Below are 56,961 nucleotides of genomic sequence, written 5' to 3'. Positions count from 1 at the left end.
GATGTGCCGGTCGCGGCTGTGCTTTGCAGGCCGAGCCTGCATGCCATCGCATTGCCTGCTCGCCGACGTCATCTCCTCCGCGCCCGTCGCTCCCAACGACAGCCTTGACTTGGTAGCATAAATGGCGGGCGGCAAAAGCCCTCCGTGGCGGCTTTTGAAAGTGTTCGCGTTCACGAGGCATGACGCGGGGACGGAAGGACAGGCCGGCACCGGGACGCCGGCATCCCGCATTTTCCATAAAGAAGCTGAGCGCGCGGTTCAGTCCCGCGCGTCGATCTCGATCAGGATGACGCTGGGGCAGCCCTCGAGGGAAACCGCGGGATCGCCCGCGTCAATCAGGACGCAGTCCCAGGTCTGCAGCGTCTCGGCGCCGTCCGCCCATGCCAGCTTCAGATTGCCTTCCGGGCAAAAGACGGCTCGGGTCGAGCGGGAGGGTGGCAGATCGAGCGGCAAGGACAGACGATGCACCGTGTGGCTGAGGCGCTTGCGCTGCGTCATCACGTTGAGATCGATCACCGGGCCATCGACAAGAACCGCGCCGGCCGCCACGTCGGCGTGGAACGGCAAGGGGGCGGATCCTCGCGTCAGCGTGACCTCCGGCTGATCCCCGATGGTGAGGATCATGCCGGCACCTGACAGGATCGTCAGGGTACGGTCCACATCCTCGAAAGTCGAAAATGGGCCGTCCGCGTCCACGGTTGCCATGCTGATGCGCCAGTCGAAGGCATTGAGGGCGGCGTCCGGCGGAAAGATGGCGATTTCCGCCGTCTCACCGCCGCCGTTCTTCCACGGCATGCGCCTGTAGTTTTCTGACTTGAGGATCTGCATCGTCAGTTGCCGAGGATGCCGGGCAGGCGCAGGCCCTTGTCCTTCGCGCAGTCGAGCGCGATGTCGTAGCCCGCATCGGCATGGCGCATGACGCCGGTGGCCGGATCGTTCCACAGCACGCGTTCCAGCCGGCGGGCGGCATCGTCGGTGCCGTCGGCGCAGATCACCATGCCGGAGTGCTGGGAAAAGCCCATGCCGACGCCACCGCCGTGATGCAGCGACACCCAGGTGGCACCCGAGGCGCAGTTCAGAAGCGCGTTGAGAAGCGGCCAGTCGGACACAGCGTCCGAGCCGTCCTTCATCGCTTCCGTTTCGCGGTTGGGCGAGGCGACGGAGCCTGAATCGAGGTGGTCGCGACCAATCACCACCGGCGCCTTCAGTTCGCCGTTCCTGACCATCTCGTTGAAGGCGAGGCCGAGCTTGTGGCGATCGCCGAGGCCCACCCAGCAGATGCGGGCGGGAAGCCCCTGGAAGGCAATGCGCTCGCGCGCCATGTCCAGCCAGTTGTGCAGGTGCTTGTTGTCCGGCAACAGTTCCTTCACCTTGGCATCGGTCTTGTAGATGTCTTCCGGATCGCCGGAGAGGGCGGCCCAGCGGAAGGGTCCGATGCCGCGGCAGAAGAGCGGGCGGATATAGGCCGGCACGAAGCCCGGGAAGGCAAAGGCGTTCTCGAATCCTTCTTCCTTGGCGACCTGGCGGATGTTGTTGCCGTAATCCAGCGTCGGAATGCCCATGTTCCAGAAATCGACCATGGCCTGCACATGCACCTTCATCGAAGCGCGGGCGGCGGCTTCCACCGCCTTCGGGTCGCTTTCCTGCTTGGCGCGCCATTCGGCGACCGTCCAGCCGGACGGCAGATAGCCATGGATCGGATCATGCGCCGAGGTCTGGTCGGTGACGATATCGGGCTTCACGCCGCGACGGACGAGCTCCGGGAAGACGTCCGCCGCGTTGCCGACCAGGCCGACGGATTTTGCTTCGCCCGCCTTGGTCCACTGGTCGATGAGGGCGAGCGCCTCGTCCAGCGTATGGGCCTTGGCATCGACATAACGGGTGCGCAGGCGGAAATCGATGCGGGTCTCGTCGCATTCGACGGCAAGGCAGCAGGCGCCGGCCATGACGGCGGCAAGCGGCTGCGCGCCGCCCATGCCGCCGAGGCCGCCGGTCAGGATCCACTTACCCTTCAGATTGCCGTTATAGTGCTGGCGCCCGGCTTCCACGAAGGTTTCGTAGGTGCCCTGCACGATGCCTTGGGTGCCGATATAGATCCACGAACCGGCGGTCATCTGGCCGTACATGGCCAGCCCCTTCTTATCCAGCTCGTTGAAATGGTCCCAGGTGGCCCAGTGCGGCACGAGGTTGGAATTGGCGATCAGAACGCGCGGCGCATCCTTGTGGGTGCGGAACACGCCGACCGGCTTGCCGGACTGGACGATGAGGGTTTCTTCCTCCGTCAGCGTCTTCAGCGTCTCGACGATCTTGTCGAAATCGTTCCAGGTGCGGGCAGCGCGGCCAATGCCGCCATAGACCACCAGCTCGTGCGGGCGCTCCGCGACATCCGGATCGAGATTGTTCATCAGCATACGCAGAGGCGCTTCCGTCATCCAGCTCTTGGCCGTCAGTTCGGTGCCCTGCGGCGCGCGGACCTCGCGAATATTGTGGCGTGGATTGGTCATGGGTCGTCTCCCCTCAGCGTGTCAGATTAAGCGCAATCGCTTCGATGCGCTCCAGAATGGTCTTGAGATGGGCCCGAAGCTCACCCGCCTTTGCGTCGTCATAGGCAAAGGGCGGCGCTTCGGTGGCGAGGTGGCTGATCTGCGCGAGTTCCATCTGGATCGCGTGAACGCCCGCCTGCGGCTTGCCGTAATGGCGCGTCGTCCAGCCGCCCTTGAAGCGGCCGTTGAGAATGCTGCTATAGCCTTCGGCCCGGGCGGCAATGTCCGCCGTCGCCTGCTCGATCGCCGCATCGCAAGTTTCGCCGGAATTGGTGCCGATGTTGAAATCCGGCAGCCGCCCCTCGAACAGGAAGGGAATTTCGGAACGGATCGAGTGGCAGTCATAGAGTACCGCGACGCCGTGCAGCGCCTTCACCCGCTCGATTTCGGCGGCAAGCGCGGCATGATAGGGGGCGTGGAAACCCGCCAGCCGTTCGGCGATATCCGCCTCCGTCGGCTGCTGTCCATCCTTCCAGATCGGCTGACCATCAAAATCCGTCTCCGGAATGAGGCTGGTGGTGTTCTGCCCCGGATAGAGGCTCGTTCCCGACGGATCGCGATTGGCATCGATCACGTAACGATGGAAGGTGGCGCGCACCGTCGTGGCATTTTCCAGCAGCCCCGCATAGAGGTGATGAATGTGCCAGTCGGTATCGGCAAGCAGCTTGCCGTTGTCGTTCAGGCGGTCCCAGATGGCCGGCGGAACCTCGGTTCCCGTATGCGGGAAGGCGAGGATGACGGGCGAGGTGCCACGGGTGATTTCGAAGGTTGTGGTCATCAACGCTCTCAAGTCTTGTTACAGGGGTAGGCCACGGACGGTGCACATCATGACATCACCCCTCCAGGCCCGGCAGGATGCCGGCGGAGACGCTGGCAACGAGCGTACCCTCGGCCACCAGCCGGCCGGCGGCCTCCAGATCCGGGGCCATGTAGCGATCCTCTTCCAGCGTCGAGACGCTGGCGCGCAGAGCGGCCATGGCCTTCTGCAGTTCCGGGCTGGTCGTCAGCGGGCTACGAAATTCCACACCCTGCGCCGCCGTCAGAGCCTCGATGCCGATGATGGAAAACAGGTTATCGGTCATCTGCAGCAGACGCCGCGCACCGTGGCAGGCCATGGATACATGGTCTTCCTGATTGGCGGAGGTCGGCGTCGAATCGACCGAGGCCGGATGCGCCATCTGCTTGTTTTCGCTCATCAGGGCTGCCGAGGTGACTTCGGCGATCATCAGGCCGGAATTCAGACCCGGCTTCTTTGCCAGGAAGGCCGGCAGGCCATAGGAGAGGGCGGGATCGACGAGTAGCGCGATGCGCCGCTGGGCAATCGCGCCGATTTCGCAGACGGCAATGGCGATCTGGTCAGCCGCGAAGGCGACGGGTTCTGCGTGGAAATTACCGCCGGAAACGACGCTCATATCGGAGAGCACCAGCGGATTGTCGGTCACCGCATTGGCCTCGATTTCGAGCGTGCGGCCGGCCATGCGCAACAGATCAAGGCAGGCGCCATCCACCTGCGGCTGGCAGCGGATGCAATAGGGATCCTGCACGCGCTCGTCCCCTTCGAGATGGCTCTGGCGAATGACAGAACCCTCCAGCAGGCCGCGGAGCGCCGCCGCCGTATCGATCTGGCCCTTGTGGCCACGCAGCGTATGAATGTCTTCGGTGAACGGCGCAGACGAGCCCATCGCCGCATCGGTGGAGAGCGCGCCGGTGATCAGCGCTGCCTGCGCGGCCCGATGGGCGCGGAACAGGCCGGCGAGCGCGAGTGCGGTCGAGGCCTGCGTGCCATTGATCAGTGCCAGCCCTTCCTTCGCCGCCAGCACGACGGGCGTAAGGCCGGCCCGGCGCAAGGCCTCGGCACCAGACAGGCGTTCACTCTGATAAAAGGCTTCGGCCTCCCCCATCATAACGGCGGCCATATGGGCAAGCGGCGCCAGATCGCCGGACGCGCCGACCGAGCCCTTTTCCGGGATGAGCGGCGTCACACCCTTGTCCAGCATGCCTTCGATGAGCCGCACCAGATCCAGCCGCACGCCGGAGGCGCCGCGGCCGAGCGAGACAAGCTTCAACGCCATGATGAGGCGCACGATGGCCTCCGGCAGCGGCTGCCCGACGCCGCAGCAATGCGACAGGATGAGATTGCGCTGGAGGGTCGCGGTATCTGCGGCATCGATCTTGATCGAGGCGAGCTTTCCGAAGCCGGTGTTGATGCCATAGACGGGCGCATTGCCGGCCGCGATCTGGGCAATGCGGGCGGCAGCCTTTTCGATGCCGGCATCGAAGCTGCGGTCCAATGCGGCGCTTTCGCCGGTCCAGTAGATCTGCGCAAGTTCCGCCAGCGTGACACGGCCGGGATGAAGGGTGATGGTCATGCAAGAACTCCGGCAGAGGAAAAGGTCGTACGGCCGTTCCACACCCGCTGGACGAGCGGGTTGAAGCCGATGCGGTAGACGAGTTCGGCGGGGCGTTCGATATCCCAGAGCGTGAAGTCGGCGGCCTTGCCGGCCTCCAGCGTGCCGGTTTTGTCCTGCAGCCCCAAGGCCTTCGCCGCCTCGCGGGTGACCCCCGCCAGGCATTCCTCGACGGTGAGGCCAAACAGGGTGGCGCCCATGTTCATGGTCATCAGAAGCGAGGTCAGCGGCGAGGTGCCGGGATTGCTGTCGGTCGCAAGCGCAATCGACGCACCGGCCGCCCGCAGCGCCTTCACGGGCGGGTGCTGCTTTTCCCGCAACGTGTAGAAAGCGCCGGGCAGCAGAACCGCCACGGTTCCGGCCTCAGCCAGTGCTGCTGCATCCTCGTCCCCCAGATATTCCAGATGATCGGCCGAGAGCGCCCCATAGGCGGCGGCAAGTCTGGCCCCCTTCAGGTCCGACAGCTGTTCGGCATGCAGCTTGACCGGCAGGCCAAGCGCCTTTGCCTCTTCGAACACACGGGCGATTTCGGCCGGCGAAAAGGCAATGCCCTCGCAGAAACCATCGACCGCATCGACAAGGCCTTCGGCATGGGCGGCACGCAGGCCGGGGATTACGATCTCGCTGATGTAATCGCCATTGCGGCCCTTGTATTCGGGCGGCGTCGCATGAGCGGCAAGCCAGGTGGTGAGAATGCGCACGGGGCGGATCTCGCCCAGCCTGCGGGCCGCACGCAGCATGTTCAGCTCACCCTCGATGCTGAGCGCATAGCCGGACTTGATCTCGACGGTGGAAACACCCTCCGCGATCAGCGTATCGAGACGGGGCAGGGCAGCGGCCACGAGCTGATCGGCCGTCAGCGCATTGGTGGCCTTGACGGAGGAGACGATGCCGCCGCCGGCGCGGGCGATCTCTTCATAGGTGGCGCCCGCAAGCCGCATCTCGAACTCCATGGCGCGGTTGCCGCCATAGACCAGGTGCGTGTGGCAATCGATGAAGGAGGGCAGCATCAGGCGGCCGCCGCAATCGATCACCTCGGCATCGTCGGCAATGTCTGCCGGCGTGGCATGAGCCGGGCCGACGAACAGGATGCGCCCGCCCTCTGCCGCCAGCACGCCGTTTTCGATGATGTCAGTCCCTGCCTCATTCGAAAGCGTGGCAATCCGCGCGTTCCGCCACAGCCTGCGACCGGCACTTGAAGACTCTCCTGAAAAATCGCGTCCTGCCATCGTTCTTTCGCCTTCCCTTTGCGGTAACATGTATATACATTATGAGGTTCACGCAAGCGGAAATTCCGGAGCCGCGACGGCTCCAACCAGTCAAGGAACGGCGACATGCAGGTGATCCACGCAAATAGCGCTTTATTGCCAGAGGGTTGGCAAAACGATGTGCGGCTGACGATCGTGGATGGTCAGTTATCGAGTGTGGAAACGGGCGTGGCGGCAGAGGCGGGTGACCTGCGCTATCCGGTCATCGTGCCGGCCATGCCGAACCTGCACTCCCATGCCTTCCAGCGCGCCATGGCAGGCCTTGCCGAGCGGCGCGGCCCGGGCGCCGACAGCTTCTGGAGCTGGCGCACGCTGATGTACCGCTTTGCGCTGTCGATGACGCCTGATCAGGTGGAAGCGGTGGCAGCCCAGCTATACATGGAGATGCTTGAGGCGGGCTTTGGTCGCGTCGGGGAATTCCATTATCTGCACCATGATCGGGATGGCGGCTTTTACGCCAATATCGCCGAAATGGCAGAGCGCATCGCGGCGGCCTCTGTCGAAACTGGCATCGGCCTCACACTGCTTCCCGTGTTCTATGCGCATTCCGGCTTTGGCGGTGCGGCGCCAAACGAAGGCCAGCGCCGGTTCCTGCATTCGCCCGATGCCTTTGCGCGCCAAATGGAGGCCTGCCGCAGCCTTGTCGGCACCTTGCCCGGCGCAAGGCTCGGCATTGCGCCGCACAGTCTACGGGCCGTCACGCCTGGCGAGTTGCAGGCGATCCTGCCGCTGGCAGAGGGCGGACCGGTGCATATCCACGTGGCCGAACAGCTGAAGGAAGTGGAGGATAGCCTTGCCCATACCGGCCAGCGCCCGGTGGAATGGCTTCTGTCCCATGCCGCGGTCGATCATCGCTGGTGCCTGATTCACGCCACGCACATGACACCTGAGGAAGTGCGCGGAGTTGCAGCCTCCGGCGCGGTGGCAGGGCTTTGCCCGATCACCGAGGCCAATCTCGGCGACGGTATTTTTGACGGCGCAGCGTTTCTCGAACAAGGCGGCCGCTTCGGTATCGGATCGGATTCCAACATCCTGATCTCGGTTGCGCAGGAATTGCGGCAGCTGGAATATTCGCAGCGTCTGGCGCTCACGGCCCGCAATGTCGTGGCCGAGGTCGAAGGGTCGACGGGCCGGCGTCTGTTCGATTCAGCCCTTGCCGGCGGCGCGGCCGCCATGGGCGCTCCGGCAGGCCTTGTCGCTGGCCAGAGTGCCGATCTGGTTGCGCTCGACGCATCGGCCGTCCCCTATCTTGCGGCCGACCAGATTCTCGATCACTGGATCTTTGCCGGCGGTGTCGGCGTCGACAGTGTCTGGGTGCGCGGCCAGATGCAGGTTGAAAAAGGTCGCCACCGGCTGCGCGACAGGATAAGCCGACGCTTTGGCGATACGATGCGGGACTTGCTGTCATCATGACGGGCGAAAAAGACGGCACGCTGCACAGCCGTATTCTGGCTGATCTGGAGGGGAAGATCCTCTCCGGAACCTGGCCGCCCGGCCACCGGCTTCCCTTCGAGGTGGATCTTGCCGTGCACTATGGCTGTTCGCGCATGACGGCGAACAAGGTTCTGACGCAGCTGGCGCGGGCGGGCCTCATCGAACGGCGCAAGAAATCCGGCAGTTTCGTCGCCCAGCCGGTCGCCCAGGCCGCCGTCCTCGAAATTCACGATATCGAGGCTGAGGTTCGCTCCCTCAACCTCTCTTACGCGTTTGATCTCAAACAGCAAAAGGCGCGCAAGGCAAGTGCCGCAGATCGGCAGCATCTGGACGTGAGCGCCGGTGCGACCGTGCTTGATCTCACCTGCCTTCACCGCGCCGGTACGCGCCCCTTCTGCCTGGAGCAGCGCCTGATCAACCTGGACACTGTAGCCGAAGCCGCAAGCGCCGACTTCTCAAAGACCGCTCCCGGCGCCTGGCTGATCAGCCGGGTGCCGTGGAACGCTGCCGAGCACCGCATCCAGGCCTTTTCAGCATCCGCCGAGATCTCCGCGGCGCTCGAGATCCCGCGCAATGCCGCCTGCCTCGTCATCGAGCGCCGCACCTGGGGTGCAAGCGGGCCCGTCACCTTCGTGCGCTTCACCTATCCCGGCGACAGGCACGCGCTGGTGGCCCGTTTCCAGCCGGGCGAAAGCCCGGCCGGTTAACGTCCGATCGGTCTGGTCAGCCTGCCCAGAAGATCAGGCCTGACAGGGCAAAGCCGATCAGCCCGACCAATGTCTGCATGACAGACCAGGTCTTGAAGGTGGTCTTGACGTCCATGTTGAAGAAGCGTCCGACCAGCCAGAAGCCGGAATCGTTGACATGCGAGAGCATGACCGAGCCGGAGGCAAGCGCGATGACGATTGCCGAAAGCTGCAGCCCCTGATAGCCGGCCGCCTGCACGGCAGGCTGGATAAGGCCGGCTGCGGTAATCAGCGCGACGGTTGCGGACCCCTGCGCGACCCGCAAGGCAGTGGCGACCAGGAAGCCGGCAACCAGAACCGGCAGGCCGATATCCGAGAGACCATCCGACAGGGCCTTGCCGATGCCGGAGGCGCGCAGAACGCCGCCGAACATGCCGCCGGCGCCGGTGATCAGGATAATCGAGCAGACCGGCCCCAAAGCCGAATCGAGAATGCGCTCGACCTTGACGGCGCTGCGACCCCGCATCGGCCCCAGCACGTAGCCGGCGACAAGCACGGAGATGAGAAGCGCGATCGGCGTTGCGCCAAGGGTGCGGGCCAGCTGGAACCAGCCGGCCTCCTTGCTCACCCATCCCTGCACGCGGGCAAAATCAAGCCCCGTATTGATGAAGATGAGGATGAGCGGCAGCAGAAGAAGCGAAACGACGAGACCCGGGCTTGGCGGGTTCAAATCCTTGTCGGCTGCAGCGTCGGCCGAAAAACCGTCCGGAATGGGAAGGACGATCAGCTTGCCGATCCAGGCCCCGAACAGCTGGCCTGCGACGATCCAGGTGGGGATGGCAACCACAAGACCGACAAGGATCAGAAGCCCGGCATCGGCGCCGAGAAGCTCAGCGGCGGCCACGGGTCCGGGATGCGGCGGCACGAAGACGTGCATGACCGAGAACGCGGTCGCGACCGGGATGCCGTAAAGGAGCAGGCCGCCACCCAGCCGCCGGCCGACCGTGAAGACGACCGGCAGCATGACGACGAGGCCGGCGTCAAAGAAGATCGGAAAGCCGAAGAACAGCGAGGCAATGCCGAGCGCCATGGGAGCCCGTTTCTCGCCGAACCGCGCCACCAGCGCGTCTGCCAGTGCCTGCGCGCCGCCGGAAATTTCCAGCATGCGGCCGAGCATTGCGCCAAGGCCGACGAGAAGTGCCACGCCGCCCAGCGTGGAGCCGAAGGCGGAAGTGAGCGTCGTCAGGATATTGGCCGCCGGAATGCCGGCGATGATCGCCGTCAGCAGGCTCACGAGAATAAGGGCCACGAAGGCATGGACGCGAAACTGGATGATCAGCAACAGCAGCAGGGCAACGGCCCCGACCGCGATGGAAATGAGCGCGCCTGCGCCCAAGGTCTGTTCGAATTCTGGCACGTGGCCACTCCCTCTTCGGGTATCGGATCCCCAGGATCCCGATACGCGCTGTATTTATTGATGTATGTGAGACGTCAGGGCGAGCCCGGACAATGCGCGCTCGACAACGATCTTCGGCGGTGCATCGACGGTGACTTTCACCCCGTTTTCATCGGGCTGGAGAACCTGAAGCGTGGCAAACTGCGATTCGAGCAGCGAAGGCGGCATGAAGTGACCTTTTCGCATCGCCATCCGCTCGGCCACCAGCTTCTTGTCCGCCACGAGTTCGATGAAGCGCACATCCGCGCGAGCGCTTGCCAGAATGTCACGGTAGCTGCGCTTCAGGGCAGAGCAGGTGATGACCACGTTTTCGCCCGCGTCCGCCTTTTCGCTGATCCAGTCACGGATCTTTTCAAGCCAGGGCTGGCGAGCGGCATCGTCAAGAGGGATGCCCGCAGACATCTTTTCAATGTTCGAGGCGGGATGGAAGGTATCGCCCTCGGCAAACTCCCACTTCAGCTCCTGGGACAGGAGCTCGGCAGTGGTTGTCTTGCCCGTGCTGGAGGGGCCCATCACGATGAGGGCTATCGGCATGCTCTTGGAGGTCTGGCTCATCTGGAGATCCCATGTGCTACCCCCCGCGCCCCCCGGCGAAAAGAAATATGACGAGCGCTCATATCAGGCGCTCGCGCCCCGATAAAGTAGTTTTTGCTCACTCAAGGTTGTTGGTCGGGGATAAAGGCACGGCAAAGCAGCCACATCGGCCCGATCAAGAGGCCGTTTTGGGCAAATGCCCGGGAGGGCTGGCCGCAAACGGCGGCGATTGGCAGGCCGCGGTGCCAAACGCCGGCCTGCTGCGACGCCGACCGGGCAGGCTCGTGGCCCGCCCGGGGGCATATGTCAGGCGGCAGCGGTCTCCCGGACATCGTCCAGCAGGAAATAGACGGTCATGTACGGGATCGTATACTCTTTGCCGCTGTCGGACGTCATGGCGACGCTTCCGGCACTCGCCGGGTGCCAGCGATGGTAATGGGGATTGTTGACGATGAGGGTGATGGCCTTGCCGTGGAATTTTCCCGCCAGCCGGTAGCGTGCCTCCGCCAGCGGCCAGATGCTTTCATACTCCTCCTGCGTGAGACGCACCTTCAGGGCCTGGCGATGGGCCACGTCACTATGCGCGCCTTCTTCGGCCGCCGGCCGAATATCCAGGGTCACTTCCTCGGCATTGTCCAGAATGAATTCGAATTTCTCCGGCCACATCCGCTTCATGAAATTGCTCCTCCCAGCGTTTTCATTGGTTGACGCGTGAAAGTGTAGCGCGTCTTCGTCGCAAGACATAGGGGCTTTGCGCCAGCAATGACGAGCGAGAGGATTGCCTATTCGGCAATGGGATGAACTCAAAATTGTTCTTTATGAGAACGCCCACTTCGGCAATGATCCCGTCATAAATCTCGAAAAAGAGAGGGGATCCACATGTCGCAATTCACAGTCAGCAGAAGAGGCTTCATCACAACGGCAGCGGCCATGGGGGCTGTTGCTGCGGGCCAGTCACTGCTCTCGATCCAGCCGGCCAGCGCCGCCTCGCCGGCAAAGATCCGCCTGCAACTGGGCTGGCTTGCCTCCAACGGCCTGCTGGGCGAGGTTGTCGCCATGAAGAAGGGCTATTATGCCGAACAGGGCATCGAGCTTGAAATCGTGCCCGGCGGCCCGAACGTCGATGGTGTCGCGGGCGTGGCCTCCGGCCAGAGCACGCTTGGCCAGATTTCCTCCAGTCCCTCCGTCATGCTGGCGCGCGGCGCAGGCGTGCCCCTGAAGGCGATTGCCGCCGGCTATCAGAAACACCCTTACGCCTACTTCTCCCGCAAGGGAAAGCCGATCCGCTCGGCGCAGGACATGATCGGCAAGACGGTCGCCATCCAGCCGACCGGTACCATCCTGCTGCGCGCGCTGCTTGCCAAGAACAACGTGCCCGAAGACAAGGTCAAGATCGTCAATATGGGTGCCGACATGAACCAGCTCGTCACCGGCCAAGCCGATGCCGTCGTCGGCTGGTTGACCAACACCAATGCGCTGAAGGTGCTGGGCGACGACCGTGTCGACCTGATGCTGTGGGATACCGGCATCCAGCTCTATGCCAATGTCTATTACACGACCGACAAGGAGCTCGCCGACCACCCCAAGGAACTTGCGGGCTGGATGGCAGCCACCGCCCGCGGCTGGGGCTATGCCCGCGATCACCAGGAAGAGGCGGTCAATCTTCTCGTCGAAGCCTTCCCCAATCTCGACAAGGCGAGCGAATTGGAGGCCATCGGGCCGCTGATGAAATTCGCCTTCAACGATACCACGAAGACGGTGGGCTGGGGTGCGATGACGAAAGAGAACTGGGCAGCCCAGATCAAGTCCTATGCGGATCTCGGACAGTTCAAGGAAAAGGTGCCGACGGTGGACGAGATCATGACCCTGTCCGTTCTGGAAGCGACCGCCGACATCCGTAAACAGGTAGGATAATGGTCATGGCCATGGCTCAGCCTAAAATGGACCTTCCAGCGCAGGACCTGGCACCTGCTGCCGTGTCCGTCGAGCATCTGGACGTACGCTTCGGCACCGGGCTATCGCAGTTCACAGCGCTGAAGGATGTGTCGGTCACCATTCCGAAGGGGGCGCTCGTCACGATGATCGGCCCCTCCGGCTGCGGGAAATCGACGCTTCTGCGCTGCATTGCGGATCTGGTGCACATCAGCGATGGATCCATTTCCGTGCTGGGCCAGACGCCGCAGAAGGCGCGTGAAGGGCGCGACTTTGCCTTCGTTTTTCAGGAGGCGACGCTTTTGCCCTGGCGCAGCGTTCTCGACAACGTCCGCCTGCCGCTGGAAGTCGGCCGGCGGGCGCAGACGGAGAACTATGCCGATCCGGAGAGGCTTCTGGCGCTTGTCGGCCTCAAAGGCCGTGAGAACGCCCTGCCGCATGAGCTTTCGGGCGGCCAGCGCCAGCGGGTGGCGATCGCTCGCGCGCTCGTCAGCCGTCCGCGCATTCTCTTGATGGACGAGCCCTTCGGAGCGCTGGACGAGATCACCCGCGACAAGCTGAACGAGGAACTGCTGCGGCTGTGGAAGGAGACGGGAACCACCATCGTCTTCGTCACGCACTCGATCCCCGAAGCGGTGTTTCTCGGTGAATATGTGCTGATGCTTGCCGCCCATCCGGGGCGCGTCAAGGAGTTCCTCAAGGTGGACCTTCCGTCCGAGCGGACACTGGCGATCCGCGATACGGTCGAGTTCATCCGCATCACCGCGCATCTGCGTCGTCTTCTGGAGGAATGCTGATGGCCGACACTCTCTCCTCCATCGCGCCCGTCCACGACAAGACTGCCGCTGACGAGCCCCGCCGGGTCTCGAGAGCAAGCCGTGTCCTCTCGTCGGTCGCGGACAACATGCCGGCCATGCTGGCCATCGCCGGCTGCATTGCGCTGTGGCAACTGATCGTCTGGGGCTTCTCGGTGCCGACCTTCATGGCGCCCAGTCCCGTCGCGGTGCTCTATGCCTTCCACGACAATGGCGCGACCCTGTGGAACAATCTTTTGCCGACGCTTCTGGAGGCGGCGCTCGGCTTCCTGTTCGGCAATCTGGTGGCGGTACTGCTGGCGATCTGGTTCGTCTATAGCCCGCTTGCGGAAAAGGCTTTCTATCCGGTCGCCGTGATCATCAAGTCGATCCCGATCATCGCGCTTGCGCCCATTCTCGTGTTGCTGGTCGGCAATGGCATCGCGCCGAAGATCATCATCGCAGGCTTGATCTGCTTCTTCCCGACGCTGGTCAACATGGTGCAGGGTCTGAAATCCACGAGCCCGGCCATGCTCGACCTGATGCGGGTGCTGTCGGCAAGCCCGACGGAAATCTTCTGGAAGGTCCGCATTCCCGCCTCGCTGCCGTTCCTGTTTGCGGCGCTGAAGATCGCCGCCACCAGCAGCGTGATGGGCGCCATCGTGGCGGAGTGGATCGGCTCCAGCTACGGGCTCGGCGCGCTGATCATCGAAGCGACCTATAATTTCCGCTCACCGCTCCTCTACGCGACGGTGGTGATTGCCGCGACGCTGGCGGTGCTTCTGTTCTTCGCCGTGTCCCTTGCCGAAAGGAAGGTCGTCCGCTGGAAGCCCTCCAGCCACGAATAGACCTTCCCGCCAAACCCAATAATCGCGCGACCCGTGAGGTCGCGCGCCCTTCACCATGCCGGCACGACCGGGAGGAATGACCATGCACGCCACCATCCTAATCCCTCAACGCCCCGCGACCATTGTCGACCGGTCCGATGTTGTCGTCGTCGGCGGCGGCCCTGCCGGGATTTCGGCGGCCATTTCCGCTGCCCGCAACGGTGCTTCCGTGACGCTGATCGAGCGCTACCCCTATCTTGGAGGGCTCGCTTCAGGCGGCATGGTGCTCGTGCTCGATGACATGGTGAACGGGCTGGAGATCACCGTGCAGGGCATCTGCACCGAGATGATCGAGCGGATGCGCTCGAAAAACCTGTGCGTCGTGCCGGATGAAAACGACCGGCAGATCGACAGCCGCGACCTGCCGGAAAGCTGGCGCCGCTGGGCGCGCTGGGGCCTCTTCGACTTCCATACGCCGACCGCGCCGCATCCGATCTGCTATGCCGCCGCCTTCGACCCGGATGGTTTCAAGCAGGTGGCCTACGACATTTTTTCCGAAAGCCGCATCAAGCTTCGCACCCATAGCTGGTTCTCCTCCGCGATTGTCGAGGACGGGGTGATCAAGGGCGTCGTCTGCCAGACGAAATCCGGTCTGGAAGCCATCATGGCCGGTGTCGTCATCGATGCGACGGGCGATCTCGATGTGGCGGCCAATGCCGGTGCCTCCTACATCGAGGACACGTTCATCCTGACCACCGTCTCCCGCTGGGGCGGCGTCGATACGGAAGCGGCCGAACGCTTCGAATTCGAGGAGCCGGACGCCTTCAAGGCGCTCGATCATGAAGCCAAGCGCCTCATTGGCGGCTGCTGGTCCTACTGGTGGCTGAAGACCCCGCTGCCGGGCGTTGTCTGGCTCAACTGCCCGCACATGCCAAAGCTCTCGGGCCTCAAGGTCGAGGACCTGGCGGCGGCGGAAATGGAGGGCAGGGCACGCATGGGCCGGCTGCTGGAGTTCGCCCGCGCCAAAATGCCCGGCTTCGAACAGGCCTATGTGGTGGATTTTGCGCCGCAGACGGGCGTGCGCCAGACCCGCATGCTGCAGGGCGACTATGTGGTGACCAAGGATGACGTGATGAGCCGCAGGCATTTTGCCGACACCGTCTGCCGCGGCCGCGACTATTACACCCCCTACCGTGCCATGCTGCCGAAGGAAGTGGACCAACTGCTGGTGGCCGGCCGTCATTATTCCGCAACGCCACAGGCCCAGAAATCCAGCCGCGAGATCCCACCCTGCATGGCCATGGGCGAGGCGGCGGGTGTGGCGGCAACCGTTGCCCTCAACGCCGGAACGACGGTGCGCAAGGCCGATATCACATCCATTCAGAAACAGATGCGCGCGCAAGGGGCCGATCCGGGCGACACCCCTTCCGCCAATGCCAGCTACCTGGAGGCAGCCGAATGACCACTCTTCCCCTGTCCGGCATTCGTGTCGTGGATTTCACGCAAGTCATGCTTGGCCCCTGCTGCACGCAGATGCTGGGCGATTACGGCGCAGACGTCATCAAGATCGAGAAGGAGAAGATCGGCGATCTCTCGCGCTGGTCGCTGGGGTCTGATCCGGATGGCCTCAACAACCCCGTCTTCTGCTCGCTGAACCGCAACAAGCGCAGCCTGGCGCTCGACCTCAAACGCGAGGATGCGCGCGCAAGCGTGCTGGCGCTGATCGACCAGGCGGATGTCGTCGTCAACAATTTTCGCCCCGGCGTGATGGAGCGGATGGGGTTCGGCTATGAGGCACTGAAAACGCGCAACCCGAAACTCATCTACGCCGTCGGAACCGGCTATGGCCTCACCGGTCCGTATGAGCATAAAGGCGGGCAGGATGTTCTGGCGCAGGCCGTGTCCGGCGTCATGCGGCGCAAGTCCGACCAGAGCCATCCGCTGTCCATCTACGCCACGCCGCTTGCCGATTTTTCCGCCGGCATGCATCTCGTCCAGGGGATTCTGCTGGCGCTTCTGCATCGCGAAAAGACCGGTGAGGGCCAGCAGGTGGCCGTCAGCCTTTATTCCTCGATGCTCGCCATGCAGATGCAGGAGGGCACGGTGCATATGATGCGCAACAGGGAGCTGAACTGGGGGGCGTTCCCGCTGACCGGCGTCTTCGAGACCACCGACAGCGCGATTGTCATGGTCGGCGCCTTCAAGCAGAACCCGCTGCAGGATATCTGCACGGCGCTTCAGATCGAGGACCTTTCGGCCAATCCGCGCTACGCCAATTTCGACGTCCAGATGCAGCACCGCCCGGAACTGCAGACAGTCTTCCGCGAGGAGTTCAAGAAGAATTCGACCGCCCATTGGGTGAAGCGCCTGGAGGCGGTGGATATTCTTTGCGCGCCGGTGCGCACCATTGCCGAAGCCCTGGAAGACGAGCAGACGCTGATCAACCGCATGATCTTGGAGGCTGGCGAAACGGCCGCAGGGCCGATCCGGTTGATCGGCTCGCCCATCGACATGTCGGCGGCGGAAGTCCGCGTTCGTATTCCGCCGCCCCGCCTTGGCGAGCACAATGCCGAAATTCTGGCAACGATCGGCTCCCAAGGCCGCGAGGATGCGGCATGAGCGTGCAGTTTGCGGTGAGCGACCGGGTCGCGCGGGTGACGCTCGACCGACCGGACCGGATGAATGCCGTTGATGCGGCGACGGAAGCCGCCCTCGAAGCCATCTGGCGGGAGATCGAGGCGCGCGACGACATCAGCTGCGTGGTGCTGACGGGCTCAGGCGCAAAAGCCTTCTGTGCCGGTGCCGATATGAAGGGCGTCAACAAATCCGGCGTGGACTATTGGGTGGAGGACCGGCCGAACGGCTTTGGCGGGCTGTCTTTCCGCCGCAGCCTCGATGTTCCGGTCATTGCCCGCGTCAACGGCTTTGCGCTCGGCGGCGGGTTCGAAATGGTTCTCGGCTGCGATATCGTGATTGCCGCCTCGAATGCCCGTTTCGGCCTGCCGGAGGCGCGCGTCGGGCGCATGCCGCTCGATGGCGGCATGGTGCTCCTGCAGCGGAAAATCCCACATAATCGTGCCATGGCCGTGCTGATGACCGGCCGGCAGTTCAGCGCCGCCGAGATGTATGAGTTCGGCATCGTCAACGAAGTCGTGGAACCCGAGCAGCTGGACGAAGCGGTCGAGCGCTGGGTCAGTGACATCGTCGCCTGCGCGCCGCTCTCGCTGAAAGCCATCAAGCATACCGTCAACCGCACCGGCCATCTGTCTCCTGCCGAAGCGCAGGCCTTGAGAACCAAGCCGCTGGTGCGGGCGCTGCAGAGCGAGGATGCGCAAGAGGGCGTGGCCGCCTTTATCGAGAAGCGCAAGCCGGTCTGGAAGGGACGCTGAGCTTGCGGTAAGACAGTCAGGCGTAAACTGCCGGAGACGCCATGCACGCCAGCATCCTGAAGTATTTTGCGGCGGTTGCCCGCTCCGGCTCCATTCGCAAGGCCTCCGAAGAGCTGCATGTCGCGACATCCGCGCTCAGCCGCCAGATCAAGAAGCTGGAGGATGAGCTGGGCATCCCGCTGTTCGAGCGGCTGCCGGATGGTCTGCGGTTGACGGGGGCAGGGCGGATCGTGCTGCGCCATGCCAAGGCGACGCTTCAGGATTACGAGGTGATGCGCGGCGAGCTTGGCGATCTCGCCGGCAAGATTACCGGGCGCGTTCCGATCGCCTGCCTCGACAGTCTGGCGATCACCTTCATGCCGCAGTGCCTGGTGGATTTCACCCGGAACCATCCGGCGGTCGATTTTCGCATTCGCACGGAAAACTATGCCCGCATCTTCGGCCTTCTGGCGGATGATGACGTGGATGTCGGCATCACCTTTGATATTGCCCGGCCGGGCGATGTGCGGCTTCTATATTCTGTACCCATGCCGATCATGGCGATCGTTGCCAAGGGGCATCCGCTTGCGAAGATGAAGACGGTTTCGGTGGAGCAATGCGCCCAGTTCAAGCTCCTGCTGCAGCTCGACAATGACGTGACGAGCTGGATGTTTTCGCTCGAACTTGGGGCGCTGGAGCGACACGCCCGCGCGCTCGTCTCCAGCAACAACCAGATGATGCTGAAGCCGCTGATTCTCTCCGGGCATGGCGTCGCCTTCTATACGCCCATGGGCTTTTATGAGGAGTTGAAGCGGGGCGAGGTGCTGGCGCTGCCGATTTCCGGCATCCGCAGCGAGGCCGCACGCCTGGGCGTGATGACACCCCGGACCCGCAAGCTCCCCTATGCCTCCGAAGTCATGGCCGGATACCTTTCCGACCGGCTTGCAGCCTTTGCGGCGACGATGGAAGAGATCGTCGCCCGCTGACGGATGTTTGACGGCCACACCAGGCTTTTTTCAGGCGGATTCCTTCTTGAAGGCTGCAACGTCCGGATGGTCGAGGGGGAGCATCACCTTCTCCCAGCCGCCGGGGGAGCCGAGGCCGCTCACCGCGCTGGAAAAGAACTGCCGGTTGATCTCGATGAAACGATGAGCCTCCGGCGCCACCTCCTCATCCCATGCAATCGCATCGACGGGACAGATCGACAGGCAAAGGCCGCAATTGATGCATTCGTCCGGCTGGATGTAGAACATGCGCCCGCCCTCATAGATGCAATCGACGGGACAGGCGGCCGTGCAGGCGCCGTCTTTGACGTCGATACAAGGCTGGGTGATGATATAGGCCATGCCGGAATGCTCCTCGGTCTCGTCCAGTTGGGGGACTGCCAGGCGCTATGTTTTCAGACTGGCGCATTGCTGGGAAGTTGAGACTTAAGCAGTCTTCGTTGCCGATTGGGCAACGCTCGGTCCTGAATTGGCGGACGCTGGACGGCATGCGAAACGATCACGGCCGGTGGATGATGCCGGAGACCGCGTCATTTCATACGCTGTCCCCGGCATCATCCGCCGGCCATTCACTCGGGAGGTTGGGCTTTGAGGCCGTTACATCGACAGGCTGATGAGGCGCCTTGCCGAGGAAGAAGCCCGGATCGTCGCCGCCAACCTATGCGGCGTTTGCGAGTTCAATTCTGGGGCTGGTGGAGGAGACGTTGGCGAGGGTCGCCGTTGCCGCATCCGAAGACGTCAGAGATGCGATCGAGCTGGTGAGCTTCGAGGCAACCGATGCAACGGAGGATACGGCGGCCGAGACGTTGTCGACGCTGATGACATCCTTGGCAGCCAGCAGGGTCGAAAGACCGACCTCGAACGTCGTGCGCCAGGATTGCGACGCACCGGCGGTGCCCCAGGGGTTGTAGACCTTGAACATGTTGGTGTCGCTGTTGAAGCCATAGATGGACATGGCATGACTGGAGACCAGCGTGGTCTTGTTCTGTGCGTCTTTCGCATTGGTGTAGGACGACAGGACGACGTTATAGCCGGCATTGAGCGCCGAGATCAGCGATGACTGGATGCTTGCCGTGGTCAGCCCTGATTGGGCACCCGTATAAACGAGTGACGCATTGCGGGTGTAGGCCGACCAGCTGGAGCCGTTTCCGTAATATTCGGTAAAGGCGGTGGCGCCGGTCAGGGCAGCCAGTGCATTGGTCGCATATCCGCCATTGCCGATCGTCGAATAGGAATTGCCGTAGTTGACCTTTGTGTTGCCAGTCGCAATCCCGCCGGCCTGGAACTGCGCCCAGGCCTTTTCCGCCAGTTGCCCCCACAGGCTGGTGCTTGAATGGTCGAACGTAGAGCCGCCATTGGCCAGCTGCGCGTTGACCGTGACATATTGTGGCTTGCCGCCGGAATAGAAGCGCACGCCATAGGTGCCGTTTCCATTGTCGGTGAACATGGACTTGAGGAGATCGGCGTTATGGCTGGCGATTTCGGCGCAGCTCGCCAGGAAGTAACAATCCCCCAGGCCACCCTGGTTGATGTCGGTCATGGCCGGGCCGGAGGTGGCAAAGAGCGGCTTCGACGCAATGGAATAGCTGATCTTGTAGTTCGAGCTGCCGACCTTGACGGCCGAACTCGGTGTGTCGGTGCCGAGGAGCCATTTTCCGGTGAGATTGGAAAGCTGGGTGGCTGTCGAGCCGGTGGCGAGGTTGCCCAGTTTCACAGATGACGCGGCGCCGCCGGTCCAGGTGGCGTTGGCGCTGTGGCCGTTGACGAGCGCGTTGAAGACATAGTTGATATAGGACGATGTCGTGCCCATCGTGCTCAGATTGGTTGCAATCGTCTTCAGATCGTTGAAGTGCTGCGCCGTCAGTGTCGATTTGCTGGTCGTCAGCGCGGAAACGAGATTGGTCATCATCGTCGCCAGGCCGGATTCGCTGACCGTGCCGGTCGAAATGGCAGAGGTCAGGTCCCTGGCGATCGAGGCGGTGACGATTTTCGATACCCATGTCGGCAGAGCACCCGCAGTCGTCTTGGCCGCACCGGTTGTTGCAGCAACGACGATGTTCGAAGGTGTTTTGACAGTGGTTGCGACGGCAGCCGCGACCGGCAGCGACGAGACGAGCGCGGAGGTCGGGCGGGCCGGGAGGCCAGGCAGGGAGCGTTGCGAGGCGCTTGCAGACGAGAGTGCCGTCGACAGGGAGTGTTGGCCGCCATGGCCGGCGTCGCTTGCAAAGACCGGTTGCTGCACGGATACGATGGCCTGTGCAAAGGCACTGGCCTGGTCGGCAAAGTGAGGGGTGGAGCGCAGCGGGAGCGCCTCGGCCGCATCATCGCTCAAGCCGCTCATGCCGCCGGCCTTCTTCAATGGTCGGTATAAGGAGAACGCGTCATTGTTCATCAGGTCAAGCATGCCATCCTCTTTCGTCGCCGGGATTACTCGTTGGCTCCGACCCTGACACGCACGCCTTGATGCGCTTTTACGAAGAATTCTAAAATTCTAATGTATGTCCAAAAAATCGGCTCGGCAGTCCGGTGCCGCTCCGGTGGGAATGCCGAATGAAGCCTGCGGGCATCCGTCGGGCCGCGCCGAGCCCGATCCATACATTTTTAACCGAATTGTCCGAAATCTGGGGCGCTTAACGCCTTCGCAAAGGCCATCGCCTAAGCTCAGGTCTTCACACAGGGGCTTAACAGACGATGCATTCCGGATTGCCTGATAGTGGCGCATGGGCCTTGGCGCTTGTCCTTCATCTGAACGGCATCGTCACCGATCCCTTGCGGCTGTGGCGGGACGCTGGCAAGGCGGAGCCATTCGATATCACTGACGTCCTGCGCAGCGCCCGGGGCTTTCCGGTCAAGGCCCGGCGCGTTGTCATGGCCGCAGGCCGCGTGGGCCGTGTGCCTTTCCCGGCGATCATCTGCCTGAAGGATGGCGGATTTGCCGTCGCCGGCAAATATGTCGACGGGCAGGTTCTCGTCCAGTTCGTCGATCAGGCGTCTCCACGCCTCGTTCCGGTCGCGGAACTGATGGCGTTGACCGCCGGTCAGTTCATCCTGCTGGCCAAGCGTGCGCCGGTGTCGGATCTGGCACGCCAGTTCAACCTCGGCTGGTTTTTCTCGGCGGCAGCGAAATACCGCTTCATTCTCGCAGAAGTCTTCTTTGCCTCGCTCGTGCTGCAACTGTTTGCGCTGGCGACGCCGCTGGTCTTCCAGACGGTCATCGACAAGGTTCTTGTCCACCATGGATTCGAGACCTTGACCGTCATGGTGAGCGGTCTTGCCCTGATTGCTCTGTTCGACGCGGTTCTGTCCGGCCTCAGGACATGGCTGTTTGCCCATACCAGCAACCGGATGGACGTCGAGCTCGGGTCGCGTCTCTTCAAGCATCTGGTCCGCCTGCCGCTCTCCTATTTCGAGGCTCGTCGCGTCGGCGACAGCGTCGCCCGGGTTCGTGAACTCGAAACGATCCGGCAGTTCATGACGTCGACGTCGATGACGCTTGTGCTGGATCTGCTGTTCGGGACGATCTTCATCGGGGTGATGTTTCTCTATTCATCGACCCTTGCCTGGATCGTTACGGCCAGTCTGCCACTTTATGCACTTCTGTCGCTCTCGGCGACGCCGGCATTCCGCAGGCGCCTGGACGAGAAATTCAAGCGCGGCGCGGAAAACCAGGCATTTCTGGTCGAGAGCATCACCGGCATCGAGACAATCAAGGCGATGGCGGTCGAGCCGCAGATCCAGAACCGGTGGGAAGATCAGCTCTCCTCCTATGTCTCCGCGAGCTTTTCGGCCGCACAACTGGGCAACTGGGCCTCGCAGGTGGCCAACCTGATCAACAAGGGGCTGACGGCCATCACCCTCTACATCGGTGCCGGCCTCGTCGTCGCAAACAAGATGACCGTCGGTGAACTCGTGGCATTCAATATGCTGGCCGGGCAGGTCAGCGGTCCGATCCTGCGCCTCGTTCAGGTCTGGCAGGAGTTTCATCAGGTTCGCCTGTCGGTCGAGCGTCTCGGCGATATTCTCAACACGCCGGTCGAGCCGCAGGGGGCGACGGCCATCTCGGTGCAGGCGATCGAAGGCAACATCCGGTTTGAAGACGTGACGTTCCGCTACACGCCGGGAGGGCGCGCCGTGGTGCGCGGGCTTGACCTCAAGGTCCCGGCCGGCCAGGTCGTCGGCATCGTCGGCCCCTCCGGATCGGGCAAGAGCACGCTTGCCAAGCTCGTCCAGCGTCTCTACCAGCCGGACAGCGGCCGCATCCTCATCGACGGCATCGATGTGAGCCTGCTTGATCCTGCTGTTCTCAGGCGCCAGATCGGCATCGTGCTGCAGGACAATATCCTCTTCAATCATACGATCCGCGAGAATATCGCGCTGGCGGAACCGACGATGCCGCTGGAGCGTGTCATTGAGGCGGCACGCATGGCGGGTGCCCATGACTTCATCACCCAGATGCCGTTTGGCTATGACACCAAGGTCGGCGAGCGGGGCGTGTCGATGTCGGGCGGGCAACGCCAGCGGATTGCCATTGCGCGTGCGCTGGCCGGTAATCCGCGCATCCTCATCTTCGACGAGGCCACATCGGCGCTCGATTCGGAATCCGAGGCCGCCATCCAGGCCAACATGCGCGAGATCTGCAAGGGACGCACGGTCCTGATCATTGCCCATCGCCTCTCCACGGTTCGTCGCGCCGATCGCATTTTGACCATCGAAGAAGGCTGTGTCGTCGAGGACGGCACGCACGAGACGCTGGTGGCCGGAGACGGGCGCTATTCGAACCTGTTCCGCCTTCAGGCCGGCCTTCGGTAATCGGAGTATCAATCATGGCACTCTTTCTTCATGCGCCCGAGCGAAGTTTTCTTCCGGCAGCCCTCGAGGTGATGGAAACGCCGCCCAACCCCCTGGGCCGTTTGATCATTGGTGTGATCGGGGTTGCGACCCTCTGTGCCATCGGCTGGGCCTATTTTGGCCAGGTCGACATCGTTGCGGTGGCGCCGGGGAAATTCGTGACGCCGTCGCGGACGCAGGTCGTGCAGGCTTTCGAAACCTCGACTGTTGCCGCCATTCTCGTCAAGCCCGGGGATATCGTCAGCGCCGGTGCACCGCTCATCGAGCTCGACAAGACGACGGCGGCCGCTGAACTCGACAGGGCAAGGCATGATCGTGCACAGGCGAGGCTCGACATCATGCGCCTCGACGCCTTTCTCGCGGGCCGACCGACGGCGGCTTTCCCATCTGTCCCTGACACGACGGCGGACGAGGTGAGGCGGGCCGAGGAGCAGCTTCGCATGCAGGTGGTTGCCTCCAATGCCAGGATGGCCGGCATCGAGCAGGCCATTGCCGAAAGGACCGCCGAACGCGAGTCGCTTCGCCAGACGATCCTCAAGCTGGACGCCATCCTGCCGCTCATCGAGAAGCGCAACGAGATTGTTTCGAAGACCGCGCAGGGCGGCTTCCTGCCCCAGTATCAGGCCCTTTCCAGCCTCCAATCCGTGGTGGAAGCGCAGGGGGAGCGCGAGACCAGCCAGGCCAAGCTCCTGTCGGTGGATGCGGCCATCAAGGGTTTGCGCCAGCAGATGATCGCAGCCGGTGCCGAAATTTCAAACATGGCGAGCGCCGATCTGGCGAATGCAAGGCAGCGGATGGTCGCGGCCGACGAGGCGCTGGCGAAGGCCGCGCGCCGGATGGCGTTGCTCACGCTGCGCGCGCCGATTGCCGGGCAGGTGCAGCAGATGCATGTCTTTGCCGTCGGAGGCGTTCTGACGCCTGCCGAACAACTGCTCTCGATCGCCCCGATCGACACCCCTGTCGAAATCGAGGCTGACGTCAGCAACCGGGATGTCGGCTTTGTCTCCCCCGGCCAGCAAGTCGAGATCAAGGTCGATGCCTATCCCTTCACGCGCTTTGGTCTGTTGAAAGGCACCGTCGTGTCGATCGACCGCGATGCCAATCCCGGCTCTGCGTCCTCCGGCATGGTGGCACAGGGTGCCGAGCGGGGAGATGCCGCGGACGCGCTCGGCGCTGGCGAGCACCTGCGCTATGCGGTGCGGGTGGCCCTTGACCCAGGCGCCGCTCTCAAGAACGGCGATCACACAGTAACCCTGCAGCCCGGCATGTCCATCAAGGCCGAGATCCTCACCGGCAAGCGGCGTATCATGGATTTCCTCCTCGCTCCGCTGCTTGAACATCTGCACGACAGCTTGCGCGAACGGTAATCCGGACCACGGCTTGGCATCGGACCCGTCAAGGGAGCGGCTTTGTGCGTTGAGAAACGAGGGACGGCTCTTCTGGAGACGGACGTAGCAGAGGCGGAGGAATCCGTCGATCTCATGACGATGATGCTGTCTCGATCGCTTGTGGCGAAGGGGGATATCGCAGCTCCCGTGGCATGATCGTGACCCGGCGGTGCAGCCTGATAAAGCTTTTGGATGCGAACCTCGCGGACAATGGTCCAGCAATCCTCGCCTGCGGCGAGCCAATTTCAAGCGGCGAGTTGGCGCGCGTCGTTCAGATGGCGGACGATGGCTCTGCGCAGATCGCCGAGACTTTCGAACTTCTGGTTATCCAAGTCGATGACATGAAACTTCACCGCAATGAAGCGGAAGACACTGCCTTCGTTGACGGCTATCCCGACGGGTAAACCTGCAAATTCCACAACACTCTTTTCCATGACGCAGCCTCGGCTTTAAAAATTGTTTCGAGCATTCTCAACCCCTTGCGATTGCAAGGCGGCAACAGCGCATGAGCGCGTCACCCGTGTTGAGGGGTCGAATGGCTGCATGCGGGCCAATCCGGGACATGAGGTAACCTTTCGATCATGGTCTCTTACAAACCATGTGTTTCAGAAGAGGGGAAAGAAACTCCAGAGGTAAATCCGGGAGCTTTCCGTGCGATCATCAGAGGCGGGGATGCCGACAGGGTCGGACATGGTGCTCGTTTCCGCCTCCTCCCGACGCTTCAGCGAAGCAAAGCCTTGGCCGCCGGGTCTAAAGGCAGACAAATCGAAAATGCCGAGATGCGGCAGAGAAAATGGTGTCATGTCCGGCCCTCAGCGTCTGTCACCATATTCTAACAAACGTTGTCCTGGGTCAATTTAGTCCATTAAATTGATGTACTAAATTGAGGAAAGCAGAGGGCACGTTTTTCCAGCTTCGCCTGATCAGGCGCAATTTCGAGCCGCCGTGCAGTTCGGGGCGGTCGCGCCGATCGCGAGCCTCAGACCCGACGAACCCTGGAGTTGTGTGCCGGCATCAGGAGCGCACCCATACCATGGCTGCGGATCAACGGCTTTGCGGTGCTCGTCCGACATGCGTGATTGAGCCTAAGGCAGATTTTACGAATATGTCCTTCTGAATGCGCATGCATACTCGCCTACCGTGATCGGCGGCAGGAAACGCGGCAACCGGTGACGGATGCATGTTCATATCGCTGGATTTTCAAAGAATGGCAGGCGTTGCGCCCGGTCGCGCCGTTGGAGACAGGTCGCTAATGTGTGAATGCGTATGCATTTTTGGTTGACAAGACCTGTCGCCCGCTGAAAGATCGGTCTCATAAAGAGGAGCAAAGCTCCGATAAAGGGAACAGCGACGATGAATATTGCACGGCTGACGAGCGTCCTGCTCGCCTCGACACTGATGTATTGTCTGCACGCCGCCAATGCGGCAAGCGCCCCGCAGGAATGGGACATGGCTCTGCCTTGGGGCCCGAAGGAATTCCATACGATCGATGCGCAGACCTTTGCGGAGCGGGCCAAAGCCGTCACCGGCGGCGAACTGACGATCAACGTACAGGCCGGCGGCGTGCTCGGCATCAAGGGGCCTGAGACCATCCGGTCCGTGCGGGACGGCGTGGTGCCCATGGCGGATGCACCGCTTTCGCAGGCCGTGGGCGAGGTCGCGATCAGCGGTGTCGAATCGCTGCCCTATCTGATTTCCAGTCAGGACGACCTCAAGGTCCTGCATGGCAAGGTGCTGGACAAGGTCAAGGAAGGGCTGTCACGCCATAACGTCAAAGTGCTCTATGTCGTGCCCTGGCCCGCCAACCAGATCTTCAGCCGGCGCGAGATCAAATCCGTCGCAGATCTCAAGGGTCTGAAGATCCGCACGCCTGACAGCAATGCCGCGCAATTCTTCGAAGCGCTGGGTGCGACACCGGTGCAGATGCCGATTGCGGACGTTCTGCCGGCCCTCGCCTCGGGCGCGCTCGATGCAACCACGACGTCGATGACGACTGCCGCCGACCAGAAATACTGGGAATTCCTCAAATACACATACCTGACGAACCATCTGTGGACCTCGAACGCCATGCTGGTGAACATGGACGCCTGGAACGCGCTGAGCGCCGAGCACCGGGCCGCCGTGGAAAAGCTTGCTGCGGAATTGCAGCCGGAATTCTGGAGAGTTTCGGCCGGCGAGGATGCCAAGGCCGTCGAAAAGCTGCGTGCCGGCGGCATGCAGGTGAGCGCACCGCCGGCCGACGTGGCGGCCGCGATGCAGGCCGCAGCCCGGCCCGTCTGGGAAAAGACATTCACGCGGATCGGCCCGCCTTCAAAGGATCTGGTCGCTGAATATCTGAAGGCTGTTGGCCGCAACTAAGAGTTCGTCAGCCCGGCTTGGACCGGGTCGTGGCTCGCAAATCCGGTAGGCAGATGCATATTTTCCTCAAGATTTCAGACGGACTGTCGCGCTTCGGTGCCATCTTCGCAGGCATCAGCCTTGCTGCGCTCGTGCTCATGGATGGTGCGGAAGTGCTGCTGCGCACGTTCTTCTCGTCATCCCTGTCCTTCGTCGTCGAATATAACGGCTATCTGCTTGCGGCCGTGCTGCTCGGCGGCTGCGGGCAGGCTATCCGCGAAGGTGGCCACATTCGTGTGGCCATGCTCCCGCAGGCCCTCGGCAAGGGGGCGGCGAGGGGCCTCGACATAGGCTGCACCATCGTCGGCATCGCGCTTGCCGGCTATCTCTGCAGCGCGCTGGCGATGCTGGCTGTCGGCAGCTTCCGCTACGGCACGGTGTCGTTCTACGCAAGCGGCACGCCGCTCGGTTATCCGCAGGCGGCAACGGCGGCGATGCTGGGCATCTTCGTCATCTCTCTTCTCGCACGCCTCATCCGGCTTCTGGCCGGCCTGGAACCCGAGCTGCGGCCGGACAGCGCCGAAACAGGCGCAGGAGCTCACTGATGGCGATGGTCACGATTTTGCTCCTGGCTCTGGTGCTTCTCGGCTCCTCGGTCTGGGTTGGGTTGTCGCTGGTCGGTATCGGCGTCATGGGGCTTGAGATCTTCAAGACCATGCCGGTGATCCGCCTGCTCGGCCAGGATGTCTGGACGAGCCTCACTTCACCGGAGTTGGTGGCGCTGCCGCTGTTCATCCTGATGGGCGACATCCTGTTCCACACACGGCTTGCCGAACAGCTTTTCCGTGGCCTTGCGCCCTGGGTTTCGCCGATCCCCGGCAGGCTTCTGCACATCAACGTGCTCGGCAGCACGATCTTCGCAGCCGCATCCGGTTCCTCGGCGGCGACTGCTGCCACCATCGGCAAGATCACCCTGCCGGAACTGCTGCGCCGCGGCTACCAGCCTTCCATCGCCATGGGATCGCTCGCCAGTGCCGGCGCGCTCGGCCTGCTGATACCGCCAAGCCTTGTCCTGATCGTCTACGGCGTGCTGACCGGCGTTTCGGTACTCGAACTCTTCACGGCCGGCATCCTACCGGGCCTGTTGCTGGCGTCCTGCTTCAGCCTCTACGTCATGATCCACGCCATCCTCTTTCCGAATGTGGTGCCGGACGAAAAAATCACGATGACGCTGGCTGAAAAGCTCAAGGCCACCATTGGGCTGCTGCCGATGGTGGCCCTGATCCTCCTCGTCATCGGCTCGATGTATGGCGGGATCGCGACGCCGAGCGAAGCGGCGGTCATGGGCGTGTTCGGCTCATTGGCCATCGCGACCTACGAGCGCGTGCTGACCGTAAAATTGCTGATGGCCGCCACGGCATCCTCAGTGCGGACCTGCGCCATGCTGGGCCTTATCCTCGGCGGGGCTCTGTTTCTCGCCAAGGCCATGGCCTTCCTGGGGATACCCGCTCAGGTCGGTGCATTCGTCGCCTCGCTCCATTTGTCACCGATCGCGTTGATCGCCGTGCTGATCGTCTTCTATGTCATCCTGGGCTGCTTCCTGGACGGAACATCGATGATCGTGATGACGCTTCCGGTCACGTTTCCGCTCATCAATGCGGCAGGCTATGATCCGATCTGGTTCGGCATATTCCTGGTCCTTGTCGCCGAAATGGGCGCCATCACGCCGCCGGTCGGCTTCAACCTCTTCGTCGTCCAGAACCTGACGGGTGCGAGCCTTGGCGCCGTGTCGAAGTCGATCATTCCCTTCTTCCTGGTCATGGTCGCCTTCACGCTGCTGATTACGCTCTTTCCGCAAATCGTTCTGTGGCTGCCGAGCTTGATCTAGGAGGCCGCGGAAAGAGGACATGGGCAGCAAAGCTTTGCGACACACGACGAGCCTTCACGCGCCGCGCGCTCCGGCTCTGTCGAATGATCGCCAGAACTCAACCACATCACCAAGCAAATGGGGAATATGATGAATATCGGTGTCTTCATCCCGATCGGAAACAATGGCTGGCTGATCTCGACGGAATCGCCGCAATACAAGCCCAGCTTCGATCTGAACAAGCAGGTGGTCCAGAAGGCCGAACAATACGGCTTCGACTTCGCGCTCTCGATGATCAAGCTGCGCGGCTTCGGCGGCAAGTCCGAATTCTGGGACTACAATCTGGAGTCGTTTACGCTGATGGCGAGCCTTGCGGCCGTTACCAACCGTATCAAGCTCTTCGCCTCGACGGCCGTCATCACGCTCCCGCCGGCAATCGTCGCGCGCATGGCGACCACCATCGATAGCGTGGCGCCGGGCCGCTTCGGCATCAACATCGTCTCGGGCTGGCAGATGGCGGAATACGACCAGATGGGCATGTGGCCCGGTGACGACTATTTCGGATATCGCTACGATTATTCAAGCGAATATGTCCACGTCATGAAAGAGCTCTGGCAGAACGGCCAATGCACCTTCGACGGCAAGCACTTCACCATGAAGGATTGCATGATGAAGCCGATGCCGGAGAACAAGATCGAGATCGTCGCGGCCGGCCAAAGCCCGCGGGGCATGGAATTTGCCGCGCAATATGCCGACTACAATTTCGTGCTCGGTGTCGGCATCAACACGCCAACCGCCTATGCTGCCGGCAATGAACGCCTGATGGAAGCTGCCGCGAAGACCGGCCGCGATGTCGGCGCCTATGTGCTGTTCATGATCATCATGGACGAGACCGACGAGCTGGCGATGGCCAAGTGGCAGAAATACAAGGACGGCGCCGATATCAGCGCGCTCGCCTGGATGGCCGACCAGGGCAGCAAGGACGCCAATGCCGACGCGTCTTCCACCGCCAAGTCGATCAATCTGCCGGAAGGCGCGGTCAACATGAATATCGGCACCATCGTAGGATCCTACGAAACTGTCGCCCGGATGCTCGATGAGGCCGGCGCGGTGGCGGGCACCAAAGGCCTGATGCTGACCTTCGACGATTTCCTGATCGGCCTCGACCAGTTCGGCCAGCATGTGCAACCATTGATGAAAACCCGGTCCAACATCCAGATCGGTGCCGAATAGGCGAGGAAGGCCACAGGGACGACCGTTCCAGGCCGCCTGCCACGAGGGCACGGTCTGGAGCGTGCTGCGACAGGGGGGCCGGCATGCGCATTCGTGCCGGTCCCGACTGTCGACCAATCCGGGTGTGCAGGCACCCTCTGCAAAGGATCGAGCATGTCTGAGAATTTGATGGAGAATTACCGGAAGGCCTATGACAACCGGGTCGGCTTCGGCAAGTCGCCGGCGCTGGTTTTGGTCGATTTCGCTGAGGCCTATTACGAGCCCACCGATCCGCTCTATGCCGGCGTCGATGATGCCCTGGCAAGCGCCCTCAGGATCCGCGAGGTCGCGCGGGCCAAGAAGATCCCCATCATCCTGACGGGCGTACTGCTGCATCCAAGCGGCGCGGACGGCGGACGCTTTTTCCAGAAGGCAAAGCCGCTCAAGGCCTTCACGGCAGGCAATCCGATGGGGGCCTTCGCCAAGGGGCTCACGCCCTATCCGGACGAATTCGTGGTGATGAAGCAGTATCCAAGCGCTTTTTTCGGCACGTCGCTGGCATCATTGCTGACGTCGCTGGGCGTCGACAATGTCATCCTGACCGGGCTTACGACCAGTGGCTGCGTTCGCGCCTCCTGCGTCGATTCCATGTCGCATGGTTTCATCACAACGGTCGTGCGCGATGCCTGTGGTGATCGCCATCCTGGCCCGCACGAGGCCAATCTGTTCGACATGAACGCCAAATATGCGGATGTGGTGACGGAAGACGAAATCGTCGCTCACCTGCAGTCGCTCTAGCCGACTGCTCTCACTGCTTTGCTCGAAGAAAGGCCGGCTGCGTGATCATCATGCCGCCGGCCTTTTTCGTGTCGTCAGTCTCTTCAGGCGCTCGCCGCCAGTTCGGCAGCGGATGCGCCTGCGAGCATGCCGAGCGTCACGGCCATGCAGAGGCCGGCGGCCGGCAGGTAGCCGTTGCAGCCGGTGCCGGAAATGCTTTCCGCCGTGCCGCCCCCGGCAAAGAGGTTCGGCAGCGGCGTGCCGTCGGCGCGGATCACCTGCGCCTTGCTGTTCACCTTCAGCCCGCCCTGCGTGTGAAACAATGCGCCGGTGGTCTTCAGTGCATGCAGGGTGCCGGACAGCGGTGCGGACTTGCTGAAGTCGCGACCGAAGGTGCACGCCATCTCGCCCCGGGTCATCTTCTCGACCTCGGCGAGGGTCTCCTTCAGGGCGTCAGGGGGAACGCGAATGAGCGCTGCCAGTTGATCGGCGTCGGATGCAGTGCGGACGCCGCCGAGGGTAACGAGATCCCTGAACTCCGGCAGGTTCTCGACGATGGCGCGCCGGGCATCGTCGAAGATGATCCAGCCCGTGCCTTCCGGCTGCGCCAGGATGTTCAGCGCCTGGGCCGAGATATCGGCATTTTCATTGGAGAAGCGCTTGCCCTCGATGTTGACGGTGACCGCGCCGTTCATCACCATGTCGTAATTGGCGATGATGCCATAGGGCTCCGTCAGCGCGCCATAACCCTGGAACGCATCCATACTGCCGAGTGCCGCGCCGAGGTCTCTGCCCCATTCGATGCCTTCGCCCTCATTGCCCTCGTGGCCGAAATAGCGATAGTTCGCCGCCTGGCCGAAGCTCGGAATATAGGTCTTTACCATTTCGAGATTGGCGCCGAAGCCGCAGGTGGTGAGCACCAGCGTCTGGCAGCCCACCAGTTCCTCGCTGCCGTCGGCGCGCCTCACCCGCACGCCCACCACCGTGTTGGTCTCGTCGGCAAAGACCTTGTCGACATGGGCGCCGGTGACGAGATTGACGCCTGCCTCTTCCGCAGCCCGGATCAGGGCGCCATGGAGTTCTTCGCCGCGCTTGGAGGGCACGCCATGCATGCGGTTGACGGAATGGCCGAAGAAGCCGCCCCAGGTCAGGTTCATCTCGAAGGGGATCTTGTGGTTCTCCACCAGCCAGTCGATGGCGCGGCCGGCATTGTCGGAGACGGTGCGCGCCAGATCGGGATTGGCGGTGCCGCGCGTGCGCGCCATGATGTCCGCGTAGAAACGCTCCGCATCGTCCTCGATGCCAGCGGCCCGCTGGATCTTGCTGCCGGCGGCGCAGACATAGCCCTGCGACATGCTGGTGCTGCCGCGCGGCGTCTCGTCGCGCTCCAGCAGCAAGACTTCGGCACCTGCGTCGCGGGCGGCGAGCGCAGCGGTCAGTCCCGCAGCGCCGGCGCCGACCACGACCACCGGGAATTCGACATCAAACGCGACGGCCGATCTGTCCAGACCAGACATGATTCACTTCCTTCCAATGCTGATTGAGACTATGTGAGCGCGGCCGACACCGCCGGCCCTCCTTGCGCGGGGCATCAATGATACTCCTCGCCGCCGGAGACGTTCATGGCTTCGGCCGTGATGTAGTCTGCCGCCGGTGAGCATAAAAAGACGGCCGCTTTTGCGATATCGTCCGGCGTGCCCGTCCGTCCGAGCGGAATGCGGGCGCGCATCTCGGCAAGATACTGGTCCTTGGTCTGGCCGCGAGCGGATGACATGAAGTCGTTCTGCCAGCTGCCGAGCCCCGTGGTGACGTGGTTGGGGCAGATCGCGTTAACCGTGATCCCGTGCGGCCCGAATTCGATGGCCGTCGAGCGGGTGAGGCCGATCATGCCATGCTTGGAGGCCGTGTAGGCCGTTGCCAGCGCAAATCCCGACTTGCCGGCCTGGGAGGCGATGTTGATGATCCGCCCGCCCTGGCCCTGGACGATCATCTGCCGGGCCGCATGTTTGGTGGCAAGGATCGCGGCCCGCAGATTGACGCCGAGCACCGCATCGAGATGGCTTGCGTCGATCTCGGTCGTGGGGCCGAAGAGGTAGCCGATGCCGGCGTTGTTGACGAGGATATCCAGCCGGCCAAAGCGTTCAACGGTCGCAGCGACCATGTTTTCGATCGCCGCTTCGTCCATCAGATCGCCGGTGACGGTGGCAATCTCCGTGCCGGTCTGGGAGCGGATCTCTTCCGCCATCGCTTGGAGGTCCGACGAGGTGCCGATGCCGTGCGACGGCGCGATGTCGCCGGACAGGCTGCCGCGATCGTGCAGCATGACGCAGGCGCCGGCATCGGCGAGATGCCGGGCGATCCCCTGGCCGAGGCCGCCGGGTCTACCCGAACCAGTTACGAGCGCCACCTTGCCCTTCAGAATTTTCTCCATCGGTTCACGCCTTCAACTCGGTGGTGGTGACGAAGATCGGGTTGTCGGCGAGCGCCTGGAATTCCGCGGCGATCCGCTTCATCGTGTCGGTGGCAACATCGGCGCCGAACTGGGCTTCATCGGCAATATCGACCACCTCGATATACTGGTAGGGCGGGGCCTCACCCGATCCCATGACGCCGGTCGCCTGGAAAACGCGGAAGCTTTCGATCGACGGCAGCGCGTTGACGACGGGAAGGTCGGTCGTCTTCGCCCATGTTTCATAGTCTGCGACGGTCACGCCGGGGCGCAGGTTGAACAATACGATCACTCTCATGGTGGGTCCTCGTGTGATGGCGCTGACCATGCGGCCGAAGCCGGGTCAGCGGTTGTAGCGTTGCTCCAGCGCGTCGCCGATGACGGCGAAGGCGAAGACGGTCAGCGAGATGGCGATGCCGGGAAAGACCGAGGTCCACCATTGGCCAAGCACGATGTCATTGGCCCCTGTCGAGATCATCAAGCCCCATTCCGGATTGGGCGGACGCACGCCGGCGCCGACGAAGGACAGGCCTGCGGTGAGCAGGATGGCAAAGCCGATCGTGACGGAACTCTGCACCAGCGAGGGTCCCATCGAATTGGGCAGCACGTGTTTCATCGCGATCATCAACTCGCTCTGCCCGAGCGCCCGCGACGCCTCCACCATGCCCTTGCTCTTCTGCGCCATCACCTCGGAACGGGTCAGGCGCACATAGATCGGTGCATAGAGCAGCGACAGGGCGACGATCACGTTGGCGATCGACTGGCCGCCCAGCGCCACGAGGATCATCGCCGAAATGAAGACCGGGAAGGATTGCAGGACGTCGGAGACGCGCATCATCAGCTCGGTCAGCGGATTGCGGAAATAGCCGGCCACGAGCCCGAACGGAATGCCGATCAGCATGGCGAGGAAATTGGATGCAAGCGCGATGGACAGATCGATCCGCGGGGCACACAGCACCCGCGAGAAGACGTCGAAGCCGGAGGAATCCGTGCCGAACCAGTGGATGGGTTCTGCAGCCGTACCCGTGAGCGTCCCCCAGAGGAGCGAGGGAATGTCGCCCAGCGCCGGCGGCGGCATGTTCGGGATGAAGGAACTGTCGACCGGATCGTATGGCACGATATATTCGCTGAAGGCTGCAAGGATCAGCGCGCCGAGCGCGAAAACCACCGCGAAGGTCAAAAGCGGCGAGATGGCCAGCCGCGCCTTTGGCTGCAGGTTGCCGATGGCGGACGAAGCGGATGTGATGTCGCTCATGAATACACCACCCTTGGATCGATGACGGCATAGAGGATGTCGAGCGCCAGGTAGATCAGCAGCGAGATCGCCGTGATCACCAGAACGATGCCCTGGATCGAGGGATAGTCGAAGGCGAGAACCGAGCGGACGGCATACTGGCCGATGCCGCCGAGGGAATAGACGCTCTCCACCAGCACGGCCCCGCCGAGCATGACCCCGTAGAGGATGCCGACGAGGGTAATCGTCGGGGCAATCGCCGCGCGCATCGAATAGCGGGTCACCTGTGACTGCCGCAGCCCTGCGGCATTGGCGTACAGGATGAAGTCCGACGCCTGGGCACGGATCATGCTCTGTCGCGCCATCTTGATCACTGGCCCTGAGAGCACGAAGACCATCGTCAGGATCGGCAACATCAGATGATGGAAGATGTCGATGAGCGCCCGGAAATCGCCGGCGATCACCGCATCGAGCGTATAGAAGCCTGTGACACGTGGCGGAGGGATCAGGAGCGGATCGATCATGCCGAGCGGCGCCGGCGCCACGTTTAACTGGGCGAAAAAGATGAGAACGAACAGCAGGCCCCACCAGAACTCCGGCTGCGAGCCGCCGAAGAGGCCGTAGACGAAGACCGCCTTGTCAACGAACTTGCCCGGGTTCGACGCGCTGGCGACGCCGACCGGAATGGCGATCAGCAAGGTCACCACGAAGCTGTAGGTCAGGAGTTCGAGCGTGGTGGGCAGCGAAGCGCCGATTTCGGACACGACGCTGGCATTCGTCAGCCAGGAGGTGCCGAGATTGCCCTGGAGCAGGCCGGGGCCCGAGCCCAGCCCGAGATATTCGAGCAACTGGGTGACCACCGGCTTGTCGAGGCCGAGACTGCGTTGGGCCTGGGCGTAGGCTTCCGGCGAGGCGTTGAGGCCGACCAGGCGGGAGACTGGATCGGCCGGAAGCATCCGCACCAGAAAAAACACCGCAAGCGTCAGGCCCAGCATCTGCAGCGCGCCGATTGCGAGCCGCTTGAGGATGAACTTTCGGATCATGTCGCACTCCGGTTGAAACCGGGGCCGCGGGTGGCGGCCCCGCAAGACACATCAGTAGTGCAGGTCGTAGAGCAGCAGCGAGTTGCTCGGGTTCCAGGAGAGCCCGCTCAGCTTGTCCGAATGGGCCCACTGGGTCTTGAACTCGACCAGCGGCAGCCAGGCGAGATCATGCATCAGCGTCTTCTGCATGTCGGCGAGGATCGCATCGCGCTTGGCCGTATCCGGTTCGACGCGGGCCTTCGCCCACTGCGCATCCAGATCCGCATTGGCATAGTTCATCATGTTGTTGAGGCCGCCGGCCGCCTTGGACACGAAGAACAGCTGCATGGCGTAGCCGGTATCGACGCCGATCGGCTTTTCCTGGTCGTTGACGGCGAATGCGAGGTCCTTCTTGACGATCTGACGGTCGCCATACTGCGTCTGCGGAATAGGATCGAGCGTCACCGGGATGCCGATCGCCGTCAGCGCGGTGCGGATCTGGTTGACGATCGGGCCGAGCGTCGTTTCCTTTTCCGCGACATAGGTGAGCTTGAACTTGTCGGCATACTTCTCGAGACCCTTGCCGTCGGGGAAGCCGGCCTCGGCCAGCAGCGCCTTGGCCTTCTGCGGATCGTAGCCATAGGGCGGCGCGTATTTGACGAAGCTCGGATAGGTCGAGGCGACGACGCTTTCCCACTGCTTGGCCTGGCCGCTGTAGCCCACGTCAATGATGCGCTGATAGGGCATGGCATAGCCGATCGCCTGGCGCAGCTTGATGTTGTCGAAGGGGGCGGTGTTGAAGTTCATCACCACGAACAGGCCTTCGTTGCCGGTCACACCACTCACCTTGACGCCGGGCATCTTGCGCAGGCTGTCATACTGGTTTGGCGTCATGCCCTGGATGAGCTGAGCCTGGCCGGAGCGCAGGATGCTGATGCGGTTGCCGCCCTGCGGCACCTTGCGAATGATGGCGGTCTCGATCGGCGCCTTGCCGCGATAATAGTTCGGGTTGGCCTTGAAGCGGATTTCAGAGTTCTTCACCCAGTTGTCCAGGCAGTAGGGCCCGAAGGACGGCAGGTTCGTATTGTTGGCGTAATCGTAGCTCCACGGATCGGCTGCCGTTGCGTGGGCCTTCATCTCCTTGGAATCGAACACGCCCTGCGAGATCGTCACGGCCATGTTGACCAGCAAGAGCGGGTTGGGCGTTTCCTGCGATACTTCGACCGTGTAGTCGTCGATCTTGCGAATGCCCTGGCCAAGGCCCTTCTTCGCCTTCTCGGCAACCGCCTTGTCGGTGCTGAAGACATCCTGGGTGAAGCCCTTGACGCCCGACATGTTCATCAGGAACCAGGCGTTCGGCACCGCGCCGCCGACATTCAGCGCGCGCTCGTAGGTGTACATCAGGTCGTCGGCGGTGAGGGTGTTGCCCGCGCAGCTCTTGACGTTCTTACGCACATGCAGCGTCCACTTGTAGGTCGCGGGATCATAATCCCAGCTCTCAAGCAGCCGCCCGGTCGGCTTGGTAAAGTCCGGCATGATGATGCCGTCTTCATTCGGCGCGGATTTGTACTCATAGGCGACGAGCGGCTCGAGGAGCTGCATCATGCCGAGCTGGGTGGTCGGAATCGCAATCGACGGACCATCGATGTCGAGCCCGGAGGGGACGTCTTCGGCAAGGAAGACGAGGGTGCCGGGCGCCTGCGCGTTTGCAGACGAGACCGGGGCAAGCAGGGTGCTTGCGGCCAGCGCAGCAAGGACGCTTCGCTTGGCGGATTGACGCAGGAATACGGGAAGGTTCGAGCATGCATGCATTGAGAGTAGTTCCCCTTATTGGATTTTGCATACGAATTCATAATTCATTCGAACGCGTTTGGCTGTCAAGGCACCCGGAGAAGAAAGATCGCGTAGCTTACGCCATTCCGCCCGGTATCGTTGCGGTTTGTTGTAGGGCCTGCTTGAGAATTACGGTTGACAAGGGCGGCGCGCGCTATTTGAATACGAATTCATAATGAAGTTCGGTTCGCAGAAAAACAACGCTCAGGGGAACACGAATGACAGCTCAACCGGCCGCACCCGACCTGGGTCGCGACCTTCTCAACGTGCGTGACCTGACGGTCGCTTTCGGTGGAAAAAAGGCGCTCGACGCCGTCAGCTTCGAGGTCCGCAGAGGCGAGATCGTCGGCCTCCTGGGAGAGAGTGGCAGCGGCAAATCCACCGCCGCCTATGCCATGCTCGGCCTCGTCAAACCGCCCGGCAAGATTACCTCCGGCACCGTGATGCTGAACGGGCAAGACCTGCTGTCGCTTCCGGCAGCCGAGCTTCGCACTGTGCGGGGAAAGGACATCGGCCTGATCGTCCAGAACCCCCGCGCCTCGCTTCATCCGATGATCAATGTCGGTGCGCAGATCGGCAATGCCTGGCTGGCGCACCAGCCGAAAGCGGCCCACGAGGCCCGGGCGCGGGCTGTCGAAATGCTGCGACTGGTCGGCATCAACGACCCCGAGCGGCGCCTCGATGCCTTCGCCCACGAACTCTCCGGCGGCATGGCGCAGCGCGTGCTGATCGCGATGGCGCTGAGCTCCATGCCGGGACTGCTGATTGCCGACGAACCGACAAGCGGGCTCGACGTGACGATCCAGGCGCAGTTCCTGGATCAGCTCTGGAAGACGGTACGCACCACCCATTCCTCCGTCCTGCTTGTGACGCAGGAAGACGGGATCGTCGCCAATTATTGCGACCGGGTGGTCGTGCTCGAACAGGGCCGCATCGTCGATCAGGACGATACCAGGGCCTATTTCAAGCGACGCCGGACGACGCATCATCGGGTCGAGGCATCCGCGGCCATGCCTGCGGCCTCCAGTGACGACGATGCCCTACCAATCGTGGATGTCGCGTCGCTGTCGAAGTCCTTTCCCATCAGCAACAGCACCAAGCGTGTGCATGCGGTCAACGATGTCGACCTGACGATCCAGCCCGGAGAGGCGGTCGGGCTTGTCGGCGAAAGCGGATCCGGCAAATCGACGGTCGGGCGCCTCATCATCAAGCTTGCGGAGGCCGATGACGGTCGCCTGTCGTTCAAGGGGCAGGATCTGCGCGTCATCCGGGGCGCGGCGCTGAAGAAGGCCCGCGCAGAGATGCAGATCGTGCTGCAGGATCCCTATGACAGCGTCGATGCCCGCTGGACGATCGAACGCATCCTGTCGGAGCCCCTGGAGATCCATGCCGGGCTCACCCGCACGCGGCGCGCCGCGCGGATCCGCGAATTGATGGCGCTGGTCGAGCTCGACGAAAGCATGTTGTCGCGCCGACCGCGGGATCTTGGCGCCGGTGCCCTGCAGCGCGTCAACATCGCGCGGTCGCTGGCGACCAAGCCGGAATTCATCATTCTCGATGAACCGACGTCTGTCCTGGCGCCGTCCTCGCGCGCCAGCCTCATCGCCCTCTTGCGGCGCCTGCAGTCCGAACTCGGCCTCTCCTTCCTGTTCATCTCGCACGATCTTTCCACGATCAGCCAGGTCTGCGACCGGGTGGCGGTGATGTATCTCGGGCAGATCGTCGAAATCGGGCAGACGCGTGACCTGTTCGAAAACCCGCGCCATCCCTATACGCGGGCGCTGATTGCGTCCCACCTTGCGCCGGACCCGGAAAACCGTCGTGTCGACCGCGAGAACGAGGATTCTCTTGCCGGTGAAATCCCGAGCCCGGTCGATCTTCCCGAAGGCTGCTTCCTCTACAGCCGCTGTTCCTATCGTGTCGATCGATGCCAGCGTGAGCGGCAGGTGCTCAAGAGCGATGTCACGGGCCGCCGGGTGCGCTGTTGGCGCGCGCAGGAACAGTCGGATCTGACGCAGGACATGCCGGGAGCGCGCAATGACGTCTTCGTCTGACGAGATCCTGATCATTGGCGCCGGAGCCTCCGGCGCAGCCTGCGCCTGGCGCCTGGCCTCTGCCGGCTTTCGCGTCACCTGCCTCGAACAGGGTCACTGGCGCGATCACACGGACACGCCGACGACGCGTGACGACTGGGAACTGACCCGCAATTTCAACGACCACTGGTCGCCGAATGTCCGAGGTCTGCCTGAAGACTATCCGGTCAACGAGGATGATACCCCGATCCAGCCGGTCATGTTCAACGGCGTCGGCGGCAGCACCATCAAGTGGGGCGCGCAGTTTCCGCGTTTTAGGCCATCGGATTTCCGCACCCGCAGCCTTGATGGGGTGGGGGACGACTGGCCGATCGATTACTTTGATCTCGAGCCCTATTACAACATCAACGATCGGATCATGGGCGTCTCGGGGCTTGCAGGCGATCCGGCCAATCCGCCACGCAGTCCGCGGCCGCTTCCGCCGCTTCCGCTTGGTCCCGGCGGCGAGCGCATGGCCAGGGCCTTCGACCGGCTGGGCTGGAACTGGTGGGTCTCGGATGTCGCGATTACCAGCCGCACCTATCGCGGCCGCGGCGCCTGCAATCATTGCGGCCCCTGCGACATGGGCTGTCCGCGGCTGGCGCGGGCGAGCGCCGACATCACCTATTGGCCCGTAGCGCTGGCGGCGGGCGCCAGGCTCGTCACCGGCGCACGGGTCTTCGAGATCACCACCGATGCAAAGGGACGGGCGACCGGGGCCGCCTATTATGACGAAAACGGCGCGGCCCGGCATATCGCGGCCGGCACCGTCATCCTTGCAGCCAATGGCGCCGGCACCGCACGCCTCCTGCTCCTGTCGAAATCAAAACGGCATCCCGACGGGCTCGCCAACCGGTCGGGCCTTGTCGGCAAGCGGCTGATGCACCATCCCACCGGCATGGTGTCGGCGGTCTTTTCCGACATGGAGCGCAATTTCGAGGGCGCCTTCGCCTGCACGCTGCTCTGCCAGAACTTTTACGAGACCCGGTCCGAGCATGATTTCAAGCGCGGATATCAGATGCAGCTGGTGCGCTCCGAGGCGCCGCTCACCTTTGCGCTCGGCGGTCATCAGCCGCGGCTGCCCTGGGGGGAGGGGCATCACGGCGCCTTCCTGGAGCGCTTCGGTCGCACCGCAAGCCTGACGGTGACCACCGAGGACCTGCCCGAAGAAAGCAATTTCATCGATCTCGACCCCGACCTGAAGGACAGTCACGGTATTCCCGCCCCACGCTTCCATTACCGGATCTCGGACAATACCCGCCGCATGATCGAACACGGCATCGCCAGCGCGACCCGCGCCTTCGAAGAGGCCGGCGCGACCGATATCAAGGCGCAGCGCCTGCTGCGCTATACCGGCTTCCATCTGCTCGGTACGGCCAGAATGGGCGAGGATCCGGACCGTTCGGTGGTCGATGGTGACTGCCGCGCCCATGACTGCGACAACCTTTTCATCATCGATGGCAGCGTCTTCGTCACGGCCGCGGCTCTCAATCCCACCCCGACGATCCAGGCGATTGCGCTGAGGACCGCAGACCGCATCATCGCGCAGCGGCGCTCGCAGGAGACGCCGGCAGGACTGACCACCAAGGGTTGGCAAAAAACCATGGCGGAGGTCACGCAATGACCGCGGACAGGGACCGGCTGCGGGCCTGCCTTCTCGACACGCTCATTCCCGGCGGCAAGGGTTTTCCGCCCGCATCAGGGGTCGCTCGCCCGGAACGACTTGCGTTTCGCCCGAACTGGACGATGGCCCTTAAGGCAGTGATGAGCGCACTCCCGGACGGGTTTGAAACGCTTGAGGCCGCCGGCCGGCGCGCAATTCTGGAAGGGCTGGAGCAAACCATGGCGCCCGCCTTCCAGACGCTGATCGAGGCGCTCTACAGCGTCTATTATACCGATCCGCGTGTTCTCGCGGCCGTTTCGGAACAAACGGGCTACCGCAATCCTCCCCAGCCGGCCGGCTATGTCATGGCGCCTTTCGACGACTCCGTCCTGGCGACCGTTCGCAACCATCCACAGAGCTGGCGTCCGACGACGCCTGAGCGCAGCAAGGACAGGCATGATGAGTGAACAGGAAAATCCGCTTCCGTGGCTGATCGATCGCGTCGTCGCGACGCATTTCGACCTTCTGCCGGCCAGAACGGTGGAGCGGGCAAAGACCTTTCTGCTCGACACATTCGGCGTCGGTGTCGCGGGCAGCCACGGGTTCAAGATCGATGGCATCATCCGTGTCGCGTCGAGTTGGGGGAAGGGCGACGAGGCAACGGCCTGGGTGACCGGCGAGCGCCTTCCGGCACCGGCGGCCGCTTTCGTCAACGCCTACCAGATCCACAGCCTCGAATATGACTGCGTCAACGAGGATGCGGTTCTGCATCCGATGGCGACGATCCTTTCTGCGGTCATGGCCTATTGCGAGCGGCGTTCGGCACAAGGCAAGCCGGTGAGCGGCCGTGACTTCATCACCGCCATGGTCATGGGCGTCGATGTCTCGATCTTCATGGGCAAGGCAGCCCGCGGGCCGATCCGCTTCTTTCGCCCCGCCGCTTCCGGCGGGTTCGGCGCTGCAGCAGCGCTCGGCAAGCTGCAGGGCTTTGACGTGGAGACGATCATTCGCACGCTCGGCAATCAGTATGGCCAGTCGAGCGGCACACTGCAGCCGCATGTGGAGGGCTCGCCCCTGCTCGGCATGCAGGTCGGTTTCAACGCGCGCGCGGCCATCGCTGCCTGCGATTTCGCGGCAAACGGCATTCTGGGCCCGAGCGACGTGCTGACGGGGCGCTACGGCTATTTCCGCCTGTTTGAAAACGGCGAGTTCGACGTCGCCCATGGCAAGCGCGAACTGCTGGCTGGTTTCCAGATGGAGCGCATGTCGCACAAGCCGTTCCCGTCCGGCCGCCTGACCCATGGCGTCATCGACGGCCTGAACCGGCTGTTGAAGGCCCATGGCTTTGCGCCGGACGATATCCAGTCCATTACTTGCATCGTTCCGCCGCTGGTCAACCGTCTGGTCGGGCGGCCGGATATTCCGGCGCCCGCTCCGAACTACGCCAAGCTCTGCCTTGCCTTCGTTGCCGGCACCTTCCTCAATCACGGCGTGGTGGATGTCGACCAGTTCATCGGCGAGGCGATGCTGAACGATCCGCGCACCCATGATTTTGCATCGCGCGTGACGGTGATCGAAGTACCCAACCCCGACAACGCGGCCATGACACCGCAGACGGTGAGCGTCGTCCTGAAATCGGGCGCCGAACACAGCGTCGATCTCACATCGGTCTATGGCCACCCGGATTTCCCGCTGACGCGCGAGGAGAACATCGACAAGTTCTGGCGCTGCTGGAGCCGCGTGCCGGCCCTTTCCACGCAGAAAGGCGAGGAACTGATCGCCCTCGTCGATCGCCTGGAAGAGGTGGAAGACGTGGCAGAGGTTGTCCGGCTTCTTGTTGCCTGATCAGAGGAAGGAAAGTCCGCGTGCATCATCTCAATCGCATTATTGAATCCGGCGCAGTCTGGCTTGCGCGTCTCGGCGGTCTCATGGTGGCTCTGATCGGTGTCCTCGTCACGATCGACGTCATATCCCGCAATGTGTTCGGACACACGGCCGTTCATTCGCTCGAGTTCAGCACTTATCTATTCGCTGCCGCCATCGCCTTCGGCATGGCCTATGCAGCCACCACCGGGGCGCATATCCGGATCGACGTCGTGTCGGCCAGGATGCCCGCCCCGATCCGGCGTGGTCTTGACCTGCTGGCGCTGGTTACCCTGGCAGCTCTGGCGCTGTTCTTTCTGTGGAAGGCGACGGAGATTACGGGAGAAAGCTTCCAGCGCGGCGTCACCTCGAACTCCGCGCTCGCTTTGCCGCAGGGCTATCCACAGACCCTTTGGCTGATCGGCCTTGTGGGCTTTGCAGTGACGACAGTTCTGATGGCCGTTCGACTGGCCATGCTTCTGGCGACGGGTCGCTACAGCGAGGCCGATAGGGTTGCCAGCCTCGGCAGCCCCGAACAGGAAGTCCATGAAGCGCTTGAAGAAGTGGGAGGGCGCCGGGTATGATCCTGATCACCACCGTTCTTCTGTTCGGACTTTTGGCACTCGGCCTACCTGTGGCCGCCGTTCTTGTCATCGTCGCGCTCATCCTCGATCATTTCTTTTCCTTCTTTCCGGTGCTTCCCGCTGTCTCGGAGGTGATCTGGGGCGGGTCGACCAATTTCTCGCTGATCGCGGTTCCTCTGTTCATCCTGACGGGCGAGATCCTGCTGGTTTCCGGGATAGCGGCGGCTATGTTCAACGCGATCGACAAATGGGTCCGCTTCATTCCGGGCGGTCTGTTGCACACGATCATCGGATCGAGTGCACTATTTGCAGCGACTTCGGGTTCCTCAGTGGCCTCGGCAGCCACAATCGGTACGGTGGCGATCCCGCAGATGCGCGAAGGCGGCTATAATCCGCCACTCTTCCTGGGGTCGATCGCCGCCGGCGGTACTCTTGGCATCCTCATTCCGCCGTCAATCAACATGATCATCTACGGCGTGCTTGCCGATGTCTCGATTGGACGGCTTTATCTGGCCGGCATCATCCCCGGCATTTTGTTGGCCAGCCTGTTCTCGCTGATGATCTTCCTTTTGTGCAGTCTGAGGCCCGGCATGGGCGGCATCGGCATAGCGCCCAGCACCTGGCAGGAGAAATTCAGGTCACTGCCGGCACTCGTGCCTCCGCTGATCCTGTTTACGCTCATGGTGGGATCGATTTATCTGGGCATTGCCACGCCGACGGAAGCTGCGGCACTCGGCTTTGTCGGGGCCCTCGTACTGGCCGCAGCCAATCGCAGTCTGAGCTGGCAGACCCTGATGCGCGCCTTCGAGCGCACCATGAAGACGACGAGCATGGTGGCGCTGATCGTGGTCAGCGCGCTGCTGATCAATTTCGTCATGGTGAGCATCGGACTGTCGGCTCAGTTTCAGAGTGCGATTACGGCGATCAATGCCTCGCCGCTCGTCATCCTGCTTGCGATCGTCGGCATTTATCTCGTGCTCGGCTGCTTCATGGAAACGCTGTCGCTGATGATTGCGACTACGCCCATCGTCGTGCCGATCATCATCTCGCTTGGCTACGATCCGGTCTGGTTCGGTGTGCTGTTTATGCTGCTGATCGAAACAGCCCTGATCACTCCACCGATCGGAATGAATCTCTTCATCGTGCAGTCCGTACGCGGTGACGGGGAGTTCCGTGATGTTGCGCTCGGCGCTGCGCCCTTCGTCATAGCGATTCTCGCCATGATCGGCCTGATCATCGCCTTTCCATCCCTCGCAACCTGGCTGCCAACCATCATGCGCGGGGCCTAGCCACGATCAAAACTCCAAAAAGAAGGGGACACCATGAACAAGAAGATCAGTCTGAGCCTTGCCGCCATGCTGGCGATGGCCACCGCCGCTGTCGGGCAGACGCTGCCGGCGACAACGGTCAACGTCGTCGGCAATCTCAGCACCAGCACCCAGAGCCGGCAGGTTGAAACGCCGTTCTGGACGAAAAAAATGGCCGAGATCTCCAACGGATCGATCAAGGCGCAGTTCCGTGCCTGGAACGAACTGGGGCTGAAAGGACCTGAGGTCTTCAAGCTGCTTGCGGCAGGCTCTGCCAATATTGCAACGGCACAACTTGGCCATCACTCCGGCTCCGACCCCATCAATGACGGTAACGATCTTGCCGGCATGTCGGACAGTTTCGACAGCTTCAAGCGCGTATCCGATGCGTTTTTCCCAATCCTCTCCGGCTACTACAAGAGCAAGCTCGGGCTGCACCTCATCTCGCTGCAGTCCTACCAGAGCCAGGTCACCTTCTGCCGCGTCCCTGTCAGTGGCCTCGCCGACTTTGCCGGCAAGCGCATTCGCACCTCCGGCGCCTCACAGGCCGACTTCGTCAAATACCTCAAGGGTGAGCCTGTGGACATGGCCTTCGGTGACGTGCAGCAGTCCCTTGAACAGGGCGTGATCGATTGTGCGATTACCAGTGCGATGGGGGGGTATACAGCCCGCTGGTACGAAGGCGCCAAATACCTCTACTCGCTGCCGATCAACTTCGGCGCTGGCGCAACGGCTGCCAATGCTACATGGTGGGACCGCCAGCCGGCAGAAATCCAGACCTTCCTCACAGCGGAACTCGGCAAACTTTCCGACGAAATGTGGGCGCAGAACCGTACGGAAGATGCCGCAGGTATCGCCTGCAACACGGAGGGTCCCTGCGCGCTTGGCGAGCCGGCCAGATTGACGCTTGCCAAGCCCTCGGAAGCGGACGTTGCCTTGCGCAAGGAGGCCTTCACAAATGCCGTGCTGCCGGGCTGGACCAAGCGTTGCGGTGAGGTCTGCCAGACGGCATTCGATACGAGCCTTGCGGCCGCGGCCGGCATGAGGTGAGCTCTCGAAAGGGAAGGCGGCGATGATGCGTCGCCTTTAATTTTGCCGCCGACGCGGGAGCATGCAGGGCAGAAGAAGATGCCCTGCCAGAATCCACCTTAGCCGCGCAGCGGCGCCTTGCCCAAGATCATGTCGGAAGCCTTCTCCGCGATCATCATCGTCGGCGCCGACGTATTGCCGCTGACGATCATCGGCATGATGGAGGCATCAACGACGCGCAGCCCATCGATGCCGCGCACGCGCAGCTCGGCGTCGACGACGGAGGCGTCATCAGCCCCCATGCGGCAGGTGCCGGTCGGGTGGAAGGTCGTGCCCGCACTCTGGCGAACCCAGGCATCGATCGACGAGTCGCTCTCCATGTCCGCCGCCAAGGGCGAGATTGCCGATGCCCGGTAAGGCGCCATCTTGGCGTTCTGGCCGATGCGATAGGCAAGCCGCACACCGTCGCGCATGACCTGGCGGTCGAATTCCGACGACAGATAGGCCGCATCCATGCGCGGCTTGACGCGCGGGTCCTTGTCGACGATATGCACCTCGCCGCGGCTTTCCGGCCGAAGCTGGTAGAAACTGATCAGATAGCCGTGACCACCTTGCCCGGCCCGCGTGGTTTCGAGATTGAGCCCCGGCACGAAGGTCATGTGGATGTCGGGTTCATCGAGGTCCGGTCGCGTCTTCAGAAAGCCGCCCGCTTCCAGCGGCACTGCGGAGGCGGGGCCGGTGCCGAAGAGATAGGCTTGCGTCAGCGCACGGATCGCCCTGTCCGGCCTGAACAGCGAAAACAGGGTGACCTTCTGGCTGGCCGCATATTTGAGATACACCCCCATGTGATCCTGAAGGTTGCGGCCGACTTCGGGACGGTGCAGCACCGGGTCGATGCCGAGTGCCTTCAGCCTGTCAGCGTCGCCAATGCCTGACAGTTGCAGGATCTGCGGCGAGTTGATGGCGCCGGCGCTGAGGATCACTTCGGCGCGCGCCGCGATCGTTTCGACGGCGGAACCACGGGATAGCTTGACGCCGGTGACGCGTCGCCCGTCCATGACCAGCTCAAGCACATGGGTCTTGGTCCAGACGGCTAGATTGGAGCGCGACAGGACAGGGCGCAGATAGGCGGTGGAACTGCTGACCCGGCGGCCGTTCAGCACATTGAAGTCATAGCCGCCGAGCCCTTCCTGCACCGCGCCGTTGAAATCGTCATTGGCGGGCATGCCCTCGTCATAGCCGGCCTCAAGAAAGGCCCTGTATAACGGGTTGTCGGCCTTGGCGCGCTCGACATGCAGCGGGCCTCCCTGACCATGAAACCTGTTCTCCGGTCTTTCCGGATTATGCTCGGCCCGCTTGAAATAGGGCAGGACCTCCTCATAGCTCCAGCCTGGCAGGCCCATCTGGCGCCACATGTCGTAATCGCGACGAGTGCCGCGCATGTACATCATGCCGTTGATGGTCGAGCAGCCGCCCAGCACCTTGCCGCGCGGCCACTTGATGACGCGGCCGTCCAGACCCTGTTGCGGAGTGGTCTCATAATGCCAGTTGCTCGGCTTCCAGAAATAGGCAGCCCCGGCAAGGAGGGGAATGGAAAAGACCGGATTGCGATCCGAACCGCCGGCCTCGATCAAGAGAACCCGGTTGTTGTTATCCTCGGACAGCCGGTTGGCCAGAACGCAGCCGGCAGAACCCGCACCGATGATGATATAGTCGAACGCCTGCATGCTGCTTTCCCCTCAATACGGCATCTCCGCGCCGTTCATGGCGATGGCCTGGCCGCTGACATAGGCCGCATCCGGCGTCGCAAGCCACGAGACGGCGGCGGCGACATCCGAGGGCTTGCCGAAGCGGCCCGCCGGCACCGTGCGGCGAAAGCCTTCGATCACGTCATCCGAGGTTTGCCCGGTCAGCCGGGAAAAGCCCTCGGCGATGTCCTTCCAGAACGGCGTCTCGATGTGGCCGGGCGTGTAGCAGTTCACCCGGATGTCATGGCGGGCGAGTTCGATTGCCAAACTCTGCGTCAGCGAAACGATGGCGGCCTTCGAGGCACAGTAGTGGGAGAGATTGGCCGCTCCCTTTCGGCCGGCACCGGACGAGGCGTTGACGATCACGCCGCCGCCGCCCTGGGCGATCATCTGGCGGGCTGCTGCCCGCGCGCCAAGAAACACGCTGTTCAGGTTGATTTCGGTGACCCGCCGCCACTCGGCAAAATCCATGTCGACAACCGACCCGATGCCGATGACGCCCGCATTGCAGACCATGACGTCGAGCCTGCCGAACCGGTCGGCGACATCGGCGACGGCTTTGTTCACCGCGGCCTCGTCCGTCGCGTCGGCGGTGATCGACAGCAGCCTGTCCGAAGGGTCGTCCACCCGTGTCGGCTTCAGATCAAGGCCCGCGACATTGGCCCCCTCCGACAGGAAGCGTTCGACGATCGCCAGACCGATACCGCTTGCGCTTCCGGTTACCAGAACGGTCTTGCCCGCATGATCGGCCATCTGCTTTTTCTCCCAGTCTTGAAGTGAATTCAGCGAAGACGGCCCGGTATGTTCACCAGGCCGCGCGATAGATGGCCAGTGCATCAGCCTCGGATACCGGCCGCGGGTTGTTGACCAGCAGGCGCTGCTGCTTCATCGCGTCGGCAGCCATGCGGGGCAGGGCCTCCTCGGGAATCCCGACATCTCTCAGCCGCGGCGGCAGCTTGAGACGCGCTGCGAGCGACACCAGCGCGTCGATGAAGGCACTGGTCCGCCCCTGTCCCATCTCGGCCAGAGAGGGGAAGGCATCGGCAGCAATCTCGTCGTAAAGATCAGCCTGCACCTCGGCATTGAAGCGCAGCACAGGCGCAAGCACCAGTGCGTTGGAAAGCCCATGCGGCACATGGAAGATGCCGCCGATCGGATAGGCCAGCGCATGGACCGCGGCAACGGGCGAATTGGCAAACGCCTGGCCCGCCAGCATCGACCCCAGCAGCATGGCCTCTCGCGCTGGCCGGTTCGACCCTTCGGCGCAGACCGTTTCGATATTTGCGCCCAGGAGGCGCAGCGCCTCCCGTGCCAGCATGCGCGACAGCGGATTGTTGTTGGGGCTTTTCGATGTGAAGGCTTCGATTGCATGGACCATGGCATCGACCCCGGTGGCAGCCGTAATGGCGGGCGGCAGTCCGAGCGTCAGGTCCGCGTCGAGCACTGCCAGATCCGGCAGGATGACGGCGCTCGATACGCCGCGCTTCTCGTCGTTTTCGACCGTGATGATGGAAACAGGCGTCACCTCGGATCCGGTTCCGGCCGTCGTCGGAACCAGGACCAGCGGCAGGCGGGGACCCTTCGCATTGCCGACGCCCCAGGCCTCGTCCAGCGGCTGGTCGGACCCCAGGAGAAGAGCTGCGAGCTTGGCGACATCGAGCGAAGAACCGCCGCCGAAACCGACGACGCCGGTTGCGCCGAAGGTTTGGCCAGCCGCGACCGCCGCCATCAATGTCGCGCGTGACGGGTCCGCCTCGACCGCGTCGAAGACAAAAACCGCGCGACCAGCCGCGGCAAGCGATGCGAGCGCCGCATCGATCAGCCCGAGCTTGCGGATGCCGGGATCGGTGACGACCAGGATGTGTTGCCCAAGGAGAGCGCCCACACTCGCCGCCAGATCGGCCGCCGCGCCGGGCCGGCAGATCAGGGATTTCGTGGTGCTGAACTGAAAGCCGCTCATGCCGGCAACGAGATCTTGGAGGAGGCCCCGCAGTGGAAATTGCGGTCGAGATAGATCAGCGGAAGATCGTCCCCTTCGCTGAGGCGCACCTCCCGGATGAGCCCGATGAAGATCGTATGGGAATGGTAGGACACCGTCTGCACCACCTCGCAATCGAACGCGGCAAGCGCCGAGGCGAGCGCCGGGGAGCCCGAGGCCATCTCGGTCCAGTCGCCGGTGACGAAGCGCTCGGCCTTGCGGGCCGAGCTGCTGAACTGTCCGGCGATGTCGGCGCAGCTGGCCGGCAGGAAATTGACGCAGAAGGTTCCCGACGTGACGATCAGATCATGCGCCGAAGCGCCCTGGTTCACGCAGATCAGCAAGGTCGGCGGTTCTGCACTCACGGAATTGACGGCTGTGGCGATCAGCCCCCCGCGCACATCTCCACGGCCGGTGGTGATGAGCGAGACACCGGAGGCCAGGCGACGCATGCCGATCTTGAATTGCGCGGCGATGCCGCCTTCCCGTTCGGTCGTGTCCATGTTCTTGTCCCTCTTTTGTTTTCCTTTCATCGCACCCTGGAGAGTGCAGATTCAGGCCGGGCGATTTTTCGCCTCGTTTTCGGTCGTCCGGGCGGTCGTTTCCACTCCCACCGCCCGAACCACGTCGCTATGATTGCCGTTACGCCGCGCTGTCCGTCTTGGCCGGATCGCGGGCCCATTTGCGTTCGAATTCCCAGACATCTTCAAAGCCGATCAGCGAATTGAATTCGCGGAAGGAAAAGAGCGAGACATCCGGCGACTGCGAGGTGCCGAGCGTCTTGAGCGCCGTAAAGACATTCTCCGCCGCCTGCGCCGATGCAAGGCCCGTTGCGGCGGGGTAGATCGCCATGCTGTAGCCGAGATCCTTCAGCTCACCGGCGCTGCGGATCGGGGTGAGGCCGCCATCGGCCATATTCGCCATGGTCGGCTTGTTGAGCCTGCGGCAGGCCTCGCGCATTTCGTCATCGCTCTCCAGAGCCTCGACAAAAAGGATATCCGCGCCAGCGGCGCCATAGGCCTCGATCCGCTTCATCGCGCCTTCGAAACCCTCGGACTGGCGGGCGTCGGTGCGCGCGATGATCAGCGTGTCGGTGCTCTTGCGGGCATCGCAGGCGACCTGGATCTTTTCCACCATGTCGATGGTCGGAACAATGCGCTTGAACGGCGTGTGGCCGCATTTCTTCGGAAATTCCTGATCCTCGATCTGGATCGCCGTCACGCCGGCTTCTTCATAGCCGATGACGGTATGGTGCACATTGAGCAGGCCGCCATAGCCCGTGTCGGCATCGGCAATCACGCCGGCATTGACGGTATTGCAGAGCGTCCTCACCCGATCGACCATCTGGGTATAGGTTGCGATGCCGGCATCCGGCAGGCCGTAGGCGGATGCGCCCATCCAATAGCCGGAGGCATAGGCGAACTCGAGGCCGCTCTTGTTGAAGACAGCGGCGGCAATCATGTCATGAATGCCGGGCGCTACGACGAACTGACCGGACGCCAATGCCTGTTTCAGGATGGGTTTTGCCATTAACAATGCCTTTTCGATGGACGTTGGGGCTTGATCTGAGGATGTGCGCGGTTGCGCGCCGAACCGTCAGTCCAGGATCTTCTCCTTGCCGAGATCGGCGAAGGTCGAAAGCTTCTGCGGGTCGAGATGCAGCCATGACGATCGGCCGCGCTGGCGCTCTTCGAAGCGGACAATATCGTCACCGTCGTCGCGCAGGATCGAGCCTATCTCGTCCAGCCCGTTCAGCAGGGCATCGCGACGGTAGTCATCGACCTCGAAGGCCATCACGCGTCCGTCCTGGAAGCGGATCGTGCGATCCACCAGATCGATTTCGATCTTCTGCTCCTCGCCGGCGGCCTTCCGGATCGCCTTCAATTCCTCACCGGATTTGACGATCGGCAGCACACCGTTCTTGAAGCAGTTGGCGAAGAAGATCTCGCCAAAGCTTTCGGCGATGATGCAGCGGATGCCGAAGTCCGCCAAGCACCAGACGGCCTGCTCCCGGCTGGAGCCGGTGCCGAAATTCTTGCGGGCGACGAGGATCTCCGCCGCGGTGAACGGCGCGCGATCCAGAATGAAGGGCTGCTTGAGAGCGGGCGCATGGCGGCGTTCGTGGAACGCATGCTTTGCAAGCCCGGCCTTGTCCAGCAACAGCAGGAAGCGCGCAGGGAAAATGATATCGGTGTCGATCGCATCCTCATCGATGAAGGCGGCGACACTTTCGATCGTCGTGAAAGGCTTCATGCTAGGCCTCAAATACCAAGTTTGCGGACGTCGGCGAGCCTGCCGCTGATCGCGGCGGCCGCGGCCATCGGCGGGCTCATCAGGTGGGTGCGCCCACCCTTGCCCTGCCGACCCTCGAAATTGCGATTGGATGTGGACGCGCAACGCTCGCCCTCCGACAGGCGATCGTCATTCATGGCCACGCACATGGAGCAGCCGGACGAACGCCATTCGAAACCCGCTTCCAAGAATATGCGGTCCAGACCCTCCTGTTCGGCCTGCGCGCGCACGGCGGCCGAACCCGGGACGACGATGGCCGCGACATGATCGGCGACACGATGGCCGTCGACCACAGCCGCTGCCCGGCGCAGATCCTCGATGCGTCCGTTGGTGCAGGAGCCGATGAACACGCGATCGATCCGGATGTCGGTGAGCGGCATGCCCGGCGTCAATGCCATGTAATCGAGGCTCCGCTGCAGCCGGCGTCGCCGCCCGTCATCCGGCTCCTCGGCCGGATCCGGCACCCGGCCGGTGATCGGCGAGCATTCCTCAGGCGTGGTTCCCCACGAAACGAAAGGAGCGAGCGTGCTCACGTCGATGACGACTTCGCGGTCGAACACCGCATCGGGTTCGCTCGCAAGGCCGCGCCACGCCTCGACAGCTGCATCCCACTCCTGACCGGCAGGAGCGAGCGGCCGTCCGCGAAGATAGTCGAAGGTCTTGTCATCAGGCCCGACCATGCCGATGCGGCTGCCCGCCTCGATGCTCATGTTGCAGAGGGTCATGCGCTGTTCCATGGACAGATCGCGCACGGCCGAACCCGCATATTCGATCGCATAGCCCACGCCACCGCCGACACCGATGCTGCTGATCACGGCCAGGATGAAATCCTTGACCTCCACGCCGTCCGGGCGGCGTCCCTCCAGGAGAACGCGCATCGTCTTCTGCTTTCGCTGGCGAAGCGTCTGCGTGGCAAGCACGCATTCGCATTCGCTCGCACCGATGCCGAAGGCGATCGCGCCGAAAGCGCCATGGGTGCAGGTGTGGCTGTCGCCGCAGACCAGCACCGCCCCCGGCAGGGTGAAGCCCAGCTCCGGACCGATGACATGCACGATGCCGTGGCGCCGGTCCCGCATCGGAATATAGGGAATGCCGAATTTCTCGGTATTCTGGACCAGTCGCTCCACCTGCCGCGCCGCTAGCCCATCCCGCAGGGCCGCTGCGCGATCCCGGGTCGGAACGGCATGATCGGCGACGGAGATATGCGCATCCGGCCGGCGGATCTTGCGCCCGGCGGCTTCGAGACCGGCAAAGGCCTGGGGACTGGAGACTTCCTGGACCAGATGCCGATCGACATAGAGGAGATCGGTTCCGTCCTCGTAGGATTTCACGACGTGGTCTGCCCAGACTTTCTCGTAAAGGGTTTTGGGCGTCGAATTCATTCCGGTCACAATACATTCCCCAGGACGCCGCGCGTCCTCTCTCACGAAGCCGTCAAGGCGCACGCCACACAGTGCGTAAGCTCTTTTGTCGTGACTATAGCCAATTTGCATGCGCATGCAAGAATTTTGTGACGGAGATCTACGGGTGTTTTGCCCGTCTTGACCGTGCTTTGTCTGACCCGATCAATTCGCGGCCCGATTAAGAAATGACAAAAAAAGAAGGCGAGCATAACTCACCGCGAATTCTTCAAGTTTTCAGCAAGATGCCCCCGCGATGCCGCCATGGCCTTGTCCGGTTAGATCACTTTTGTCCAGTGGTTTCGTCGGACGCGCTATTTTGAGCATCGTCATATCAACAATTATTTGATGTTAGAATGAATTCCTATGCATTACCGTTTGGTTGCAATCGGGCAAGCGTAGGAATGGCCGTGATCGGAGGATCCTTGCGTGGGCCTTTTCAGGCCCACGCAAGGATTGGAGGAGCGCAGAAGCGTGCGGCGAGGGCGCTGTCAGCGCAGGTCGGCCGGAACCATCAGACGCGTGATGTCCGTGATATCCTTGACCGTTTCAAGCTGGGCGATGGTCTCAGCCAGCCGTTCTCCGTCCGCAGTGGCCAGAGCCGGATTGGTTGCCCAGTTGCGCATGAACTTATCGACATTCTGCGCGGCCGTGAGAGGCGCTTTGGGATGGCCGAGAACGTGGTTGAGGATCAGCTCGTGCCGATCGCCGTTCTTGAGGGTCAGCACAAAGCGTTGTGGATTCATGGCATTGAGGTCCGGATTATCGTCCTCTGTCACCATCACCCTGCCTGCCAGCGCGTGCGTTATGGGATCGTTCAACATCTCGGCGCCGAGAAACTCGCCAACATCCACGCGACCATGCCGCAGGAAGGTCGCCGCCACGAAGGGAATGCAGAGTTTTGCGTAGTTGGGATCCGGCGTTGCAATGTCCGGTCGTCCGACCTGCCGAGCAACCACCGGCGGCACGAAACATTCGAGGCTCGCCATATCTTCCGCCTTGAAGCCATGGCGGCTCTGGAACTGCATCAGGGCGTCGATGGTGCCGTGGGTGAGCCTGCCGCTGGGGAAGGGCTTGTGGGCCAGTTCCTCGACCTGATAGTCGCGGCCGATGCGCTCGATTTCGCCGTCGATGGCAAAGCGGTCGTTTTCGAACAGCCTGAAATAGCCGTGCCGGCCCGTCAGGATGTCCTTCGGGCCCTCGAAGCCGGCGCCTGCCAGGTCGGCGCTGACCAGCCCGGCCCGGCCGGCGAAGCCGACCTGCAGGGCAAGGCAGGGCGAGCCCTCGACATGCGCCTGCATGGTGCCGGAGGCCTGCGAATACTGGATCCCGAGCGCATTTGCGACCTGATGCTCATCAAAGCCGGACAGTTTGGCAATTGCCGCCGCAGCGCCGAATCCACCGGCCGTCGAAGGCCGGAAGAAGCGCAGCGATCCGCGGGCGGCAAAGCCGAGAAATGTCGCCAGATCCACCGCAGCGACGATTGCTGCGATGAACGATCGACCATCAACGGGCGCACCGTCATGGGCCACGCGCCTCTCCGAAAAGGCGATGGCGGCGGAGAGGATGGCCGCCATCGGGTGGAGGACCGCCCGCTCATGAACGCAATCATATTCCAGCGAGTGGATCTGGTAGCCATTGACGAGGGCCGCAGACGCTGCCGGCAGCCGTTCTCCCGACCCCCAGACCGTGGCTTCGGGCTCTCGGCCCCAGGTCTGCGCGAGCTTGCGCAGGTTGGCGACACCTGTGCCGTTGGCGCCGGCGATGCCGACGCCGAGGGTATCGAGAATGAAGGTCTTGGCACAGGCGATCGCGGACGGCGGCAGATCATCGAAGGCAAGGTTTGCCACATGCCGCACGAGATGCGGCATCGGGTCCGTGGCGGCGTTGAGGGCGGTGCTCATGCTGTGACCTCAGTAGCCGGCAAGGCGCGGCAGCGCCAGGAAGACATCCGGGAAGAACAGTACGGCGGCGACGACGCCGAACTGGATGAGGATATAGGGCCAGACCTCCTCAGCAATCTCGCCGAGCTTCAGTCCGGAAAGTCCGCACATCACGAAGAGCAGCACGCCAACCGGCGGCGTCAGCATCCCGACAATCAGGGTGAGAATGAAGACGAGTGCGAAATGCACACCGTCGATACCGTAGGCTTCGGCAATGGGTACGAAGATCGGAACCAGCATGACATAGGCGGCCGTCGATTCCATGAACATGCCGACGATGACCAGCAGCAGAAAGACGAGGATCAGGAACATCTGCGGGCTGGACGTTATCGCTTTCAAGCCGGCGGCCAGTTGGTCAGGCAGCCCGTCGATCGAAAAGATAAAGGTCATGGTGGAGGCAAAGGCGATGATGACCGTCACCGAGGCGGTCGTGAGGCCGGCACCCAGCAGGCATGGCCAGAGGTCCGAAACCTTCAGCTCGCGCGTATAGAAGAAGCCCAGCAGCATGGCCAGGATGACGGCGATGGCGCCACCTTCGGTCGCGGTAAAAACGCCTCCGACGATGCCGCCGATCACGATGATGGGCAGGAAGAACACCGGCAGCGTCTTGATGCCCTGCCTGACCACGCGGCTCATCGAGAAGGCCTCGCCGCGAAGCGGAAAGCCGCGCATGCGCGCAGCAAAGTAGACATAGAGCGACATGCCCCCGGCGATCAGGACGGCCGGCAGCACCCCGCCGAGAAACAGCGCCGGCACCGAGATGCCGGGACCTGCAATCGAGGCATAGACGATCATCGCGGTGCTCGGCGGCAGGATCGGACCGAGATTGCTGGCGCCGGCAATCAGGGCGGCGCCGAAGCGCGTGCCGTAGCTCTGGCCGAGCGGTTTGAGGAGCGCCGAGCCCAAGGCTGCCGCATCGGCCACCGCGGTCCCGGATACTGACGCAAGGCCGAGCGCAGAGAGGATGGTGACCTGGCCAAGCCCGCCTCGCACGCGGCCGATGATCGTGTCGGCAAATTCGATCCCGAGCGTCACGATGCCGCCGCGTACCATCAGTTCGCCGGCGAACATGAAAAACGGGATGGCCAGCAGGGGAAAGGAATTGATCGAATACATCATGCGCGTGGCGATGACCTCGATCGGCAGATCGGACATGGTGACGCCGACAAGACCCGCCAGGCCGAACGAGAAGGCAAGCGGAATGCTCAGAATGCAGAAGGCGAAAAACAGCAGGCAGATGAGAATGCTCATGATGAGGCTCCAGGGCAACCGACAGCCCGGCCCCGCCCGGTTGACGCTTGGGCGAGGCAGGCGCGCTTATGTTTGCCGACCGTTGGCGTCAGACTGTCTCGATGGCCTCGCGGACGATGCGGCGACCTTCGATGAACTGCGCGATGATGTGGAGAATGGAGAGACCGGCTCCGATCGCGACCGGAACGTAGAACCAGGCCGCGGTGACCGGAATGGTATTCAACTGTTCTGCCGAGCGTGCGCCGATGCTGACGATCGCCCCCCAGATGACGACGACCATGAGAACCAGCATGAACACCAGGCCGAGGCGGAACATTGCGCTCTGCCAGGTCGGCGTAAGCCGCGCCTCGAGGGTGGTGATCGCTACGTGCAAACCTTTGGAAATGCCGATCGGCATGCCCAGGAAGCACACCCAGATGAAGCACATCCTGCTGAGTTCGTTTGCGAAAATCAACGATCCGCCGAGCAGGTAGCGAGAGACCACGTCACTCGCCACGGTCAAAACGACCACGGCCATGAGGCAGACGATCGCCGCCTCCACCGCTCGGTCCAGGAGGGACAGGACGCGGCCCATCACGGTTTGGCCGCGCTGACGGCTGCGGTGAATTCATCGAAGATGCCGGCGCCAATCGTGTCGCGCACCTTGCTGTAGACCGGTGCCGTTGCCTCG

General features: G+C 62.7%; 52 protein-coding genes (1 of these 52 cut by a window edge). 23 read left to right on the top strand and 29 right to left on the bottom strand.

What is annotated here, in order from left to right; all coding sequences use genetic code 11:
- Positions 1-258: 258 nt before the first annotated feature.
- From J2858_RS21935 to hutI, 5 genes are read right to left on the bottom strand one after another with little or no spacing between them, the layout of a single operon-like run.
- Positions 259-828: a HutD/Ves family protein gene (locus J2858_RS21935; protein WP_210107002.1), complete on the bottom strand. Its 570-nt coding sequence runs from the start codon at positions 826-828 to the stop codon at positions 259-261.
- Positions 829-830: 2 nt separating this feature from the next.
- Positions 831-2,504, bottom strand: a complete 1,674-nt coding sequence (gene hutU, locus J2858_RS21930) for a urocanate hydratase (protein ID WP_210107001.1) — start codon at positions 2,502-2,504, stop codon at positions 831-833.
- 13 nt (positions 2,505-2,517) lie between these two features.
- Positions 2,518-3,321: an N-formylglutamate deformylase gene (gene hutG / locus J2858_RS21925; protein ID WP_210107000.1), complete on the bottom strand. Its 804-nt coding sequence runs from the start codon at positions 3,319-3,321 to the stop codon at positions 2,518-2,520.
- A gap of 55 nt (positions 3,322-3,376) precedes the next feature.
- Complete coding sequence (gene hutH / locus J2858_RS21920; protein ID WP_210106999.1) at positions 3,377-4,912, bottom strand: histidine ammonia-lyase; 1,536 nt, start codon at positions 4,910-4,912, stop codon at positions 3,377-3,379.
- Positions 4,909-6,180, bottom strand: coding sequence for an imidazolonepropionase (gene hutI, locus J2858_RS21915; RefSeq protein WP_210106998.1), 1,272 nt, complete (start codon positions 6,178-6,180; stop codon positions 4,909-4,911). The genes hutH and hutI overlap by 4 nt, the downstream gene beginning before the upstream one ends.
- A 105-nt stretch (positions 6,181-6,285) precedes the next feature.
- Between hutI and J2858_RS21910 the strand changes: the two genes are divergently transcribed.
- Positions 6,286-7,632 carry a formimidoylglutamate deiminase gene (locus tag J2858_RS21910; protein ID WP_210106997.1) on the top strand — a complete coding sequence of 449 codons (1,347 nt, stop codon included), beginning with the start codon at positions 6,286-6,288 and terminating at the stop codon, positions 7,630-7,632.
- On the top strand, positions 7,629-8,360 hold the full coding sequence (hutC, locus tag J2858_RS21905) for a histidine utilization repressor (protein WP_210106996.1): 732 nt from the start codon (positions 7,629-7,631) through the stop codon (positions 8,358-8,360). The genes J2858_RS21910 and hutC overlap by 4 nt, the downstream gene beginning before the upstream one ends.
- 16 nt (positions 8,361-8,376) lie before the next feature.
- Here the strand turns inward: hutC and J2858_RS21900 are convergent, their stop codons facing one another.
- The 3 genes from J2858_RS21900 to J2858_RS21890 form a co-directional block, all read right to left on the bottom strand.
- Positions 8,377-9,756 (bottom strand): GntP family permease, encoded by a 1,380-nt coding sequence (locus J2858_RS21900; protein WP_210106995.1) that lies wholly within the window; start codon positions 9,754-9,756, stop codon positions 8,377-8,379.
- A 54-nt stretch (positions 9,757-9,810) separates the two neighbouring features.
- Positions 9,811-10,350, bottom strand: coding sequence for a gluconokinase (locus J2858_RS21895; RefSeq protein WP_245366988.1), 540 nt, complete (start codon positions 10,348-10,350; stop codon positions 9,811-9,813).
- 285 nt (positions 10,351-10,635) lie between these two features.
- Positions 10,636-10,995: a hypothetical protein gene (locus J2858_RS21890; protein ID WP_210107066.1), complete on the bottom strand. Its 360-nt coding sequence runs from the start codon at positions 10,993-10,995 to the stop codon at positions 10,636-10,638.
- Between the two features lie 213 nt (positions 10,996-11,208).
- Between J2858_RS21890 and J2858_RS21885 the strand changes: the two genes are divergently transcribed.
- The 7 genes from J2858_RS21885 (at position 11,209) to J2858_RS21855 (ending at position 18,236) form a co-directional block, all read left to right on the top strand.
- Positions 11,209-12,243, top strand: a complete 1,035-nt coding sequence (locus tag J2858_RS21885; protein ID WP_210106994.1) for an ABC transporter substrate-binding protein — start codon at positions 11,209-11,211, stop codon at positions 12,241-12,243.
- An 11-nt stretch (positions 12,244-12,254) separates the two neighbouring features.
- Positions 12,255-13,058 (top strand): ABC transporter ATP-binding protein, encoded by an 804-nt coding sequence (locus J2858_RS21880; protein ID WP_432443388.1) that lies wholly within the window; start codon positions 12,255-12,257, stop codon positions 13,056-13,058.
- The gene (locus J2858_RS21875; protein ID WP_432443387.1) at positions 13,052-13,903 is read left to right on the top strand and encodes an ABC transporter permease; all 852 of its coding nucleotides are present in this window, start codon (positions 13,052-13,054) and stop codon (positions 13,901-13,903) included. Before J2858_RS21880 ends, J2858_RS21875 begins: the two co-directional genes overlap by 7 nt.
- 82 nt (positions 13,904-13,985) lie before the next feature.
- Positions 13,986-15,344, top strand: a complete 1,359-nt coding sequence (locus J2858_RS21870; protein ID WP_210106991.1) for an FAD-dependent oxidoreductase — start codon at positions 13,986-13,988, stop codon at positions 15,342-15,344.
- Positions 15,341-16,501 (top strand): CaiB/BaiF CoA transferase family protein, encoded by a 1,161-nt coding sequence (locus tag J2858_RS21865; protein ID WP_210106990.1) that lies wholly within the window; start codon positions 15,341-15,343, stop codon positions 16,499-16,501. Before J2858_RS21870 ends, J2858_RS21865 begins: the two co-directional genes overlap by 4 nt.
- Entirely contained in the window at positions 16,498-17,271 is a 774-nt protein-coding gene (locus J2858_RS21860) for an enoyl-CoA hydratase-related protein (protein WP_210106989.1), read from the top strand. Before J2858_RS21865 ends, J2858_RS21860 begins: the two co-directional genes overlap by 4 nt.
- Before the next feature lie 41 nt (positions 17,272-17,312).
- Entirely contained in the window at positions 17,313-18,236 is a 924-nt protein-coding gene (locus J2858_RS21855) for a LysR family transcriptional regulator (protein ID WP_210106988.1), read from the top strand.
- A gap of 30 nt (positions 18,237-18,266) precedes the next feature.
- On the opposite strand, the gene fdxA is transcribed toward J2858_RS21855, so the two are convergent.
- Positions 18,267-18,596 carry a ferredoxin gene (fdxA, locus tag J2858_RS21850; protein ID WP_210106987.1) on the bottom strand — a complete coding sequence of 110 codons (330 nt, stop codon included), beginning with the start codon at positions 18,594-18,596 and terminating at the stop codon, positions 18,267-18,269.
- Between the two features lie 316 nt (positions 18,597-18,912).
- Entirely contained in the window at positions 18,913-20,658 is a 1,746-nt protein-coding gene (locus J2858_RS21845) for a C2 family cysteine protease (RefSeq protein ID WP_210106986.1), read from the bottom strand.
- Positions 20,659-20,945: 287 nt separating this feature from the next.
- Here J2858_RS21845 and J2858_RS21840 point away from each other — a divergent pair, with 287 nt between their 5' ends.
- On the top strand, positions 20,946-23,063 hold the full coding sequence (locus J2858_RS21840) for a type I secretion system permease/ATPase (protein WP_210106985.1): 2,118 nt from the start codon (positions 20,946-20,948) through the stop codon (positions 23,061-23,063).
- A 14-nt stretch (positions 23,064-23,077) separates the two neighbouring features.
- Entirely contained in the window at positions 23,078-24,469 is a 1,392-nt protein-coding gene (locus J2858_RS21835) for an HlyD family type I secretion periplasmic adaptor subunit (protein WP_210106984.1), read from the top strand.
- Between the two features lie 266 nt (positions 24,470-24,735).
- On the opposite strand, the gene J2858_RS21830 is transcribed toward J2858_RS21835, so the two are convergent.
- Together J2858_RS21830 and J2858_RS21825 are read right to left on the bottom strand one after the other, a co-directional pair.
- A complete protein-coding gene (locus tag J2858_RS21830; RefSeq protein WP_210106983.1) occupies positions 24,736-24,924 on the bottom strand; it encodes a hypothetical protein in 189 nt (62 codons plus the stop codon).
- 171 nt (positions 24,925-25,095) lie between these two features.
- Positions 25,096-25,293, bottom strand: coding sequence for a hypothetical protein (locus J2858_RS21825; protein ID WP_210106982.1), 198 nt, complete (start codon positions 25,291-25,293; stop codon positions 25,096-25,098).
- Positions 25,294-25,843: 550 nt separating this feature from the next.
- On the opposite strand from J2858_RS21825, the gene J2858_RS21820 reads away from it, so the two are divergent.
- From J2858_RS21820 to J2858_RS21800, 5 genes are all read left to right on the top strand, one after another.
- Positions 25,844-26,848, top strand: coding sequence for a TRAP transporter substrate-binding protein (locus tag J2858_RS21820; RefSeq protein WP_210106981.1), 1,005 nt, complete (start codon positions 25,844-25,846; stop codon positions 26,846-26,848).
- Positions 26,849-26,901: 53 nt separating this feature from the next.
- Entirely contained in the window at positions 26,902-27,432 is a 531-nt protein-coding gene (locus J2858_RS21815) for a TRAP transporter small permease (protein ID WP_210106980.1), read from the top strand.
- Positions 27,432-28,715 (top strand): TRAP transporter large permease, encoded by a 1,284-nt coding sequence (locus tag J2858_RS21810; RefSeq protein WP_210106979.1) that lies wholly within the window; start codon positions 27,432-27,434, stop codon positions 28,713-28,715. The genes J2858_RS21815 and J2858_RS21810 overlap by 1 nt, the downstream gene beginning before the upstream one ends.
- 129 nt (positions 28,716-28,844) lie before the next feature.
- A complete protein-coding gene (gene rutA, locus J2858_RS21805; RefSeq protein WP_210107065.1) occupies positions 28,845-29,927 on the top strand; it encodes a pyrimidine utilization protein A in 1,083 nt (360 codons plus the stop codon).
- A gap of 153 nt (positions 29,928-30,080) precedes the next feature.
- Positions 30,081-30,704, top strand: a complete 624-nt coding sequence (locus J2858_RS21800) for an isochorismatase family protein (protein WP_210106978.1) — start codon at positions 30,081-30,083, stop codon at positions 30,702-30,704.
- An 83-nt stretch (positions 30,705-30,787) separates the two neighbouring features.
- Here the strand turns inward: J2858_RS21800 and J2858_RS21795 are convergent, their stop codons facing one another.
- From J2858_RS21795 to J2858_RS21770, 6 genes are all read right to left on the bottom strand, one after another.
- Positions 30,788-32,200: an FAD-dependent oxidoreductase gene (locus J2858_RS21795; protein ID WP_210106977.1), complete on the bottom strand. Its 1,413-nt coding sequence runs from the start codon at positions 32,198-32,200 to the stop codon at positions 30,788-30,790.
- A 74-nt stretch (positions 32,201-32,274) separates the two neighbouring features.
- Positions 32,275-33,114, bottom strand: a complete 840-nt coding sequence (locus tag J2858_RS21790) for an SDR family NAD(P)-dependent oxidoreductase (protein ID WP_210106976.1) — start codon at positions 33,112-33,114, stop codon at positions 32,275-32,277.
- Positions 33,115-33,118: 4 nt separating this feature from the next.
- Complete coding sequence (locus J2858_RS21785) at positions 33,119-33,430, bottom strand: hypothetical protein (RefSeq protein WP_210106975.1); 312 nt, start codon at positions 33,428-33,430, stop codon at positions 33,119-33,121.
- 45 nt (positions 33,431-33,475) lie between these two features.
- Positions 33,476-34,387, bottom strand: coding sequence for an ABC transporter permease (locus tag J2858_RS21780; RefSeq protein WP_210106974.1), 912 nt, complete (start codon positions 34,385-34,387; stop codon positions 33,476-33,478).
- The gene (locus tag J2858_RS21775) at positions 34,384-35,409 is read right to left on the bottom strand and encodes an ABC transporter permease (protein WP_210106973.1); all 1,026 of its coding nucleotides are present in this window, start codon (positions 35,407-35,409) and stop codon (positions 34,384-34,386) included. The genes J2858_RS21780 and J2858_RS21775 overlap by 4 nt, the downstream gene beginning before the upstream one ends.
- 51 nt (positions 35,410-35,460) lie before the next feature.
- Positions 35,461-37,200 (bottom strand): ABC transporter substrate-binding protein, encoded by a 1,740-nt coding sequence (locus J2858_RS21770; protein WP_210106972.1) that lies wholly within the window; start codon positions 37,198-37,200, stop codon positions 35,461-35,463.
- A 239-nt stretch (positions 37,201-37,439) separates the two neighbouring features.
- On the opposite strand from J2858_RS21770, the gene J2858_RS21765 reads away from it, so the two are divergent.
- Genes J2858_RS21765 through dctP form a run of 7 tightly spaced genes read left to right on the top strand, consistent with a single transcriptional unit; the run spans position 37,440 to position 45,700 of the window.
- On the top strand, positions 37,440-39,275 hold the full coding sequence (locus J2858_RS21765) for a dipeptide ABC transporter ATP-binding protein (protein ID WP_210106971.1): 1,836 nt from the start codon (positions 37,440-37,442) through the stop codon (positions 39,273-39,275).
- Positions 39,259-40,917 (top strand): GMC family oxidoreductase, encoded by a 1,659-nt coding sequence (locus J2858_RS21760; RefSeq protein ID WP_210106970.1) that lies wholly within the window; start codon positions 39,259-39,261, stop codon positions 40,915-40,917. Before J2858_RS21765 ends, J2858_RS21760 begins: the two co-directional genes overlap by 17 nt.
- Positions 40,914-41,363 carry a hypothetical protein gene (locus J2858_RS21755; protein WP_210106969.1) on the top strand — a complete coding sequence of 150 codons (450 nt, stop codon included), beginning with the start codon at positions 40,914-40,916 and terminating at the stop codon, positions 41,361-41,363. The genes J2858_RS21760 and J2858_RS21755 overlap by 4 nt, the downstream gene beginning before the upstream one ends.
- Positions 41,356-42,741 (top strand): MmgE/PrpD family protein, encoded by a 1,386-nt coding sequence (locus J2858_RS21750; RefSeq protein ID WP_210106968.1) that lies wholly within the window; start codon positions 41,356-41,358, stop codon positions 42,739-42,741. Before J2858_RS21755 ends, J2858_RS21750 begins: the two co-directional genes overlap by 8 nt.
- 20 nt (positions 42,742-42,761) lie before the next feature.
- Complete coding sequence (locus J2858_RS21745) at positions 42,762-43,343, top strand: TRAP transporter small permease subunit (protein ID WP_210106967.1); 582 nt, start codon at positions 42,762-42,764, stop codon at positions 43,341-43,343.
- A complete protein-coding gene (locus J2858_RS21740; protein WP_210106966.1) occupies positions 43,340-44,632 on the top strand; it encodes a TRAP transporter large permease in 1,293 nt (430 codons plus the stop codon). The genes J2858_RS21745 and J2858_RS21740 overlap by 4 nt, the downstream gene beginning before the upstream one ends.
- 33 nt (positions 44,633-44,665) lie before the next feature.
- Positions 44,666-45,700, top strand: coding sequence for a TRAP transporter substrate-binding protein DctP (gene dctP / locus J2858_RS21735; protein WP_210106965.1), 1,035 nt, complete (start codon positions 44,666-44,668; stop codon positions 45,698-45,700).
- 98 nt (positions 45,701-45,798) lie between these two features.
- Here dctP and J2858_RS21730 read toward each other — a convergent pair whose 3' ends face one another.
- The 11 genes from J2858_RS21730 to J2858_RS21680 all read right to left on the bottom strand — a co-directional run.
- Complete coding sequence (locus tag J2858_RS21730) at positions 45,799-47,406, bottom strand: GMC family oxidoreductase (protein WP_210106964.1); 1,608 nt, start codon at positions 47,404-47,406, stop codon at positions 45,799-45,801.
- Positions 47,407-47,418: 12 nt separating this feature from the next.
- A complete protein-coding gene (locus tag J2858_RS21725; RefSeq protein ID WP_210106963.1) occupies positions 47,419-48,180 on the bottom strand; it encodes an SDR family NAD(P)-dependent oxidoreductase in 762 nt (253 codons plus the stop codon).
- Positions 48,181-48,232: 52 nt separating this feature from the next.
- On the bottom strand, positions 48,233-49,387 hold the full coding sequence (locus tag J2858_RS21720) for an iron-containing alcohol dehydrogenase (RefSeq protein WP_210106962.1): 1,155 nt from the start codon (positions 49,385-49,387) through the stop codon (positions 48,233-48,235).
- Positions 49,384-49,908: a flavin reductase family protein gene (locus tag J2858_RS21715; RefSeq protein WP_210106961.1), complete on the bottom strand. Its 525-nt coding sequence runs from the start codon at positions 49,906-49,908 to the stop codon at positions 49,384-49,386. Before J2858_RS21715 ends, J2858_RS21720 begins: the two co-directional genes overlap by 4 nt.
- A gap of 139 nt (positions 49,909-50,047) precedes the next feature.
- Positions 50,048-50,935: an isocitrate lyase/PEP mutase family protein gene (locus tag J2858_RS21710; RefSeq protein ID WP_210106960.1), complete on the bottom strand. Its 888-nt coding sequence runs from the start codon at positions 50,933-50,935 to the stop codon at positions 50,048-50,050.
- A gap of 66 nt (positions 50,936-51,001) precedes the next feature.
- A complete protein-coding gene (gene leuD / locus J2858_RS21705; protein WP_210106959.1) occupies positions 51,002-51,658 on the bottom strand; it encodes a 3-isopropylmalate dehydratase small subunit in 657 nt (218 codons plus the stop codon).
- 8 nt (positions 51,659-51,666) lie between these two features.
- Positions 51,667-53,079, bottom strand: a complete 1,413-nt coding sequence (leuC, locus tag J2858_RS21700; RefSeq protein WP_210107064.1) for a 3-isopropylmalate dehydratase large subunit — start codon at positions 53,077-53,079, stop codon at positions 51,667-51,669.
- A gap of 509 nt (positions 53,080-53,588) precedes the next feature.
- Complete coding sequence (locus tag J2858_RS21695) at positions 53,589-55,001, bottom strand: MmgE/PrpD family protein (protein ID WP_210106958.1); 1,413 nt, start codon at positions 54,999-55,001, stop codon at positions 53,589-53,591.
- Positions 55,002-55,010: 9 nt separating this feature from the next.
- Positions 55,011-56,291 (bottom strand): TRAP transporter large permease, encoded by a 1,281-nt coding sequence (locus J2858_RS21690; protein ID WP_210106957.1) that lies wholly within the window; start codon positions 56,289-56,291, stop codon positions 55,011-55,013.
- 88 nt (positions 56,292-56,379) lie between these two features.
- Positions 56,380-56,865 (bottom strand): TRAP transporter small permease, encoded by a 486-nt coding sequence (locus J2858_RS21685; protein ID WP_210106956.1) that lies wholly within the window; start codon positions 56,863-56,865, stop codon positions 56,380-56,382.
- Positions 56,865-56,961 carry the end of a TRAP transporter substrate-binding protein gene (locus J2858_RS21680; RefSeq protein ID WP_210106955.1) on the bottom strand. 914 nt of this gene lie beyond the right edge of the window, so 97 of the gene's 1,011 nt are visible here — the last part of the coding sequence; the start codon falls outside the window, past its right edge — the gene reads right to left on this strand; it ends in the stop codon at positions 56,865-56,867. The genes J2858_RS21685 and J2858_RS21680 overlap by 1 nt, the downstream gene beginning before the upstream one ends.

It is taken from the genome of Neorhizobium galegae (genome assembly GCF_017877135.1).
Classification (GTDB): domain Bacteria; phylum Pseudomonadota; class Alphaproteobacteria; order Rhizobiales; family Rhizobiaceae; genus Neorhizobium; species Neorhizobium galegae_A.
This window is presented reverse-complemented; position numbering and strand designations above follow the sequence as displayed.

Bases quoted from the DNA above. Each gene is read 5' to 3' on its own strand.
- J2858_RS21725 (WP_210106963.1), bottom strand. From the start codon at position 48,180: ATGGCCGATCATGCGGGCAAGACCGTTCTGGTAACCGGAAGCGCAAGC.
- J2858_RS21855 (WP_210106988.1), top strand. From the start codon at position 17,313: ATGCACGCCAGCATCCTGAAGTATTTTGCGGCGGTTGCCCGCTCCGGC.
- J2858_RS21750 (WP_210106968.1), top strand. From the start codon at position 41,356: ATGAGTGAACAGGAAAATCCGCTTCCGTGGCTGATCGATCGCGTCGTC.
- J2858_RS21715 (WP_210106961.1), bottom strand. From the start codon at position 49,908: ATGGACACGACCGAACGGGAAGGCGGCATCGCCGCGCAATTCAAGATC.
- J2858_RS21825 (WP_210106982.1), bottom strand. From the start codon at position 25,293: ATGACACCATTTTCTCTGCCGCATCTCGGCATTTTCGATTTGTCTGCC.
- J2858_RS21695 (WP_210106958.1), bottom strand. From the start codon at position 55,001: ATGAGCACCGCCCTCAACGCCGCCACGGACCCGATGCCGCATCTCGTG.
- hutH (WP_210106999.1), bottom strand. From the start codon at position 4,912: ATGACCATCACCCTTCATCCCGGCCGTGTCACGCTGGCGGAACTTGCG.
- J2858_RS21895 (WP_245366988.1), bottom strand. From the start codon at position 10,350: ATGAGCCAGACCTCCAAGAGCATGCCGATAGCCCTCATCGTGATGGGC.
- J2858_RS21845 (WP_210106986.1), bottom strand. From the start codon at position 20,658: ATGCTTGACCTGATGAACAATGACGCGTTCTCCTTATACCGACCATTG.
- J2858_RS21690 (WP_210106957.1), bottom strand. From the start codon at position 56,291: ATGAGCATTCTCATCTGCCTGCTGTTTTTCGCCTTCTGCATTCTGAGC.
- J2858_RS21795 (WP_210106977.1), bottom strand. From the start codon at position 32,200: ATGTCTGGTCTGGACAGATCGGCCGTCGCGTTTGATGTCGAATTCCCG.
- J2858_RS21785 (WP_210106975.1), bottom strand. From the start codon at position 33,430: ATGAGAGTGATCGTATTGTTCAACCTGCGCCCCGGCGTGACCGTCGCA.
- J2858_RS21730 (WP_210106964.1), bottom strand. From the start codon at position 47,406: ATGCAGGCGTTCGACTATATCATCATCGGTGCGGGTTCTGCCGGCTGC.
- J2858_RS21910 (WP_210106997.1), top strand. From the start codon at position 6,286: ATGCAGGTGATCCACGCAAATAGCGCTTTATTGCCAGAGGGTTGGCAA.
- J2858_RS21720 (WP_210106962.1), bottom strand. From the start codon at position 49,387: ATGAGCGGCTTTCAGTTCAGCACCACGAAATCCCTGATCTGCCGGCCC.
- hutG (WP_210107000.1), bottom strand. From the start codon at position 3,321: ATGACCACAACCTTCGAAATCACCCGTGGCACCTCGCCCGTCATCCTC.
- J2858_RS21830 (WP_210106983.1), bottom strand. From the start codon at position 24,924: ATGGAAAAGAGTGTTGTGGAATTTGCAGGTTTACCCGTCGGGATAGCC.
- J2858_RS21820 (WP_210106981.1), top strand. From the start codon at position 25,844: ATGAATATTGCACGGCTGACGAGCGTCCTGCTCGCCTCGACACTGATG.
- hutC (WP_210106996.1), top strand. From the start codon at position 7,629: ATGACGGGCGAAAAAGACGGCACGCTGCACAGCCGTATTCTGGCTGAT.
- J2858_RS21835 (WP_210106984.1), top strand. From the start codon at position 23,078: ATGGCACTCTTTCTTCATGCGCCCGAGCGAAGTTTTCTTCCGGCAGCC.
- J2858_RS21800 (WP_210106978.1), top strand. From the start codon at position 30,081: ATGTCTGAGAATTTGATGGAGAATTACCGGAAGGCCTATGACAACCGG.
- J2858_RS21780 (WP_210106974.1), bottom strand. From the start codon at position 34,387: ATGAGCGACATCACATCCGCTTCGTCCGCCATCGGCAACCTGCAGCCA.
- J2858_RS21815 (WP_210106980.1), top strand. From the start codon at position 26,902: ATGCATATTTTCCTCAAGATTTCAGACGGACTGTCGCGCTTCGGTGCC.
- J2858_RS21840 (WP_210106985.1), top strand. From the start codon at position 20,946: ATGCATTCCGGATTGCCTGATAGTGGCGCATGGGCCTTGGCGCTTGTC.
- J2858_RS21740 (WP_210106966.1), top strand. From the start codon at position 43,340: ATGATCCTGATCACCACCGTTCTTCTGTTCGGACTTTTGGCACTCGGC.
- J2858_RS21890 (WP_210107066.1), bottom strand. From the start codon at position 10,995: ATGTGGCCGGAGAAATTCGAATTCATTCTGGACAATGCCGAGGAAGTG.
- J2858_RS21935 (WP_210107002.1), bottom strand. From the start codon at position 828: ATGCAGATCCTCAAGTCAGAAAACTACAGGCGCATGCCGTGGAAGAAC.
- leuC (WP_210107064.1), bottom strand. From the start codon at position 53,079: ATGAATTCGACGCCCAAAACCCTTTACGAGAAAGTCTGGGCAGACCAC.
- J2858_RS21885 (WP_210106994.1), top strand. From the start codon at position 11,209: ATGTCGCAATTCACAGTCAGCAGAAGAGGCTTCATCACAACGGCAGCG.
- J2858_RS21685 (WP_210106956.1), bottom strand. From the start codon at position 56,865: ATGGGCCGCGTCCTGTCCCTCCTGGACCGAGCGGTGGAGGCGGCGATC.
- J2858_RS21810 (WP_210106979.1), top strand. From the start codon at position 27,432: ATGGCGATGGTCACGATTTTGCTCCTGGCTCTGGTGCTTCTCGGCTCC.
- J2858_RS21760 (WP_210106970.1), top strand. From the start codon at position 39,259: ATGACGTCTTCGTCTGACGAGATCCTGATCATTGGCGCCGGAGCCTCC.
- J2858_RS21755 (WP_210106969.1), top strand. From the start codon at position 40,914: ATGACCGCGGACAGGGACCGGCTGCGGGCCTGCCTTCTCGACACGCTC.
- J2858_RS21790 (WP_210106976.1), bottom strand. From the start codon at position 33,114: ATGGAGAAAATTCTGAAGGGCAAGGTGGCGCTCGTAACTGGTTCGGGT.
- hutI (WP_210106998.1), bottom strand. From the start codon at position 6,180: ATGGCAGGACGCGATTTTTCAGGAGAGTCTTCAAGTGCCGGTCGCAGG.
- J2858_RS21875 (WP_432443387.1), top strand. From the start codon at position 13,052: ATGCTGATGGCCGACACTCTCTCCTCCATCGCGCCCGTCCACGACAAG.
- hutU (WP_210107001.1), bottom strand. From the start codon at position 2,504: ATGACCAATCCACGCCACAATATTCGCGAGGTCCGCGCGCCGCAGGGC.
- J2858_RS21860 (WP_210106989.1), top strand. From the start codon at position 16,498: ATGAGCGTGCAGTTTGCGGTGAGCGACCGGGTCGCGCGGGTGACGCTC.
- rutA (WP_210107065.1), top strand. From the start codon at position 28,845: ATGAATATCGGTGTCTTCATCCCGATCGGAAACAATGGCTGGCTGATC.
- J2858_RS21770 (WP_210106972.1), bottom strand. From the start codon at position 37,200: ATGCATGCATGCTCGAACCTTCCCGTATTCCTGCGTCAATCCGCCAAG.
- J2858_RS21865 (WP_210106990.1), top strand. From the start codon at position 15,341: ATGACCACTCTTCCCCTGTCCGGCATTCGTGTCGTGGATTTCACGCAA.
- fdxA (WP_210106987.1), bottom strand. From the start codon at position 18,596: ATGGCCTATATCATCACCCAGCCTTGTATCGACGTCAAAGACGGCGCC.
- leuD (WP_210106959.1), bottom strand. From the start codon at position 51,658: ATGAAGCCTTTCACGACGATCGAAAGTGTCGCCGCCTTCATCGATGAG.
- J2858_RS21710 (WP_210106960.1), bottom strand. From the start codon at position 50,935: ATGGCAAAACCCATCCTGAAACAGGCATTGGCGTCCGGTCAGTTCGTC.
- J2858_RS21870 (WP_210106991.1), top strand. From the start codon at position 13,986: ATGCACGCCACCATCCTAATCCCTCAACGCCCCGCGACCATTGTCGAC.
- dctP (WP_210106965.1), top strand. From the start codon at position 44,666: ATGAACAAGAAGATCAGTCTGAGCCTTGCCGCCATGCTGGCGATGGCC.
- J2858_RS21880 (WP_432443388.1), top strand. From the start codon at position 12,255: ATGGCTCAGCCTAAAATGGACCTTCCAGCGCAGGACCTGGCACCTGCT.
- J2858_RS21765 (WP_210106971.1), top strand. From the start codon at position 37,440: ATGACAGCTCAACCGGCCGCACCCGACCTGGGTCGCGACCTTCTCAAC.
- J2858_RS21775 (WP_210106973.1), bottom strand. From the start codon at position 35,409: ATGATCCGAAAGTTCATCCTCAAGCGGCTCGCAATCGGCGCGCTGCAG.